Origin of the sequence: Streptomyces sp. NPDC056128, from assembly GCF_042263835.1 — a bacterium.
Lineage (GTDB): Bacteria > Actinomycetota > Actinomycetes > Streptomycetales > Streptomycetaceae > Streptomyces.
The window spans coordinates 1-57,671 of sequence record NZ_JBHJVQ010000035.1 but is presented as its reverse complement, the minus strand read 5'-3'; the positions used below and the strand labels follow the sequence as shown (position 1 = coordinate 57,671).

40 protein-coding genes and 3 pseudogenes (1 of these 43 running past the window's edge) are annotated in these 57,671 nt (G+C 71.2%); 26 read left to right on the top strand and 17 right to left on the bottom strand.

Annotated elements, in window-relative coordinates:
• From ACFC1X_RS35940 to ACFC1X_RS35885, 12 genes are all read left to right on the top strand, one after another.
• Positions 1-6,550, top strand: the 3' portion of a protein-coding gene (locus ACFC1X_RS35940; protein ID WP_376362424.1) for an aminotransferase class I/II-fold pyridoxal phosphate-dependent enzyme. It extends 275 nt beyond the left edge of the window; the window shows 6,550 of its 6,825 coding nt (coding positions 276-6,825); its start codon lies off the left edge, out of view; it ends in the stop codon at positions 6,548-6,550.
• 3 nt (positions 6,551-6,553) lie between these two features.
• Positions 6,554-7,597, top strand: coding sequence for an NAD-dependent epimerase/dehydratase family protein (locus ACFC1X_RS35935; RefSeq protein ID WP_376362421.1), 1,044 nt, complete (start codon positions 6,554-6,556; stop codon positions 7,595-7,597).
• On the top strand, positions 7,584-8,426 hold the full coding sequence (locus ACFC1X_RS35930; protein ID WP_376362418.1) for a thioesterase II family protein: 843 nt from the start codon (positions 7,584-7,586) through the stop codon (positions 8,424-8,426). The genes ACFC1X_RS35935 and ACFC1X_RS35930 overlap by 14 nt, the downstream gene beginning before the upstream one ends.
• Positions 8,414-9,502: an SAM-dependent methyltransferase gene (locus tag ACFC1X_RS35925; protein WP_376362415.1), complete on the top strand. Its 1,089-nt coding sequence runs from the start codon at positions 8,414-8,416 to the stop codon at positions 9,500-9,502. The genes ACFC1X_RS35930 and ACFC1X_RS35925 overlap by 13 nt, the downstream gene beginning before the upstream one ends.
• A 20-nt stretch (positions 9,503-9,522) precedes the next feature.
• Positions 9,523-12,294 carry a PEP/pyruvate-binding domain-containing protein gene (locus ACFC1X_RS35920; RefSeq protein ID WP_376362413.1) on the top strand — a complete coding sequence of 924 codons (2,772 nt, stop codon included), beginning with the start codon at positions 9,523-9,525 and terminating at the stop codon, positions 12,292-12,294.
• On the top strand, positions 12,291-13,514 hold the full coding sequence (locus ACFC1X_RS35915; RefSeq protein ID WP_376362410.1) for a Rieske 2Fe-2S domain-containing protein: 1,224 nt from the start codon (positions 12,291-12,293) through the stop codon (positions 13,512-13,514). Before ACFC1X_RS35920 ends, ACFC1X_RS35915 begins: the two co-directional genes overlap by 4 nt.
• Before the next feature lie 42 nt (positions 13,515-13,556).
• Positions 13,557-14,237 (top strand): DUF1295 domain-containing protein, encoded by a 681-nt coding sequence (locus ACFC1X_RS35910; protein ID WP_376362407.1) that lies wholly within the window; start codon positions 13,557-13,559, stop codon positions 14,235-14,237.
• A gap of 111 nt (positions 14,238-14,348) precedes the next feature.
• On the top strand, positions 14,349-15,236 hold the full coding sequence (locus ACFC1X_RS35905) for a lysophospholipid acyltransferase family protein (RefSeq protein WP_376362404.1): 888 nt from the start codon (positions 14,349-14,351) through the stop codon (positions 15,234-15,236).
• Between the two features lie 347 nt (positions 15,237-15,583).
• Positions 15,584-17,647 (top strand): APC family permease, encoded by a 2,064-nt coding sequence (locus ACFC1X_RS35900; RefSeq protein WP_376362401.1) that lies wholly within the window; start codon positions 15,584-15,586, stop codon positions 17,645-17,647.
• Between the two features lie 64 nt (positions 17,648-17,711).
• Positions 17,712-19,076, top strand: coding sequence for a class I SAM-dependent RNA methyltransferase (locus ACFC1X_RS35895; RefSeq protein WP_376362399.1), 1,365 nt, complete (start codon positions 17,712-17,714; stop codon positions 19,074-19,076).
• A 423-nt stretch (positions 19,077-19,499) separates the two neighbouring features.
• Positions 19,500-19,694, top strand: coding sequence for a ribbon-helix-helix protein, CopG family (locus ACFC1X_RS35890; RefSeq protein ID WP_180329038.1), 195 nt, complete (start codon positions 19,500-19,502; stop codon positions 19,692-19,694).
• Complete coding sequence (locus ACFC1X_RS35885) at positions 19,691-20,083, top strand: type II toxin-antitoxin system death-on-curing family toxin (protein ID WP_376362396.1); 393 nt, start codon at positions 19,691-19,693, stop codon at positions 20,081-20,083. The genes ACFC1X_RS35890 and ACFC1X_RS35885 overlap by 4 nt, the downstream gene beginning before the upstream one ends.
• Before the next feature lie 494 nt (positions 20,084-20,577).
• On the opposite strand, the gene ACFC1X_RS35880 is transcribed toward ACFC1X_RS35885, so the two are convergent.
• The 4 genes from ACFC1X_RS35880 to ACFC1X_RS35865 all read right to left on the bottom strand — a co-directional run bounded on the left by ACFC1X_RS35880 (position 20,578) and on the right by ACFC1X_RS35865 (position 22,867).
• Positions 20,578-20,871: a hypothetical protein gene (locus ACFC1X_RS35880; protein ID WP_376362393.1), complete on the bottom strand. Its 294-nt coding sequence runs from the start codon at positions 20,869-20,871 to the stop codon at positions 20,578-20,580.
• A 493-nt stretch (positions 20,872-21,364) separates the two neighbouring features.
• Complete coding sequence (locus ACFC1X_RS35875; protein ID WP_376362469.1) at positions 21,365-21,601, bottom strand: helix-turn-helix domain-containing protein; 237 nt, start codon at positions 21,599-21,601, stop codon at positions 21,365-21,367.
• Between the two features lie 35 nt (positions 21,602-21,636).
• Positions 21,637-22,404 carry a hypothetical protein gene (locus ACFC1X_RS35870; RefSeq protein WP_376362391.1) on the bottom strand — a complete coding sequence of 256 codons (768 nt, stop codon included), beginning with the start codon at positions 22,402-22,404 and terminating at the stop codon, positions 21,637-21,639.
• 304 nt (positions 22,405-22,708) lie between these two features.
• Positions 22,709-22,867: a hypothetical protein gene (locus ACFC1X_RS35865; RefSeq protein WP_157854403.1), complete on the bottom strand. Its 159-nt coding sequence runs from the start codon at positions 22,865-22,867 to the stop codon at positions 22,709-22,711.
• Between the two features lie 245 nt (positions 22,868-23,112).
• Here ACFC1X_RS35865 and ACFC1X_RS35860 point away from each other — a divergent pair, with 245 nt between their 5' ends.
• Positions 23,113-25,872, top strand: coding sequence for a tetratricopeptide repeat protein (locus ACFC1X_RS35860; RefSeq protein ID WP_376362388.1), 2,760 nt, complete (start codon positions 23,113-23,115; stop codon positions 25,870-25,872).
• A 30-nt stretch (positions 25,873-25,902) separates the two neighbouring features.
• On the opposite strand, the gene ACFC1X_RS35855 is transcribed toward ACFC1X_RS35860, so the two are convergent.
• Positions 25,903-26,805 (bottom strand): serine/threonine protein kinase, encoded by a 903-nt coding sequence (locus ACFC1X_RS35855; RefSeq protein WP_376362385.1) that lies wholly within the window; start codon positions 26,803-26,805, stop codon positions 25,903-25,905.
• Positions 26,806-26,844: 39 nt separating this feature from the next.
• On the opposite strand from ACFC1X_RS35855, the gene ACFC1X_RS35850 reads away from it, so the two are divergent.
• The 5 genes and pseudogenes from ACFC1X_RS35850 to ACFC1X_RS35830 all read left to right on the top strand — a co-directional run.
• Positions 26,845-28,407: a PD-(D/E)XK nuclease family protein gene (locus ACFC1X_RS35850; protein ID WP_376362383.1), complete on the top strand. Its 1,563-nt coding sequence runs from the start codon at positions 26,845-26,847 to the stop codon at positions 28,405-28,407.
• Complete coding sequence (locus tag ACFC1X_RS35845; protein WP_376362380.1) at positions 28,404-29,549, top strand: hypothetical protein; 1,146 nt, start codon at positions 28,404-28,406, stop codon at positions 29,547-29,549. The genes ACFC1X_RS35850 and ACFC1X_RS35845 overlap by 4 nt, the downstream gene beginning before the upstream one ends.
• Positions 29,542-33,051, top strand: a complete 3,510-nt coding sequence (locus ACFC1X_RS35840) for a hypothetical protein (RefSeq protein ID WP_376362377.1) — start codon at positions 29,542-29,544, stop codon at positions 33,049-33,051. The genes ACFC1X_RS35845 and ACFC1X_RS35840 overlap by 8 nt, the downstream gene beginning before the upstream one ends.
• A gap of 31 nt (positions 33,052-33,082) precedes the next feature.
• Complete coding sequence (locus tag ACFC1X_RS35835) at positions 33,083-35,851, top strand: pPIWI_RE module domain-containing protein (protein ID WP_376362374.1); 2,769 nt, start codon at positions 33,083-33,085, stop codon at positions 35,849-35,851.
• Positions 35,852-36,306: 455 nt separating this feature from the next.
• Positions 36,307-36,587 (top strand): annotated as a pseudogene (locus tag ACFC1X_RS35830) (RidA family protein); the annotation flags it as partial.
• A gap of 183 nt (positions 36,588-36,770) precedes the next feature.
• Here the strand turns inward: ACFC1X_RS35830 and ACFC1X_RS35825 are convergent.
• Both ACFC1X_RS35825 and ACFC1X_RS35820 read right to left on the bottom strand, forming a co-directional pair.
• The gene (locus tag ACFC1X_RS35825) at positions 36,771-37,994 is read right to left on the bottom strand and encodes a carboxylesterase family protein (protein ID WP_376362371.1); all 1,224 of its coding nucleotides are present in this window, start codon (positions 37,992-37,994) and stop codon (positions 36,771-36,773) included.
• The gene (locus ACFC1X_RS35820) at positions 37,991-39,313 is read right to left on the bottom strand and encodes an MFS transporter (RefSeq protein WP_376362368.1); all 1,323 of its coding nucleotides are present in this window, start codon (positions 39,311-39,313) and stop codon (positions 37,991-37,993) included. The genes ACFC1X_RS35825 and ACFC1X_RS35820 overlap by 4 nt, the downstream gene beginning before the upstream one ends.
• Positions 39,314-39,578: 265 nt before the next feature.
• On the opposite strand from ACFC1X_RS35820, the gene ACFC1X_RS35815 reads away from it, so the two are divergent.
• The 5 genes from ACFC1X_RS35815 to ACFC1X_RS35795 are packed head-to-tail and all read left to right on the top strand — an operon-like array spanning position 39,579 to position 43,816.
• Positions 39,579-41,048 carry a 2-hydroxymuconic semialdehyde dehydrogenase gene (locus ACFC1X_RS35815; RefSeq protein ID WP_376362365.1) on the top strand — a complete coding sequence of 490 codons (1,470 nt, stop codon included), beginning with the start codon at positions 39,579-39,581 and terminating at the stop codon, positions 41,046-41,048.
• A 40-nt stretch (positions 41,049-41,088) separates the two neighbouring features.
• Positions 41,089-41,853, top strand: coding sequence for a 2-keto-4-pentenoate hydratase (locus tag ACFC1X_RS35810; protein WP_376362363.1), 765 nt, complete (start codon positions 41,089-41,091; stop codon positions 41,851-41,853).
• The gene (locus ACFC1X_RS35805) at positions 41,853-42,302 is read left to right on the top strand and encodes a RidA family protein (RefSeq protein ID WP_376362360.1); all 450 of its coding nucleotides are present in this window, start codon (positions 41,853-41,855) and stop codon (positions 42,300-42,302) included. The genes ACFC1X_RS35810 and ACFC1X_RS35805 overlap by 1 nt, the downstream gene beginning before the upstream one ends.
• The gene (locus ACFC1X_RS35800) at positions 42,299-42,820 is read left to right on the top strand and encodes a 3-hydroxyanthranilate 3,4-dioxygenase (protein WP_376362357.1); all 522 of its coding nucleotides are present in this window, start codon (positions 42,299-42,301) and stop codon (positions 42,818-42,820) included. The genes ACFC1X_RS35805 and ACFC1X_RS35800 overlap by 4 nt, the downstream gene beginning before the upstream one ends.
• A gap of 3 nt (positions 42,821-42,823) precedes the next feature.
• The gene (locus tag ACFC1X_RS35795; RefSeq protein WP_376362355.1) at positions 42,824-43,816 is read left to right on the top strand and encodes an amidohydrolase family protein; all 993 of its coding nucleotides are present in this window, start codon (positions 42,824-42,826) and stop codon (positions 43,814-43,816) included.
• 66 nt (positions 43,817-43,882) lie between these two features.
• Here the strand turns inward: ACFC1X_RS35795 and ACFC1X_RS35790 are convergent, their stop codons facing one another.
• Complete coding sequence (locus ACFC1X_RS35790) at positions 43,883-44,860, bottom strand: LysR substrate-binding domain-containing protein (protein ID WP_376362352.1); 978 nt, start codon at positions 44,858-44,860, stop codon at positions 43,883-43,885.
• Positions 44,861-44,952: 92 nt separating this feature from the next.
• Here ACFC1X_RS35790 and ACFC1X_RS35785 point away from each other — a divergent pair.
• Positions 44,953-45,183, top strand: a pseudogene (locus ACFC1X_RS35785) (acetaldehyde dehydrogenase (acetylating)); the annotation flags it as partial.
• Positions 45,184-45,293: 110 nt separating this feature from the next.
• Positions 45,294-46,315: pseudogene (gene dmpG, locus ACFC1X_RS35780) on the top strand (4-hydroxy-2-oxovalerate aldolase).
• Positions 46,316-46,756: 441 nt separating this feature from the next.
• Here the strand turns inward: dmpG and ACFC1X_RS35775 are convergent.
• Positions 46,757-48,277 (bottom strand): helix-turn-helix domain-containing protein, encoded by a 1,521-nt coding sequence (locus ACFC1X_RS35775; RefSeq protein WP_376362349.1) that lies wholly within the window; start codon positions 48,275-48,277, stop codon positions 46,757-46,759.
• A 158-nt stretch (positions 48,278-48,435) separates the two neighbouring features.
• Between ACFC1X_RS35775 and ACFC1X_RS35770 the strand changes: the two genes are divergently transcribed.
• Positions 48,436-48,609, top strand: coding sequence for a hypothetical protein (locus ACFC1X_RS35770; protein WP_376362347.1), 174 nt, complete (start codon positions 48,436-48,438; stop codon positions 48,607-48,609).
• Between the two features lie 158 nt (positions 48,610-48,767).
• On the opposite strand, the gene ACFC1X_RS35765 is transcribed toward ACFC1X_RS35770, so the two are convergent.
• The 8 genes from ACFC1X_RS35765 to ACFC1X_RS35730 all read right to left on the bottom strand — a co-directional run.
• Entirely contained in the window at positions 48,768-49,958 is a 1,191-nt protein-coding gene (locus tag ACFC1X_RS35765) for a hypothetical protein (RefSeq protein ID WP_376362344.1), read from the bottom strand.
• Between the two features lie 2 nt (positions 49,959-49,960).
• A complete protein-coding gene (locus ACFC1X_RS35760) occupies positions 49,961-50,167 on the bottom strand; it encodes a hypothetical protein (RefSeq protein ID WP_376362342.1) in 207 nt (68 codons plus the stop codon).
• Entirely contained in the window at positions 50,148-51,812 is a 1,665-nt protein-coding gene (locus ACFC1X_RS35755; protein WP_376362339.1) for a long-chain fatty acid--CoA ligase, read from the bottom strand. Before ACFC1X_RS35755 ends, ACFC1X_RS35760 begins: the two co-directional genes overlap by 20 nt.
• 65 nt (positions 51,813-51,877) lie before the next feature.
• Positions 51,878-53,500: a histidine ammonia-lyase gene (gene hutH / locus ACFC1X_RS35750; RefSeq protein ID WP_376362336.1), complete on the bottom strand. Its 1,623-nt coding sequence runs from the start codon at positions 53,498-53,500 to the stop codon at positions 51,878-51,880.
• 46 nt (positions 53,501-53,546) lie between these two features.
• Positions 53,547-54,344, bottom strand: coding sequence for an alpha/beta fold hydrolase (locus ACFC1X_RS35745; protein WP_376362334.1), 798 nt, complete (start codon positions 54,342-54,344; stop codon positions 53,547-53,549).
• Position 54,345: 1 nt separating this feature from the next.
• Positions 54,346-54,555: an MbtH family protein gene (locus tag ACFC1X_RS35740; RefSeq protein WP_376362332.1), complete on the bottom strand. Its 210-nt coding sequence runs from the start codon at positions 54,553-54,555 to the stop codon at positions 54,346-54,348.
• Positions 54,556-54,748: 193 nt separating this feature from the next.
• A complete protein-coding gene (locus ACFC1X_RS35735) occupies positions 54,749-55,732 on the bottom strand; it encodes a TauD/TfdA family dioxygenase (protein WP_376362330.1) in 984 nt (327 codons plus the stop codon).
• A gap of 13 nt (positions 55,733-55,745) precedes the next feature.
• Positions 55,746-57,671, bottom strand: a 1,926-nt coding sequence (locus tag ACFC1X_RS35730) for an amino acid adenylation domain-containing protein (RefSeq protein WP_376362327.1), incomplete at its 5' end; no start/stop codon positions are given.

Sequence of the window (57,671 nt, the reverse complement as noted above, 5' to 3'; positions counted from 1 at the left end):
CGCCGCGTTCTTCGGCTGCCTGTACGCCGGTGCCGTGGCCGTCCCCGCCTACCCGCCGGACAACGCCCGCTTCGGCCAGACGGTGCCCCGGCTCGCCGCCATCGCGCGCGACTCCGCCGCCACCCACGCCCTCACCACCCGGGAGGTCCGCGCGGCCGTGTCCGCCCGGGGCGCCGAGCGCGTCGGCGCCGAACTGGACGGCGTGCGCTGGCTGGTGACCGAGGACCTCTACACCGGGGAGGACACGGCCGAGTGGCGCGACCCGGGCGTGACGGCGGGATCGCTGGCCTTCCTCCAGTACACCTCCGGCTCGACCGCCGCCCCCAAGGGCGTGATGGTGGAACACGGGAACCTGGTGCGCAACCTGCGCTCGATCCACCTCAGGCTCGGGCACGACGCGGACTCCGGCATGGTGTCCTGGCTGCCGCCCTACCACGACATGGGGCTGATCGGCGGCATCCTCACCCCGGTGTACGGCGGTTTCCCCGCGCACCTGATGGCGCCGATGACCTTCGTGCAGCGCCCGCTGCTGTGGCTGGAGACGCTGACCCGCACGGGCGCGTCCACCAGCGTCGCCCCGAACTTCGGCTTCGAGCAGTGCCTGCGCCGGATCACCCCGGAGCAGCGGGCCGGCCTGGACCTGAGCCGCTGGCGCCTGGCGCTGAACGGGGCGGAGCCGATCCGGCCCGACACGCTGGACGGGTTCGCCGAGTACTTCGCCCCGGCCGGCTTCGACCGCACCGCGCTGCTGCCCTGCTACGGCCTCGCCGAGGCGACGCTCATGGTCACCGGCGCGCACCCCGCCGACGCCCCGGTGGTGGAGTCCTTCGACGCGGCGGCACTGGAGACGGGCACCGCCCGGCCCGCGGACTCCCGCACCGTACGCGCCACCCGCGTCGTCGGCTGCGGACCGGCCGTCGACGACGTCGAGGTCGCGGTGGTCGACGCCGGTACCGGCCGCCGCGTGCCCGACGGCACCGTCGCCGAGATCCGGGTGGCCGGGCCCAACGTCGCCCGGGGCTACTGGAAGCGCCCCGAGGCGAGTGAGGAGGTCTTCGGCGCCCGGACCGACGGCGAACCGGACACCGCGTGGCTGCGGACCGGGGACATCGGCTTCCGGCACGACGGCCAGCTGTTCGTCGTGGGCCGCACCAAGGACGTCGTCATCGTCCAGGGGCGCAACATCCATCCGCAGGACGTGGAGCAGACCGCCGAACGCGTGGGAGCGGGCCTGCGCGCCGGATACGGCGCCGCGTTCGGCATCCCCACCGCCGACGGCGAACAGCTCGCGCTCGCCTACGAGATCGGCGGCCCCGGGGCCGGTGACCCGCACGCGCTGCTGGCCCGGCTGCGCACCGCCGTCGCCGACGAACACCAGGTGACACCGCACACCGTCGTGCTGCTCAAACGCTCCTCGGTGCCACGCACCACCAGCGGCAAGATCCAGCGGCGGGCCTGTCGGCAGAGCCTGCTCGACCTCGAACTGCCGGTGGTGGCGGCGAGCGTCGTCCACGAGGGCACACCCCGGGAAGTGCCACCGCTGTCCGCGTCGGGCACCGGCCCGCGGGCGGCCTCGGACGACCCCCGGGCCCGGACGGCCCTCGCCGCCGACGCCCTCGCTCGGGCCGCTTCGGACACCCCCGACGGGACAGCGCGCTACCCGAGGCTGCTGACGGCCGTGCGGCTGCTGGAGGACGACCTCGGCGTGGCCCTCGACGTCGGCGACCTCCTGTCCCGCCCCGAGCCGGACACCCCGGCCGCCCTGGCCGACCTCTGCCGCACCGCGACCGCGTACGCCGAGCAGACCGCGTACGCCGAGGAGGCCGCCGACGCCGAGCGGACGACCGACGCCGAGCGGACGGCCGAGCCCGCGCCGCGCCCGCCCCGGCGCGGCCGCGCGGAGGCCGTGGCGTGGCTGCGCCGCGCCGTCGCCGCCCGGCTCGGTCTGCGCCCGTCGGTGATCGACACGACGGCCCCGTTCACCTCACTGGGCCTGGACTCCAAGCAGGCCGTCGACCTCGCCGCCCGGTTCGGCGACTGGCTGGGCACCCCCGTGACACCCGCCACCGTCTACGACCACCCGACGGTGGAGGCCCTGGCGGCCCATGCGGCGGGCGCGCGCCAGGACGCCGTCCGCGGGCCCGTGGGCCGGACGGCCGACGAGCCCGTCGCCGTGGTCGGCATCGGCTGCCGGTTCCCGGGCGCCCCCGACGCCGACAGCTACTGGCGGCTGCTGCTGGACGGCCGGGACGCCGTGGGCGAGGCCCCCGCCGACCGGCACGGCGCGGCGGAACCCGGTGGCCGCCAGGGCGGGTTCCTGGACCACGTGTACGACTTCGACGCCCGCTTCTTCGGCATCTCCGCCCGCGAGGCGGAGCGCATGGACCCGCAGCAGCGGCTACTCCTCGAGGTCGCCTGGCAGACCTTCGAGGACGCCGGTATCGCCCCCTCGAGCCTGGCGGGCTCGGACACCGGCGTCTTCGTCGGCGTCAGCGGTCACGACTACGCCGATCTCCAGATGCCGTACCCCGACGTCGTCGACATGTACTCGGCCACCGGCAACGCCCAGTCCGTCGCCGCGGGCCGGCTGTCCTACTTCTTCGACCTGACCGGGCCCAGCGTGGCACTCGACACCGCCTGCTCGTCCTCGCTCGCCGCCGTGCACACGGCGCTGCGCAGCCTGCGGGACGGCGAGTGCCGCGTCGCCCTCGCGGGCGGCGTCAATCTGATGCTGACACCCGGGCTCTCGGCGGCCCTCGCCCAGGGCGGGATGCTCGGCCCCGGCGGCCGCTGCCGCACCTTCGACGACGCGGCCGACGGCTACGTCCGCGGCGAGGGCGCGGGCCTGGTGTGCCTGAAGCCGCTGTCCGCCGCGCTGGCCGACGGTGACCGCGTCCACGCGGTGCTCACGGGCTCCGCACTCGGCCACGGCGGGCGGGGCAACGGCCTGACCGCGCCCCGCGGCACCGCCCAGCGCTCCGTGATGGCCGGGGCGCTCGCCCGGGCCGGACTGCGACCCGGACAGGTCGACTACGTCGAGGCGCACGGCACCGGCACCGCCCTCGGCGACCCCATCGAATGGGAGGCCCTCGCCGGGCTCTACGGCCAGGGCCGCGCCGCCGACGCGCCCTGCCTGGTCGGCTCGGTGAAGACCGGCATCGGCCACCTGGAGGCGGCCGCCGGAATCGCCGGGCTGATCAAGGCGGTGCTGGTGGTGCGGGAGCGGGAGGTTCCGCCGCTGCTGCACCTGACGACGCCCAACCGGCATCTGGACTGGACGGGTTCGGGTCTCGCCGTGCCCACCGCCCGCCACGCGCTGCCCGTGGACGGCACGGTCCGGGCCGGCGTCAGCTCCTTCGGCTTCGGCGGCACCAACGTCCACGTGATCGTCGAGGCCCCGCCGGAGCAGCCGGCCACGGCGTCCGAGGCCCCGGCGCGGGCGGCGCACGCCCTGTCCCTGTCCGCGCACACCGAGACCGCCCTGGCCACCCTCGCCGGCCAGTACCGCACCCACCTCGCGGCCCACCCCGACGTCCCGCTCGCCGCCCTGTGCCGGTCGGCCAACACGGGCCGCTCCCACCTGCCGTACCGAGCGGTTCTGACCGTGGGGACGAAGGACGAACTGGACACCGCGCTGGGCGCGTTGATCCGGCGGGAACCCGCCCTCGACGTGGCGCGCGGCGGACCCGCGGGCGGCGCCGCGCCGACCGTCGCCTTCCTCTTCGGCGGCCAGGGAACCCAGTACCCGGGCATGGGCCGGGAGCTGTACGACACCCACCCCGGGTTCGCCGAAACGCTGCGCAGGGCCGACGCGGTGCTGCGGAGCCTCGGCGAGACCCCGCTCCTCGACCTGCTGTTCGACCCTCTCCACGCCGAGGAACTGGGCCGCACCCGGTACTGCCAGCCCGCCCTGGTGGCCCTCGAGATCGCCCTCGCCGGCCTGTGGACGAGCTGCGGAGTACGCCCGGCCGCCGTGCTCGGACACAGCGTCGGTGCCTTCGCCGCCGCCTGCGTCTCGGGAGTCCTGACCCTGGAGGACGCGCTGACGCTGGCGGTCGCGCGGGGCCGTGCCATGGACGAGCAGCCCGGCGACGGCGCGATGATCGCCTGCCTCGGTGACCCGGAGACGGTGGAAGGCGTCGCGGCCGGCTTCCCCTCCGTGGCCCTGGCCGCCGTCAACGCGCCCCGCCACCTGGTGCTCTCCGGCGAGGCGGAGCAGATCGCCGAGCTGCGCACCGACCTGGAGCGCAAGGGGGTCACCGTACGGCCGCTCTCGGTGTCGCACGCCTTCCACTCACCGCTGATGGCCGGTGCCGCCGAGCCGCTGCTGGAGGCCGCGCGCGCCGTCGAGTTCCACGCGCCGCGCATCCCGTGGATCTCCGACGCCACGGGCGAACCGGTGGAGCGGGTGGACGCCGAGTACTGGGTGCGGCACCTGCTCGGCACCGTGCGCTTCGCCGACGCCTTCGGCCAACTGCGCGCCGGGCAGGGCTGCGACGCGTTCGTCGAGATCGGCCCGCATCCCACCCTGCTCGGCCTCGGCCGGTCCGGCATCGCCCTCGACGGGGGAAGCGGCGGACGCGCACCCCTGTGGCTGCCCTCGCTGCGGCGCGGCGCCGCGGACTGGCGCACGCTGCTCCAGTCGCTGGGCGGCTACCACTGCGCCGGCGGAACCGTCGACTGGGCCGCGCTGGACGGCGCCGGCCCGCCCGCCCGAGTCCCGTTGCCGCACGCCCCGTTCGAGCGCCGGACCTACCGGTTCCCGACTCCTCCTCAGCATCAGGAAGGTGGCCCCATGCGGTCGCAGCAACCGGTGGCCGGCGCGGCCCGGCCCGACCCGGCGGGCGAGGTCTCGCGCGCCGTGCTCGACAGCGTCGCCCGAGTCTGCGGATTTCCCGTGGCCGACCTGCCCGCACACGCCCGGCTGGGCCTGAACCTGGGGTTCGACTCGCTGATGCGGACCGACCTCCATCGCCGGCTCACCGCCCGCTTCCCGCAACGCGTCCACACACTCCAGGAGCTGCCGGAGGACCCCACGGTGCAGGACATCGTCGACCGGCTCTCCGGCGGCCCGCACGCCGACGCGGACGTCGCCCACCCCGTCCACGACCCCGCCACCGTCCCGCCCGCCCCGGCACCGCAGCCCACCGCGCCGTACCCGCACCCGTACGCGTACCACCCGTATCCCTACCCCTACGCGCACCTGCCGCACGGCGCCCCCGCGTACGGCTACTACGTTCCCCAGCCCCCGCCGCAGGCATTCCCGTTCCCGCCGCCGCCCCCGCCCGTCCCGGTCCAGGCCGCTCCCGTCCCCGTCCCCGTCCCCGCGCCCGCCGGGGCCGGCCAGGAGCCCGCCGCCGCCCCGGTCCGCCAGGAGCACACCTTCGAGGACTGGGCCGAGTACGCCGAACTCCAGGACAGGCTCCGGCAGACCCGGAGCAGCGGTTCGAACCCGTACGGACGCACCCACGAGGGCTTCAACTCCGCGCTCGCCACGGTCGACGGCACCAAGGTCGTCAACTTCGCGGCCTTCAACTACCTCGCGCTCTCCCACCACCCCCGGGTGCGCCAGGCCGCCAAGGACGCCGTCGACCGGTACGGCACCTCGGCCTCCGCCACCCCGCTGCTGTTCGGCGAGACCCCGCTGCACCACGAACTGGAGGCGGAGATCGCCCGGTTCATCGGCGCCGAGGCGGCCATCGTCTTCGCCGGCGGCCACGCCACCAACGTCGCCACCGTCGGGCACCTCTTCGGCCCGGAGGACCTGATCGTGCACGACGCGTGGATCCACGACAGCACCGTGCGCGGCTGCATCCTCTCCGGCGCCCGGCGCCGGTCCTTCCCGCACAACGACTGGGCGGCCCTCGACCGCATCCTCGCCGGCGCCCGGGCCTCGCACCGGCGGGCGCTCGTCGTCGTCGAGGGTGCCTACAGCCAGGACGGCGACATCCCCGACCTGCCGCGCTTCATCGAGGTCAAGAAACGCCACGGCGCGATGCTCATGATCGACGAGGCGCACTCCATCGGCGTCCTCGGCCGCACCGGCCGCGGGGTGGGCGAGCACTACGGCACCGACCCGGCCGACGTCGACCTGTGGATGGGCACGCTCAGCAAGGCGCTGGGCAGCCTAGGCGGCTACATCGCCGCCCGCCGTCCCATCATCGAGTACCTCAAGTTCACCGCGCCGCTGCACATCTTCTCCACCGGCATCTCGCCCGCGAACGCCGCGGCCGCGCTGGAAGCGCTGCGCGTCGTCCAGGACGAGCCCGAGCGGGTGGCGCGGGTGCGGGAACTCGCCGAGTTCTTCCGCGCCGGCGCCCGCGCCCGCGGTCTGGACATCGGCGTCTCCCGCCTCTCCGCGGTGATCCCGGTGATCACCGGCGACTGGGAGAAGACGATGGCGCTCTCCAACTCGCTGCTCGAACGCGGCGTCAACGTCATGCCGATCGGCTACCCCGCCGTCCCCCGCGACCAGTGCAGGCTCCGCTTCTTCATCAACGCGGACCACAGCGAAGCAGACCTCGAACACTCCCTCGACCTCCTGGTGTGATCCATGTCCTCACTCAGCCACGACAGCCCTTCCGCCGCCGCCCCCGACGTCCTGGTCACCGGCGCCAGCGGCTTCATCGGCGGCCACCTGGTGCACCGCCTGGCCGAGCGCGGGCACCGCGTCCGCGTCCTGGTCCGCGCCGGGAGCGACCGCGCGGCCTTCCGCGGCGCGGCCGCCCAGGTCACGGTCGGCGACCTCGGTGACACCGACAGCCTGCGCCGCGCCACCACCGGCATCCGCCACGTCTACAACTGCGCCGGCCTCTCCGCCGACTGGGGCCCCTGGGACCGGTTCCGCGCCGCCAACGTCGACGGCGCCAAGAGCCTCGTGGAAGCGGCCCACGCGGCCGGCACCGTCCAGCGCCTGGTGCACCTCAGCACCACCGACGTCTACGGCTACCCGGTGCGGCCCTGCGACGAGTCCACCGCCCCGCGCGACATCGGACTGCCGTACAACCGCAGCAAGATGCTCGGCGAGCGGGCCGTGCGGGCCGCCGCCGAACGCACCGGACTGCCGGTCACCGTGATCCGCCCGGTCTCCGTCTACGGTCCCGGCAGCAAGGACTTCGTCATCGAGATCGCGAACCTGCTGCTGCAGAAGCAGATGGTCTACATCCGCGGCGGCCGGGTGCCCGCCGGACTGCTCTACGTGTCCAACGCCGTGGACGCCATCATCGCCGCCGCGACCGGCGAGCACACCGCGGGCAGGGCGTACAACCTGCGCGACCCGCACGACACGACCTGGCGCGAGTACGTCGAGGCACTCGCCGCGGGCCTGGGCGTCAAGGCCCCGTGGCTGAGCCTGCCCACGCCCGTCGCCACCGGCGTCGCCACCGTCTCGGAGAAGCTGTGGGGCGCCCTGCGCATCAGCTCCCGCCCCGTCCTGACCCGGCACGCGGTCCACCTCTTCGACCGCGACCAGTCGTACCCCATCGGCCGCGCGCAGGAGGACCTCGGGTTCAAGGGCGAGGTCGACTTCCGGGAGGGCATGCGGCGCACCGTCGCCTGGCTGGACTCGCCCGAGGGACGCGCCCATGTCTCCCGCTGACCTGCTGCCCGAGCGGGCCGCCTGGTTCCCCCGCCCGGTCCTCGCACCGGACGCCCCGGCACCCGACCCGGCGACCGCCCCGCTGCGTCTGGTCTGCTTCCCCCACGCCGGGGGCACCGCCTCCGCCTTCCGGGACTGGCAGGAACCCCTGGGCCGCCATGTCGCCGTCGTACCCGTGCAGTTGCCGGGCCGCGGACTGCGGGTGCGCGAGACCCCGTACGACACCATGGAACCGCTCGCCGAGGCGGTCGCGGACGCCCTGACCGCGCACCGGCTGGCCCACGACTACGCGCTGTTCGGCCACAGCATGGGCGCCCTGCTCGCCTACGAGGTGGCCTGCGCGCTGCGCCGCCGCGGGCTGCCCGGCCCCCGGCACCTGTTCGTCTCCGGCAGCCGCGCCCCGCACCTGTACGGCGACCGCGCCGACCACGCGCTGCCCGACGACGCCCTGCGCGAGGTGATCCGGGACCTGGGCGGCCTCGGCGACGAGGACGCCCTCGGCGCCGCCTACTTCGACCGCCGGCTCCCGGTGCTCCGCGCCGACCTGCGGGCGTGCGAGCGCTACGGCTGGCGCCCCCGGCCACCGCTGGACTGCCCGACGACCGCCTTCTCCGCCACCGCGGACGCCATCGCCCCACCCCAGATGGTCGAGGCCTGGCGGCCCTACACCTCCGGCTCGTTCCTGCGGCACCACCTGACGGGCAACCACTTCTTCCTGACCGGCGGCCCGTCCCGCGCCCGGCTGCTCGCCCACATCGGTTCCGAACTCGGCGCCGCACGCCCCACTCCGCACAGGAAGGCAACAAGGGAAGCAACATGGACATTCTGAGCCTGGCCAAGAGCGTCGGCAGCCGCGTCGAGGCGCCGCTGGCCGATCTCCGCACCGTGACCAAGGTTCTGGGCAGCCCGCACATGCCGCTGCTCCTGACCCTGTCCAAGGGCTTCGTCGAACCCGTGTACCGGGCCGCCTTCCTCGCCTCGGCGGCGGGCGCGGGCGTGCTCGAAGCGCTCGCCGTACGCCCCTGCGACCTGGAGTCGCTGGCCGAACGCCTGGACATCGCCGACGAGGACCTGCCGCGCCTGAAGGAGTGGCTGGACATGGGTGTCCGCCTCGGCGACCTCGGCCGGCGCGAAGGGTGCTACAAGCTGCGCAGCCTGCCCGCCAAGGCGCTCGCCCAGGCCGGCAACGACGCGATCGCGGCCGCCCTGGAGGAGGTCCTGCGCTTCCACGTGCCCGCCCTGCTGAACGGCCCCCGCATGCTGCGCGAGGGCCGCCGCTTCTCCCTCGACGACCAGGACGGCCTGGTCATCGCCCGCTCCACCCGGGTGGTCCGGCCGCTGGTCGAGGAGGCCATCGCCCGCACCCTGGACCGGGACGCGCCGGTGCGGCTGCTGGAGGTCGGGTGCGGCGGCGGCGCCTACGTCCGCTACGCCGCCGAGCTGAACCCCCGTCTGTCGGCGCTCGCCGTCGACCTCCAGCAGGACGTCGCCGACCGCGCCGCCGCGAACATGGCCGAGTGGGGGCTGACGGACCGGGTCGAGACCCGGCAGGCCGACCTGCGCACGCTCGACGCGCAGCCCCAGTTCGACCTGGTGACCCTGCACAACAACATCTACTACTTCCCCGAGGCCGAGCGGGTGGCCGCCCTGCGGCGCGCCCACGACCTGCTCGCACCGGGCGGCAGGCTGCTGCTCACCACCTCCTGCAAGGGCGGCAGCATCGGCCTGGAGGCGCTCAACCTGTGGTTCACCTACGCCGACTTCGGCGGCCCGCTGCCGCAGGCCGACGAACTGGTGGACCAGCTGGGCCGGGCCGGGTTCGCCGACGTCGAGGCCACCCGGATCGTCCCGGGCGAGCAGTTCCACGCCTTCACGGGCACCAGCAAGCGCGTCGCGCACGCCTGACCGCCGAGGAGACACCCGCCATGGACACGCACGTCAGCGACTCGACGACCGCCCCGGCCCCCGACACCGGACCCACGGACCACGCCGCCTGCGTCGTCGCCCTCGGCGACGGCCGCCCGGCCGCGGCCCACCGGGGAGAACTGGGCGGCAAGGGCACCCGGCTGGCCGGGATGACCGCCGCCGGACTGCCCGTCCCACCGGCTATCTGCCTGACCACCGCACTCTTCGAGGCCTACCTCCAGGAGACCGGGATCGCCGCCGAACTGCCCGGCGCCGAACCGCGCACGGTGCGCGAACGCATCCTCGCCACCCGGATGCCCGCCCCCATCGCGGACGCCGTCCTCGACGCCTACGGCAGCATGGGCCGCCCCCGCGTGGCCGTGCGCTCCTCCGCGCTGCGGGAGGACTCGGCGGCGCGGTCCTTCGCCGGCCAGCACGACACGGTCCTCGACGTGTCGGGCGACGAGGACGTGCTCAACGCGGTCCTCAGGTGCTGGGCCTCCCTGTGGTCCGACCGCGCCACCGTCTACCGGGACACCGACGCCCCGGACTCCATCGCCGTGGTCGTACAGGAGATGATCCACACCGACGTCAGCGGGGTGATGTTCACCGTCGACCCGGTCAACGCCCGCCCGCACCGGCTCGTGGTGGAGGCCTGCCAGGGGCTGGGCGAGGGGCTGGTCTCGGGGCAGGTCTCCAGCGACTTCTTCGTCGTCGACGACGAGAAGTTCGAGGTCGTGGAGGAACGCGTCCGCTACAAGGTCACCAAGTGCGCGCCCCTGGAGCCCGGCCGGATCGGCATGACGAAGGTCGACGCGGCGGCCCGCAACGTACCCTGCCTGACCCATGGGCAACTGCGCGAACTCGGTGCCCTCGCGGTCCGGATCCGCGAACTGTACGGCAGCGAGCAGGACATCGAATGGGGCCTGCGGGACGGGGAGTTCCACCTCTTCCAGACCCGGCCGATCACCACCCGCCCGACCGCCCCCGCGCCCCCGTCCGGCGCCCGCAGCCCGTACGTCGCGCCGCAGCCGGAGCGGATCCTGCACGGCACGCTGTGGTCGCGGATGGACATCGGCGAGATCTTCGTCGGCCTGATGACGCCGCTCGGCCTGAGCTTCGCCCGCCACTACCAGCGGCACGTCCACACGGACTGCGCCGGGGCCCTCGGCGTGCGCGACACCGGCGACGCGGACCTGCACATGGGCTTCTACCAGGGGCACGTCTATCTCAACATCTCCTACAGCTCGTACCTGCTCGCCCAGTGCCTGCCCACCCGCGACCAGCGCCACTTCACCAGCCGGTTCGCCAGCGAGGAGATCGACCTCGCCGACTACGAGAACCCGTTCGGCACCTTCCCCGGCGGGATGGAGGACCTGCTGTCCGTCGTCCACTGGCTCCAGCACACGGCCCGCGAGATGACGCAGATGAAGGCCCGCTCCCAGCAGATGGTCGACGCCCGGCTCTACGAGTTCGACCGCGCCCGCGGACTGGACCTCACCCGGATGAGCCGGCGCGAACTCCACGGCGAACTCCACCGCGACCTCGGCTGGTTCCACGACATGCACGTGGGCTACATGCCGTACTACATCAACGCGTTCGCCTTCTACGGTCTGCTCACCGAGCTGTGCGCCCGCTGGCTCGGCAGCGACGGCGACAACCTGCAGAACCGCGTGAAGACCGACATGTCCAGCCTGCGCACGGTCGAGTCCGCCAAGGAGGTCTGGGCGGTGGCGCAGGCCGCCAAGAACAGCCCGGCCGTCCTGAAGATCATCACCGGCGAGCCCCTGGAGTCGGTCGCCCGGCGGCTGCGCGAGGACCCCGACGGACAGCGCTTCTGGGACCGGCACATGGAGCCGTTCCTGCGCGCCAACGGCACGCGCGGCCACCAGGAGATGGAGATCACCCACCCCCGGTGGATCGACGACCCGTCGTACCTCTTCCAGATGATCCGGCGCTACGTCGCCGACGGGTTCTCCATCGACGACATCCTCCGGCGCGGCAGCGCATGGTCCGACGACTCGCGCGAGGCACTGAACCGCCTGCCGATGCCCAAGCGCCAGGTCCTGGACACCGTCATCTCCCTCTACGCCCTCTGCAGCGAGCTGCGGGAGACCACCCGGATGTCCATGATCACGTCCATCTGGCTGGTGCGGAACGTGGTCTACGAGGTGGCGCGGCGGCTGGTGGCGGACGGCGTGCTGCACTCCCTGGACGAGGCCGCCTTCCTGGACTTCGAGGACGTACGCCGCTACCTCGCCGGCGACGAGGAGGCCACCCGCGTCTTCGACCGGGCCCGTATCGACGCCGCCCGCCGGCTGCACGAGCACAACAAGCGGCTGCCGGAACCGCCGTTGACGTTCATCGGCGAACACGACATCACCGCCTCGGTCCGGCCGGCCGACGACGGGGCCCGTCTCGAGGGACTGGCCGCCGCCCCCGGCCGGATCGTCGGCCGCGCCCGCATCGTCGAGGACCTGGTGTGGCAGGCCGACGAGTTCGAGGCCGGGGAGATCCTCGTGACCCGGTACACCGACGCCTCCTGGACCCCGCTGTTCGCCATCGCGGGCGGGGTCGTCACGGACATCGGGTCGATGCTCTCGCACAGTTCGATCGTGGCCCGCGAGTTCCACGTGCCGTCCGTGGTCAACACCAAGCACGCCACGCAGCGCATCAACACCGGCGACCTGATCGTGGTGGACGGCGACGCGGGCACGGTCGACGTCGTCGAGAACGGACAGCAACCCGCCCCCACGGGCGACCACTCAACCAGTCGGGAGACGACCCCATGATCCCCAACCAGTGGTACCCCATCGTCGAGGCGAAGGAGGTACGCAACGACAAGCCGCTCGGCGTGCGCCGCATGGGCCAGGAGCTGGTGCTCTGGCGCGACATCGACGGCACCCTCGTCTGCCAGGGCGCCCGGTGCCCGCACAAGGGCGCCAACCTCGGTGACGGCCGGATGAAGGGCAACACCCTGGAATGCCCGTACCACGGCTTCCGCTACGGAGCCGACGGCGCGTGCCGGGTCATCCCCGCCATGGGGTCGGGCGCCCGCATCCCGGGCTCCCTGCGCGTGCCCACGTACCCGGTCCGCGAGCGGTTCGGCCTGGTGTGGATGTGGTGGGGCGACGAGCGGGCCGCGGCCGACCTGCCGCAGATCCAGGCGCCGCCCGAGGTGACGGCCAACCAGAAGCTGTACGCCACCAAGCGCTGGACCCGGCCGGTGCACTACACCCGGTACATCGAAAGCCTGCTCGAGTTCTACCACGTGACCTACGTGCACCGTGATCACTGGTTCAACTACATCGACTACCTCCTCCTCTACGGCACGCCGAGCAAGTTCGGCCTCGACGGCCGTGAGCGCTACCTCGCCGCGACCCGGATCACCAACCACCAGGTGGAGACGGAGGGGCAGACGATCCGCTACTCCTTCGACCACTGCCAGGAGGACGACCCGACCAACACCACGCACTACGTCATCACGTTCACCTTCCCGTGCATGGTGCATGTGCAGACCGAGCAGTTCGAGACCACGTCCTGGCTGGTGCCGATCGACGACCAGAACACGGAACACATCCTGCGCTGGTACGAGTACGAGCAGGTCAAGCCGGTCCTGCGGCTCGAACCGCTGCGGCGTCTGCTGCCGTGGGCGTCCCTGTACATGGAGAAGTGGGTGCAGGACCCCCAGGACGTCCGCATCATGGAACACCAGGAACCGAAGATCAGCGCCGGAGGCGTCAACAAGTTCATCCCCGTCGACGAGATGAACGCCAAGTACGTCTCGATGCGCGCCAAGCTGATCCAGGAGGCGTCCGCCGCCACCACCGACGCCACTACCGACGCCGGCACCGGCGGGGCGGACGGTGCCGACGCACCGGAGCCGGCCGCCGCCGCGCCGGACGAGACGGCGCCCACCGGGACGCCGGCCCGTGCCACCGCTCCCGGCAGGGCGGCGGGAGGCGGACGGCGCGGCGCGAAGCACAAGGAGGACGCCGCCGCGCGCCCGTAGACCCGAAGACGGGGGACGGACAACAGAGAGCGAGAGTGAGAGATGTACGGCGGATACGACCCGTCGACCGGCCCCAAGGCCCTGGTGACCGCCTTCAACACCGTCGCCGTGGCCGCCGCGGTGTGGTTCCTCTTCGGCGGGGCGGACACCGTGGCGGGCTGGTTCGGCACGGATTTCGACGAGGCCGCGACCCTGCGCCGGGTCCTCCTGGCGACGTTGTCGGCGCTCTACCTGGCTCGCTTCATCGCCACGAACTACGTGATGCTGCAGCGCAGGATGGAGTGGTCGGAGTCGGCCACGATCGGGGTCTGGGTCCTGGTGATCCACGGCACGATGGCCTACTTCGGCGGCACCAACGCGGCCGACGTGAGCGTGTTCACCTGGCTGGGCGTCGTGCTGTACCTCCTCGGGTCCTATCTCAACACGGGCTCGGAGTACCAGCGCAAGCTCTGGAAGAAGCGCCCGGAGAACAAGGGCAAGCTCTACACCGAGGGCCTGTTCAAGTACTCGATGCACATCAACTACTTCGGTGACGCGGTGCTCTTCTCCGGGTTCGCGCTGGTGACCGGCGTGCCCTGGGCGTTCGCCATCCCGCTGATCATGGTCTGCATGTTCGTCTTCATGAACATCCCCATGCTCGACAAGTACCTCGCCGAGCGCTACGGCGAGTCGTTCCAGGCCTACGCGTCACGAACCGCGAAGTTCGTTCCCTACGTGTACTGACCCGCTCCCGCACCGTACGGCGGCCCCCCTCGGCGGATTCCCGGCCGAGGGGGACGGCCGCACCGGGCGAGGCGACCCCAGACCCACCCACAGACCCGAGACGAGGCAGGCATGACCGGAGACATTCCGTTCGGGGAGGCCGAGGCGTCCCTGACCGCCGAGGTGCTGCGCGAGGTCCTGGCCGGCGGAGCGGACGCCTTCGCCCGGCTGACCTCCGACGAGGGCGCCGTCGACGACTTCGGTTTCGACCCGGAGCTGACCGACGACTACCTGCTCCCCGCCCTTCGGCTGCTGTACGAGAAATACTTCCGGGTCACCGTCGAGGGCCTGGAGCACGTGCCGGCCGACGGAGGCGCGCTCCTGGTCGCCAACCACTCCGGCACCCTGCCCCTGGACGCCCTGATGCTCCAGGTCGCGCTGCGCGACCACCACACGGCGCACCGCCGGCTGCGGCTGCTCGCCGCCGACCTGGCCTTCGACCTGCCCGTGGTCCGCGACCTCGCCCGCAAGGCCGGCCACGTCCGGGCCTGCCCCGAGAACGCCCTGCGGCTGCTCGGCGCGGGCGAGCTGGTCGGTGTGATGCCGGAGGGCTACAAGGGGCTCGGCAAGCCCTTCGAGGAGCGCTACCGGCTCCAGCGCTTCGGCCGGGGCGGCTTCGCGGCGGTGGCGCTGCGGTCCCGGCGCCCCATGGTGCCGTGCTCGGTCGTCGGGGCCGAGGAGATCTACCCCATGATCGGCTCGGCGCCCACACTGGCCCGGATGCTGAAGCTGCCGTACTTCCCGATCACGCCGACCTTCCCGCTCCTCGGCGTGCTGGGGCTGGTCCCGATGCCCACCAAATGGACCATCCGGTTCGGTGAGCCGATCCACACGGCCGCCTTTCCCGAGGACGCGGCGGAGGACCCGCTGGTGGTGGAGAAGCTCGCGGGTGAGGTGAAGGACACGATCCAGCACACGCTCAACGAGATGCTGGAGGGCCGGGGCTCCGCGTTCTCCTGAATCCGCACGCCGCGTGACACCGACTGCGCACAGCGTGAGGTCAGCCCTCCGCCGACGACCTCCGCCGCCCGATGCTGCGGATGCTGGCGAATGTGAGGATTCCGAGGCCGAAGAGCGAGAGAAGGCCGCCGATCAGCTCCGCGGACAGGTGCATGAGACCTCCAGGGTGGCAACGGCCGGGCATCGGGCGGTGTTTGCGCGGTGTTCGTCATATAGGCATGCCAACCCCCCCGACCTGCGGAATTCGCAGCCCGACCACCCGTCGAATTCACCCGTAGAGCAGACGGCGGGCGGATCGGGGGTGGCGGGTGGGCGCGCGCCCGTTCGAACGCTTACGATCCTCTGTTGTGTCCAAACTGACCGACGTGCCCAAGCGGATCCTGATCGGGCGCGCACTGCGCAGCGACCGGCTGGGGGAAACGCTCCTGCCGAAGCGCATCGCCCTCCCCGTCTTCGCATCCGACCCGCTCTCCTCGGTGGCGTACGCGCCCGGCGAGGTGCTGCTCGTCCTGTCCATCGCGGGCGTGTCGGCGTACCACTTCAGCCCCTGGATCGCGGTCGCGGTCGTCGTCCTGATGTTCACGGTCGTCGCCTCCTACCGGCAGAACGTGCACGCCTACCCGAGCGGCGGCGGCGACTACGAGGTGGCCAACACCAACCTGGGACCCAAGGCGGGCCTGACCGTCGCCAGCGCCCTGCTGGTCGACTACGTCCTGACCGTCGCCGTCTCGATCTCCTCCGGCATCGAGAACCTCGGCTCCGCGGTCCCCTTCGTGGTCGAGCACAAGGTCCTCTGCGCGATCGCCGTGATCCTGCTGCTGACCCTGATGAACCTGCGCGGCGTCAAGGAGTCGGGCAAGCTGTTCGCGATCCCGACGTACGTCTTCGTCGGCGGCGTCTTCATCATGATCGCGTGGGGCGCGTTCCGTGCCCTGGTGCTCGGCGACACCATGCGCGCGCCGACGGCGGACTACGAGATCAAGCCGGAACACGGCGGCCTCGCCGGATTCGCCCTGGTCTTCCTCCTCCTGCGCGCCTTCTCCTCCGGCTGTGCCGCGCTCACCGGAGTCGAGGCGATCTCCAACGGCGTGCCGGCCTTCCGCAAGCCCAAGTCGAAGAACGCGGGGAACACCCTCGCGATGATGGGCCTGCTCGCCGTCACCATGTTCTGCGGCATCATCGCGCTCGCGTCCGCGACGGACGTACGCATGTCGGAGAACCCGGCCACCGACCTCTTCCACAACGGCGTCGCGGTCGGCGCGGACTACGTCCAGCACCCGGTGATCTCGCAGGTCGCCGAGGCCGTCTTCGGCGAGGGCAGCTTCCTGTTCATCGTGCTGGCCGCGGCCACCGCGCTGGTCCTCTTCCTCGCCGCGAACACCGCCTACAACGGCTTCCCGCTGCTCGGCTCGATCCTCGCCCAGGACCGCTACCTGCCGCGCCAGCTGCACACGCGCGGTGACCGCCTGGCGTTCTCCAACGGCATCGTCCTGCTGGCCGGCGCCGCCATACTCCTCGTCTTCGTCTACGGCGCCGACTCCACGCGCCTGATCCAGCTCTACATCGTCGGCGTCTTCGTGTCCTTCACGCTCAGCCAGATCGGCATGGTCCGGCACTGGAACCGCCACCTGGCCACGGAGAAGGACCAGGCCGCGCGCCGCCGCATGATCCGCTCCCGCGCGATCAACGCCTTCGGCGCCTTCTTCACCGGACTCGTCCTGGTCGTCGTACTGGCCACGAAGTTCACCCACGGCGCCTGGGTCGCCCTGCTCGGGATGTGCATCTTCTTCGCCACGATGACGGCGATCCGCAAGCACTACGACCGCGTCTCCGAGGAGATCGCCGCCCCCGAGGACCCCGAGGAGGCGCAGACCGACGACATGGTGCGCCCGTCCCGGGTCCACTCGGTGGTACTCATCTCCAAGATCCACCGCCCCACCCTGCGCGCGCTCGCCTACGCCAAGCTGATGCGCTCCGACTCCCTCGAGGCCCTGAGCGTCAACGTCGACCCGGCCGAGACCAAGGCCCTGCGCGACGAGTGGGAACGGCGCGGCATCGCCGTACCGCTGAAGGTCCTGGACTCGCCCTACCGCGAGATCACGCGGCCGGTCATCGAGTACGTCAAGAGCCTGCGCAAGGAGTCCCCGCGCGACGCGGTCTCGGTCATCATCCCCGAGTACGTGGTCGGCCACTGGTACGAGCACCTGCTGCACAACCAGAGCGCGCTGCGCCTCAAGGGCCGTCTCCTGTTCACCCCCGGCGTCATGGTCACGTCCGTCCCGTACCAGCTCCAGTCCTCGGAGGCCGCCAAGCGACGGGCCCGCAAGCGGCAGGACTGGAACGCGCCCGGCGCGGTCCGGCGCGGCCCGCTCCACCAGGACCGGCCGAAGGACCCCTCCTCCTCCAAGTAGACTGGACGGCTGCTGTCCTCTGTCGTCCGTTTGTCGTTACCCCGTTCTCTGGAGCCACCCCGCCATGCAGGCAGAACCGAAGAAATCGCAGGCGGAGCCCCGAGAGGCCGCACAGCCGGTCTCGCTGGTCGGCGAGGAGTACGAGGTCGAGATCGGCCCCGTCGCCCACGGCGGCCACTGCATCGCCCGTACGTCCGAGGGACAGGTGCTGTTCGTCCGGCACACGCTGCCCGGCGAGCGCGTCGTGGCCCGGGTGACGGAGGGCGAGGAGGGCGCCCGCTTCCTGCGCGCGGACGCCGTCGAGATCCTGGACGCCTCCAAGGACCGCGTCGAGGCCCCCTGCCCCTTCGCCGGCCCCGGCCGCTGCGGGGGCTGCGACTGGCAGCACGCCAAGCCGGGCGCCCAGCGCCGCCTGAAGGGCGAGGTCGTCGCCGAGCAGCTGCAGCGGCTGGCGGGCCTCACCCCGGAGGAGGCCGGCTGGGACGGCACGGTGATGCCCGCCGAGGGCGACAAGCTGCCCGCCGGCCAGGTCCCGGCGTGGCGCACGCGCGTCCAGTACGCGGTGGACGCCGAGGGCCGTGCGGGTCTGCGCAGGCACCGCTCGCACGAGGTCGAGCCCGTCGACCACTGCATGATCGCCGCGGAGGGTGTCAGCGAGCTGGGCATCGAGCGGCGGGACTGGCCCGGCATGGCGTCGATCGAGGCGATCGCGGCGACCGGCTCCCAGGACCGCCAGGTCATCCTGACCCCGCGGCCGGGCGCGCGGCTCCCCATCGTGGAACTGGACCGCCCGGTCTCGGTCATGCGGGTCGGCGAGAAGGACGGCGGCGTCCACCGCGTCCACGGCCGCCCCTTCGTCCGCGAACGCGCCGACGACCGCACCTACCGTGTGGGCAGCGGCGGCTTCTGGCAGGTCCACCCGAAGGCGGCCGACACCCTGGTGACGGCGGTCATGCAGGGTCTCCTCCCGCGCAAGGGCGACATGGCCCTCGACCTGTACTGCGGCGTGGGCCTCTTCGCCGGCGCCCTCGCCGACCGGGTCGGCGACCAGGGCGCGGTCCTCGGCATCGAGTCCGGCAAACGCGCGGTCGAGGACGCCCGCCACAACCTGGCGGCCTTCGACCGGGTACGGATCGAGCAGGGCAAGGTCGAGGCGGTCCTCCCGCGCACGGGGATCTCCGAGGTCGACCTCATCGCCCTGGACCCCCCACGCGCGGGCGCGGGCCGCAAGACCGTTGAGCACCTCGCGTCACTGGGGGCACGGAGGATCGCTTACGTCGCGTGCGATCCCGCTGCGCTGGCTCGGGATCTGGGGTACTTCCGGGATGGGGGGTATCGGGTGCGGATGTTGCGGGTGTTTGATTTGTTTCCTATGACGCATCATGTGGAGTGCGTGGCGATTCTGGAGCCTGCCGAGAAGGGCCTCTGAACTGCCGTTTTGCATTTCAGGTGGTCAGCTCGACCTGTTTTCGCTCGCGGAATGCGTCGACTGAGGTTCGCTTGTGCAGAACGCTCTGAGCTGCAGGTTCAAGGGCCGGCGTGGGTCTCGCGGCGACGTGGCGATGCACAATGCAGAATTTTTGACGCTCGGATGACGCTCGAATATCGGAAGCCTCAACCTCGGACCTCTCCGGCCCTGGGCCGCAGACCGGGGCCGTCGGCGCGGGGCAGGACTCCGGTTCGGGGGGCCGACTGCACCTCGCCAGCGGCGGCGCGTGCTGCTACCTCGTCGCACGCACCTCGGAACCGAGACCGCGGCCCGACCGGGCCACGAAGGACGGCGTCGTGGTCCGAGGTCTTGAGTGGCTGGTATCACCTCGCCACCCAGATACCAGTCCGGTATCATTCCTGTATGGCGATGACACTCCGGCTCCCGGAAGACCTTGACGCGAAGCTCACCGAGCGGGCTCGTCGGGAGGGTCGCAGCAAGCAGGAACTTGCCATTGAGGCCATCCGTGACGCCCAGAACCGGGCCGAGCTGAAGGTCGACGACGTCCTGGCCGAGCTGATGGACAGCGATGCGGAGATCCTGGACTACCTGAAGTGACAGGCGTGCGCTACATCCAGATCGACGAGATCCTGGCCATCGCCCGCACGGTCAACGGTACCGAGCACAGCGTACGTGACATGGGACTTTTGGTGTCAGCGATCGAACGGCCCCGGACGAACGTGTTCGGGGCCGAGCTGTATCCCACGCTGCACGAGAAGGCGGCGGCACTGCTGCACTCCGTCGCTCGCAATCACGCGCTGATCGACGGCAACAAGCGCACCGCCTGGCTTGCCATGCGTGTCTTCCTGCGGTTCAACGGCGTCAGCGCCAGTACCGCCCCGCCACCCGTCTCCGTGGCTGGCCCGTTCGTCGAGGAAGTCGCGCAGGACAACATCGATGTACCGGTCATTGCCAAGCGCCTGTCGGCCTGGTTCCCCGTTTCCTGACGTTCGACGTCGTGGGTACGGGACGGAATGAGGTTCTGGGAGCGGTGCTGGCTTCTGGCAGTCCGCCGGGGGACTGACCCGTTCGTTCAGCGGGTGGATTCGTATGCTTTCGCGAGATGGGGCAGCGGGTCCGCTCGGCGCGAGAATGGCGTCCCACGCGCCTTCCCGTTTGGGCGGTCACAGAACGCGCTGTCCGTGCCCCTCGCGCGCCCCCGTGCGCACTGAGCCGGTCCTCTCGCCTCCAACAAGCTGTGTCTGCGGTGATCCACCGTCCGCGTCCACAGCTTGGAGGGGGACAAGGTGCCGGAGGAATGGATACGGGCTCTCGTGGCGGACTTTGGATCCGAGTGCAGGGAGCGTCTGCGGGTCAGCGTCACGGAGGCGTCCATCAGCCTGCCGGTGGCGAAGCTGGTGGAAACATTCGGGGCGCGCTGGAAGCTGAGTCCTCGCCTTCATCCTGGGTATCCCTTGCCCGAGGCCCGGGCGCGTCCGGACTACGCGGTGGAGACATCGGGGCGCATCACCGGCTTCCTGGAACTGAAGGCGCCAGGGCACGACGTCACGCCCGACGGCTTCACGAAGCGGGACCGGGAGCAGTGGGAGCTGATGCGCGGACCGCGGTGGCCCGGTACGAGTCCGGTTCCTGCGGGCACAACTCGGGCGCGCAGGTGCGCCCGGACGAGGGCTCGTGCGGCGGTGACGCGGTCGGGGTTCTCGTCGGTGGCCTCGGCAGCGTCGAAGGCCGGGATGCCGCCCAGCCCGTGCTCCGCGTCGTCGAAGTTGTCCAACCTGGTCTTCGGTGCGGGAGACGCCGTGCAGGCGTCGCTTCCCCAGTCCTGCCGGTCGGAGAAGATTGGGTGGGTGCCAGTCCTTCGTGCCCACGACGACGAGGACCTTCGGGGTCATCCCCTCGAAGGCGGTCGTGGCGAGCGGTGCGTAGGGCTGGGCCGCCGGGCCGTTCAGATCCGCGCCCCGGCCGGGCGCGGCGATCATGACGCGGGCGCCGAAGCGTGCGTCGACGGCTCAGCGGCAGGTTCGGGGTTGACGGGCGTGCTCGCCGTAGCTCGGGTCGGTGATCTCCGGCGGGTTCACGAATTGGCCGACGCGCGCGGGCTGTCGGCCGCCGAACCGCTCGGCGAAGAAGGAGGGCATCCCTTCGCCCTCCGATTGCCGAGCAGCCGTGGAGAACCGTGCGGCGCACGTCGGCGGCGAACGGCCCGTCGTAGGAGGCAGGGCCGTGCGGCTCCGTGGCCGATGCCACGGAGCCGCAGGTGGTTACCGTCAGAAGTCGACGCTCGGATCGTCTGTGTCCTCTTCCGGGTCCACGCTGTACAGCGGGCGGTCCTCGATCCCCAGGGCGCGCATCAGCTCGTTGGTCGGAATCCTGTACCTACGTCCGATGCGGAGGACGGGGCAGGGGAACTCGTGCTCGCGGATCAGCCGGTACGCGGTCGTCGAGCCGATTCCGAGTGCTCGGGCCGCCGTGCGCAGGTCCACTGCGACGGGCAGGTCGAACATCTCCGTGAAACTGAGGCGGCCCTCTGCCGGGTCCTTCACCCTCGCCTCCCCGCAGGGCGGACCGGCCGGGTGTCCGCGCGGCGCCCGGGCCGTCGCCTCTTCCCGGGGCTGTGACCCGCCGAACGGTCCTGCGACCCGTCGTCGGTGTCGATGAAGATTCCCTGTCGGCGCAGATGCTCCGGGCGCACCCGGAAACGCAGCGGTGCGCACAGCCCGTCCGGGCCGTCCGGACGGTCGACCCGTACGTCCAGGCTCTCCGCCGCCGGAGCGTCCGCCTCCTCGCCGGACGCAGTGAGAGCGTGCTCCTCGGTGATGCGTTCGATCTGGGTGGAGGGAAGCTCCCGCAGCCCTTCCCGGGCGAGATGCCACGCCCTGGCGCGCGCCGCGTGCAGCAGGGAGGAGTCGGTGAGACAGCTCGCGCCGTCCCGATCCGCCAGCTTCTCCAGGAGAGCCAGGACCATCTCGGCCTCCACGTCCGACCGGTCGGCCCGCAGGCGCGTGCAGACCCGGTGGACCGTCCCGGTCAACCGGGGCAGGGCCAGCCAGATCGCCAGGAGTTTCCCCGTGCTGTCTGGAGTCAGGTCGCTCTGCGCCGTGCGGATGACCTCCTTCCAGACCGCGGCGGCGAACTGCGGGTCGGAGCCGGGGCCGTACAAGGCCCCGTGCGTCTCGGCGGCGGTCAGCCGGACCGGACCAGCCTCGTCGGCGTCCGTGGGGACGAGCACGAAGACCCTTTCACTGGTCCGCGGATCGTCGAAGTGCCGCCTCACCGAGGCGAACGCGCTGCTGTGCGGTGGATACATCAGGAAATGTCCTCTCTTCGGACTGAGGGAACCCGAGTCCGGAGGTGCGGGAGGTACCGAGATGCTGGACGAGGTGGGTCCTGTGGTGAGGACGTACCGCCTCATATCCGCGTCAAGCGGGGACGCGTCCCACCAGCCTCACTTTGATGCGTGAGTATGCGGTAGTGGTCTTCTCGACCAGGTAACGCCGTCTTTGACCACGAGCGTGTGACAAGAGCGGCAGCAAGGCCGCGAGCCCGCCGGTGACGGAGTTCGCGAGGCGGGTGGGTGCCCGTACGGTACGGGCACCCACGGACTGTTGCGCTCAGGCGGTCTCGGAGGACGAGGTGTCCGGCGCCTCGGTGGGCGGGGTCGCCGGGGTGGTGTCCTCGGTCCGGACGGCCGCCCGCCGGCGGCGGCTCGGCGGCCAGTCGGGGGACTGGCGCAGACGGGCTGCCCGGCGGTTGCGCTGACGGCTGTTCATCGGGTTCGCGGTTCCTCTCTGATGGGTCGATGGATGACTGAGCCGCCGTTTCGTGCTTCTGCGAGCGGCTGGTGCCATCGTGCCCGGGGGTGAAGCGGGGCCGCAGAGCGAAAACTGAGGGATAACTGAGTCCCCGGGGGGCGTGAAGAAGCAAGCACGTGTGAAGCGGCACAGCGCGGCGCACAGATGAAGGAGCGCCGGCGAGGGGCCGGATCACTGACTGCGGCGCGGTGAGGGGGAGGGCGATGGAGGGGTACGTGCTGGGCCCGGTGCGAGCCGAAGGGGACGGCGGCAGGAGGGTGGTCGAAGGGTCGAAGGTGGCGGCCCTGTTCGCGCTCCTGGTGACCTCGCCAGACTGCCGATGTAAGAGGAAGGACATAGCCGAAGTCCTCTGGGAGGGCGTCGAGGACGTCGGCGATCTGGTTGATCGCGTCGTCGCCGACCTGCGGAAGCGGCTGGGCCAGGAGTCCGTGCCCCATAGCGGCAAGTCGGGTTACTGCACGCTCCGCGTGCCAGTGGGAGACGTCGACCTGCTCCGTTTTCGCGAAAAGGTGAAGCAGGCTGAGGGACTGACCTGCAAAGCGCAGTTCGAGCTGCTCGGCGCGGCCTTGGAGGAGTGGGACGGCGAGGACGAACCGCTGCACGGACTGTCCGAGACCGGCTTCCACTTGCGTCGGGAGGAGCTACGGGCCGAGTTGATGGCCGCCGTGTACGCGCGGCTGGACGCAGCCTACAAGTCCAGGGAGGTCAAATGGCTGCGCGAGGAGACGGAGAAATGGTTCGAGCGTGCGCCGGAACTGCCCCAGATCTTCCGGTTCTACCTGCTCGCCCACGCAGACCTGCCGGAGTCCCGACGTGAGCGGCTCATCAAGAAGTGGGAGAAGCGCAACGGAAGAGCGGACGTCGATGTACAGGGCGCCATCGACCAGGTCCGGGGAGAGGGCCGCCGGCCGGGCGGGGCGCTCCTGCCCCCCGTTCCCGACCAGTTGCCCGGCGGCAGGCGCGAGCCGATCGGGCAGGACGAGCTGATTGGCGACCTCTTCGAGGCCGTGTGCGAGGAACAGGACGCCGGCAATCTGGCGCTGGTCCTGATCAGCGGCATGGCGGGCGTCGGGAAGACCACGGTGGCCGAGAACCTCGCCGGTCGGCTGCGGGAGCGGTTTCCCGACGGGGTGCTGCGCGGCGAACTGAACGGATTCGTCGACGGAGACGTGCGGCCCGCCGAACCGGACGAGATCCTGGACGGCTTTCTGGCCGCGCTGCCGCCCTACACCACGGTGACCGGAACGGAGAGCAAGAGCAACGCGCTGCGGTCGGCGCTGGCCCACCGGTCGGTGCTCATCGTCCTCGACGACGCGCTCAGCGCCCAGCAGGTGCTGCCGCTGCTTCCCGGAGACGGTACCTGCGCCGTGATCGTCACCAGTCGTAACGACCTCTTGCGGCTGCAGTCCGAGAGAAGGGTGCTGTTCCGCAAGATGGAGCCGCTGCACGAGGCGGACGCCTTGGAGGTACTCCAGGAGAATGTGTCGGCCGAGGACCGGGCCAAGCACGCCGTGCCCTTCAGCAAGCTGGTCCACCTCTGCGGTCGGCTGCCGTTGGCCCTCGTGGTGGTGGCCCGGCTCTTGGAGGTCGGTGCGCGTCCGCTGCACACCCTCCCTGCCCTGGTGCGGGAGATGGAGAAGGAGCTGGAGCGGGCGAAGCTGGACACCCTGGACCTGCCCGAGCACGAACTGTCGGTCCGCGCCGCGCTCAACTGCTCCGTGCGCGTGCTGAATGAGGAAGCCCGGCTGCTGCTGTGGCAGCTCGCCGTCCACCCCGGGCCCAGCGCATCCTGGGAGGCGGTGATGGATCTGGGACGGGCAGTGGACGAAGGGACGCGTACTGACCGGGCCCTGGTGGACCTCGTGGTGGCGAACCTCGTGGAACATCACGGCGACCGCTTCGGGCTGCACGACCTCGTGCGGGCCTTCGCCCTTCGGCACGTGCGGCCGGTGCCGGACGGAGAGAACGCGGAGATCGAGCGGGCGACCGTACGGCAGGTGCTGGAACACCAGCTGCACAACGTCCGAGCCTGCGACCGGGTGCTCGACCGCGAACGCACCCTGCCCACCGGCGAGCCCGGAGCGGTCAGGGTCACCGACCCCGCGGACCTCGCGGAGGCGATGGCGTTCCTGGACGAGGAGTACCCCGCCGTCCAGCGAGGCATTCACTTGGCGATCAATCGGCGTATCGACCGGTACGTGTGGCTGCTTCCGATGGCCCTGGTCATCTACCAGTGGCGCCGTCGCCTGCTCGATGATGCGCGGCAGAACCTCCAGTACGCCGCCGAGGCGGCGGAAACCGTCGCCGGCCCGGCCGATTGCGCCATGGTCTACCGGTCGCTGGCAGGGACCCGCTGGCGGCTCGGTGAGTACGACTTGGCTGTGGGCAACCTGCGCAGGGCCGTCCGGCTCAGCGAGGAGGACCGCAGCGCGGAAGGCCGGCTGAGTCTGGCCCGTACGCTGCACCGGCTCGGACTCACCCTGCGCAAGCAGGGCGACCGGACGGGAGCGGAGGAAGCGCTCGGCCGCGCACTGGAGTTGTGCCGGGAGGTGTCCGACCGGGTCGGCGAGGCGGCTGTTCTGAACGTCCTCGGCGCGATCGACCTCGACCGGGGCGAGCACGAGCAGGCGCTCCGTCGGTGCGCCGACGCCCTGGGCGTGGTGGAGCGCACGACGGAGCGCAGCGGCCTGGCCGATGTGCTGTTCACCCTGGCCAAGGTGCACCTGGCCCGTTCCGAACGGGACGAGGCCATCACCCTGTACCGGCAGGCCTCCGACATCTACCGCGAACAGGAGAACTGGCCCAACGAGGACAAGGTACGGATGCTATTCGCTGATGTCCTGGTGTCCGCCGGCGACACCGACGCGGCGGTGCGGGAGCTGGAGAGAGCCATCGTGCTGCGTGAGCTGATGGACGGTGAGGGGGTGCGGGAGGTCCGAGAGCGGCTGGAAGGGCTGAGGTGACCCGCCCGGTCGGCGGCCGTCGGCTCACCGTCAAAGCCGGGGCGGATGCGTGCGGTAGTACTCGGTCGGGTCCGGGCGCAGGGGCTTCGATGGCCGTTGCGAGCCGAGCTGGGGTAGGTAGCAGCGGAGCCGATCGAACACTTCACGGACATCCGGGGGGCGCTCCGCCGCCTTCCACCGGACCATCCACAGCGCCAGGGAGGCGAACTCCGGGGGTAGTTTGGCGAGCCGGTCGGCCGGCAGTACCGGGGTGCCCTCTTCCGCCCGCTCGTCCTGTCCGCCGTAGGGCAGGCGCATCACGGTCATCTCCAGCAGGATGCAGCCGAGTGCGAAGATGTCCGCTTGCCGCGTCAGACCTGACGGGCACGCGTCGGACTGCTCGGGGGAGGCCCAGCCACGCGTGCCGCGTGCGCATTCCGTCTTTCGATTTGCCACGACCGCGTGGCCCATGTCAATGAGCCGGAGGCTGCCGTCCGGCTGCACGATGACGTTCTCGGGCTTGAGATCGCAGTGCACCAGATTCCGGTCGTGGACTTCTGCCAGAATTTCGCACAGTTGGCCGATGACGGCTGCAACGGTCACAGGATCCTTGACGGGCAGGGCCGCCGACAGGACCTTCCGCAGGTGGTCCCCTTCGACGAATTCCATGACCAGGCACCGGCGTCGCCGGTGTGTCCCCGTGGCGATGACTTCGGGAATTGCCTGGATTCCCGTCAGCATCATCATGCGTGACCCCTCTTCGAGCAGTTCATCGCCGGCCCAGTGGAAATCGCTCTCGGGGCCGAGGTCCCGGGCCTTCTGCAGCTTCAACGCCACTTTCTGCCCGCTGCTGCGGTCACGCCCGAGGAAAAGGTCGCCCTGGCCGCCGTCGCCGACCATGTCCAGCACTTCGTAGCGCCTCTCCACATCGCCGATCTCCTCGATCTCCCTCACGGCCATCCACCTTTCCTCCGTACGGAAATGGAGCACGAAATGTCACAGCCATGGCTGCCCCCCGACGGGGTGACCCGCACCTCCGAAGTCATCACGGTATCCGCCGGAATGTTCAAGGGGGGAGAGTTCCGATGCCCCGCCGCTGACGCTCTCAAGACCCGCGGCTACCACACCACCGACCCCGTACCGCGCCGCCGTGAGAGGCTGGAGCACTTCGCTCTGGGCCCCTTCATGGCTGCCTGCGACATCCGTTCGGGGCCTGCCGGCAGCCCGCCTCGGACACGCACCGGGCCCCTGCACGACGGTCTGCGGACCTGGTCGGAGCACGGCGTGCAGATGTACGAGTCGGCCTTCCCCCTCGACCCGGAACGCCCCCTGCACGAGGTGCCCGAGCCGTGGACGTACCGCTACCGGCCGTCCGGTCCCGACCCGCGCGACGCCCAGGAGTACCGCCTCACCGTGTGGGGCCGCTGCCTGGCTTCCCCGGACGGTGCCTACCGCGAGCTTCGTCTGCCCGTGCACCGCCTGCGGGACTTGCCGCCCGACGGCTTCACCGCGGCCGTCGCCCTGGTGCTGGCCGAGGGCGCCCCCGGACCACCGCCGGAGCACGTACGGATCGTGGAGTTCGCGCTCTTCGACGGCCGTACGCGGGAGCTCTTCGCGGGAAGCCGGGAAGAGGCGCGCGCCCGGTACCGCGAACACGGCCCCGCCGCCTTGGCCGGCGTACTGGACGGACGGGAATACCGCCCGGGGTCCGCCTGCGGCGGATGCCCCTACCTGTCAGTGTGCCCGGCCCTGCGTACAGCGCCCGGACTGCTGGGCATTGAGGCGCACGACCGGCCCCGCCGCACCTGGTCGGTCACCAACGGGCGGGCCTACCGAGCCTGCCCGGCGCGTGACCACATGCGCCGGCTGCACCTGCCCACGGCGGATTCCGTCGAACGCGAGGTGACGGCCGAGCGCGGCCGGGCGCTGCACGCCTACCTCGCCGAACGGCACGCCCACGGATCGCCTCGGCCCTGCACGGTCGAGGTCCCCGAGGAGTGGGTACCGGAGGGATTCGACCTGCCCGCACACGAACGCGCACTCGGCGCCCTGCTGTTGCGGCGGCACGCCGCGGTCTGTCCGCTGCGGTACGTCGGGGACGGTACGGATGTGCGGACCGAGCCCCGGGTGGTGCGGCACGACACAGCCGCCGACGTGGTGGTCCTGGCCGCGCCCGACCTGCTCTACCGGGATGCCGGGTCATGGGTGTGGCGCGAGACCAAGACCTCCGTCACCGACCGGCGGTCCGACCGCCCCCTGCTGGAGCGTTATCCGCAGTTGGCCCTGGCCGTCGTGCTGATCGCCCGCGGTGACCTGGGCGGTGATCCGTTCCGCGCGCGGGTCGAGCTGGAGGTGCTGCGCCCCGGCGGCGCCGACCTGGAGATCATCGATCCCTTCGCCCCGGCCAATCGGGTGACCGCCGAGAAGGTACTGCGGGCGATGGTGGCTGGCTGGCACGGGGACGACCAGTACGCGGCCCGGCCCGGACGCTCCTGCGAGCGGTGCGAAGTGGCCCGCTGGTGCACGGCGTCGTCCGTCAGCGAGGCCGCGGCATGAGGGCGGGGTCGGCCGGCCGGGCCGATCGGCCGGACGCCGGCGAGGCGCCCGAGGGCGTGGGCAGCGACCTCTTCGGCGAACTCGCCCGCATGGTGGCGGCTCTCTCCGAGGTCCAAGGGCTCCGCTCCTTCACCCTGCCCTATCCCGGCCTCGCCCAGCGGGCGCTGGATCACACGGTGATGCGCTGCCTCGATGCAGGGGAAGCGCCGCCGAGGAGTCTTCCGGAGCTGTGGGAGTGGTGCCGGACCAGGCCGTCCGACGACCCACTCTTCGCGGTCCCCTCCTCCCTGGTCTCGCCGGGCACCACGCTGGTGCACCGGGTCGGCCGGATGCCGACCCGGTCGTGTCTCGAGGTGGCCTCGCACGGACCGGGTGGAGGCGTGGCGGCACACGCCCGCGCGCTCCTCGGGGACCTGCACGCGCGGAGTGGAACGGAAGAGCGCTACCGGCAGTGCCGGGCGTTCCTGGCGCGTCACCCGGTCGTCCGCCAGCAGGACCGCTTCGCGCCGGGTTGGAACAGGGCGGTCTGGAGCCGGGTCAAGAGCCTCTACGGTCCGTTGCCCGAGTTCCTGCTCATCGACGGAGACTTCCTGTATTGCCCCTCGTGCAGGCTCCCCGCGTTGCTCCGAGACAGTGCCGTACCTGTACCCGGACCGTCCGGCACCGGCGCGGAAGTCTGGTGCGAGGGGGAGGACTGCCCGCGCGACGCCCCTCCGCGGCTCATCCGTGAGCCGGACCAGGCGTGGATCCTGCAGCGCTCGCTGCGGTGGTACCTCGTACTGTCGCACCGCACCGACGAAGCCGCGCGGGAGGCACTGGAGCGCGCCGGAGTCGCGTACGAGACCCTGCCCGGTCTTCTGCCCGCCTACCGGCTCAGGGACACCGGTCCCCGCATCGTGGACATCCAGGTGTACGACCGCCTGCAGCCGGCGCTCCTCGCAGCCCATCTCACCGACCACACACCCCTCGCGGACCGCACCCTCGTCGTGGTCCCCGACGCGCTCGCCGGACGGGACGGCTACCGGCAGGCCTTCACCGACGCCCTTCCCGCGTTCCTGTGGGACCGGCTGCTGCTCACCGCCCCCATGGACCTCGTGCCCGACCTGGGACAGGCCCGGCGAGAGGAGAAGGACGATGCGTAGCATCACCCCGCCCTTGACCGACGTGTTCAACGCGCTCAAAGCATTTCTGGGGTCCTCCGTGCCCCAGCCCGCGCTGGAAGCCCTCTGCCAGGTCGAACTCGGCCTGTACCTCCAGCAGAAGATGATGCCGGGCAGCCCCGCGGGCAGCGCATGGGTGCTCTTCAGCGGGTACGGGTTCGCCGAGGCGCACCGGGCACCGCTGCCATCCGATGCGGCGAAGACCCTGCGTATCGCCCGGTACTCGCTGTGGACGCTGCGCCGGAGTCGGACCTGGCTCGAGGCGCTGGACACCTACCAGAGGTTCGACCCCAGGGTGCGCGCGTACGACGTACCGGACGCCGATACACCCGCTGCCCGCCGCGACCTCTCCGTCGCCGGCGACCGCTTCTCCGTCTACGAACAACTGCTGCGTGCCGCACCGCCGCTGGCGGGCAAGCGGCTGCCGGTCGCGGGTCAGGGTCCGCACGCCTTCCCCGTCAGTCGCACCATGGCCGTCGTCGACCTGCCGCCGGTCCCCCGCATCCCCCTCGTCGCCCACGACATGGACCTGGAACCGGCCGGCGGCGGCGAGCCCCTGACCTTCACCAGGGAGAGCCTGGAGCGCACGGCGGCGGAGATGGACGCCCAGCACGCTCGCTCCGGCAAGGGCCGGGCACCACGGTGGCTGGAGCGGCTACGGTCGTTCGACCTGTCCACCAAGGAGAACGGAATCTTCCACAAGGCGAAGAAGGACGAGGACTTCGCCTTCACGGTCGACGGCATCCAGCACCTGCTCGGCATCGTCGGCGCCGGCAAGAGCACACTGCGCGACATCATCGCCGTCCATCTCGCCAAGCTGGGCAAGCGCACCACCATCGTCGTCACCGATGTCGCGGAGGTGCTGAAGCTCGTCCGGCTCTACGACCTCTACACCGACGGCGCCGCCGCACCCGTGCTCGGCTCCTCCGGCCGCGAGCGGCACGCACAGCGGCTGCACCGCCGGCTGGCGGGCCGGGGCGAGCACCGACTGCTCGCCCACGACGACCCCGCCTTCGCCTACCTCGGCACGTCCTGCCTGCTCAACGTCAGACGGCAAGGCGCCACGTCGACGACCGAACCACTCGCCTACGGCGAGGCACCCTGCTCCCGGCTCCGGCCCCCGTCGGCCCTGCGGCGTGACCCGAGCGACGGACGGCACTCCGCGTGGCAGAAGAGGGTGACGAGCTGCCCGTACTGGTCCGCCTGCCCCCGTCACCACGGAGCCCGCACGCTGGTCGACGCCTCGATCTGGGTGGCCACCCCGGCCGGGCTGATCGACTCCTCGCCGCCCCGCCCTCAGAACGGCGAGCGCATCCGCTTCCTGGAACTCGCCTGCCGCCGCAGTGACCTCGTGATCATCGACGAGGCCGACCGTGTCCAGATGCAGCTCGACCGGACTTTCGCACCCGCCGTGGTCCTCGCCAGCGACGAGGACAAGGGCCTCGTCGACCAGTTGAGCCGGCACAAGATCCGGGAACTCGCGGCCGGCGGACGCACCCAGCTCTCCGAACGGGACGTCGAGACCTTCGCCGCCGCCCTCAACACCGCAGGCGCGGCCACCGACCGGTTGTACGCGATGCTCGTCGCCGGGTACGAGCTGCGCAAGTGGGTGCGGACGGGCTACTTCAGCGCCTGGACGCTCCAGCTGGGGCTCCTCGACGAACGCTACGAACTCCCCGACGACAGCGGTCGGGACCACCCTCACCACGCCCCCCGAGAGGCTCTCGGGAAACTGCTCGACGCGTTCCGGGACAACCCCTTCGGTGACCGTCACCGTAGGACGGAGGAGGACTTCAGCCGGCTGACCGCCCTCCTCAACGAACTGCTCCACACCGGCAACCCGGAGAACACCCGGCGCCGCCTCACCGAGGTCATGGACGAGGTCTTCGCCATCGACCCGAAATACATGGCTGCCCGGCAGCGGAAGTACCAAGAGGCGTACGACGAGTGGCGGCGCGAGGAGGAGGAACAGGAGAGGAAGCGCGGACGCCGCAGGAAGCCCAAGCCTCCGCCCCAGACTCCCGAGGAATGGCGGAAGCAACTCGCGGAGCGCTTCGAGTTCACACTGTTGCTCAGCGCCCTGGAACCACGGCTCGCCATGATCAACGCCATGTGGCCCCGCGTCGAGGCCGCCCTCAGCCTGGGCTTCAACACGATGTACCGCCGGCCGCTCGACTACGGCCCGATGGTGCCCGAGGCCCCGATGGGCAATGTGCTCGGCTTCCAGTTCCGGGTCCCGGGTGAGGACAAGGGCGGAGTCCGCAGTGGCGAACTGACCTTCTTCCGGTGCAGCGGCGTCGGGCGTGAGCTGCTGCGCGCCATCCCCGATCTCACCTCCGTCGACGGCAGGCCCGGTGCCCACTTGCTGCTCATGTCGGGCAGCAGTTGGGCGGGCGCGTCCAGCCGCTACCACGTCTGCGTCCCGGTCGGTGTGGTCATCGAACCACCGGCCGAGGTGACCGAAGGCATCGCCAACGAGAGCTCCATGCGTTTCGAGTTCATCGACGACGGCGACGAGAAACTGCGCATGTCGGGAACCCATCCGGACGACCGCCCGGAGAAGTTGCGCCGCATCGCGTGCCATCTCGGTGAGGGCGGAGACGAGTACGAAGTCACTGAAGGTGGTCCGCTCCAGCAAGAGTTGCTCTCTCTTCCTCCAGGGCGCGACCAGATCCTTCTGCTGGTCGGCAGCTATGCCGAGGCACGTGTGGTGGCCGACACACTGCACAACCTCAACGTCCGCTGGCGCAACAAGGTGCTGTGCCTGGTGTCGGACGACGAGGAGATCACCGCGGAGGACGAGGCGCCGTCCGCCTACCACGCCCGATCGCTGCGCCGGGGCGACGTCGAGCACCTGAAGGACCTCGAGGCGGACATCCTGGTGGCGCCCCTGCTCGCGCTGGAACGCGGCCACAACATCCTCAACGAGGAGGACGAGGCGGCCATCGGCACGGTCTACTTCCTGGCACGGCCTCATCCGCACCCGGAGGACCTCCACCTGGCCGTCAATGCCGTCAACGACTGGGTCGTCCGCGCCGTCACCGGCGGTGACTTCGCCACCCTGGTACAGGGAAAACCCACCGTCGAGGAAGGAGCGGAGGAGTTCCGCCGCCTCGCCCGTTCGTACTGGTACCAGGTACTCGCCCGTTCGATGGCGTGGAGCCGTCTCGACGACGATGTACGGGAACAGGTCACCTGGGACATGCTGGTCCTGTTGTGGCAGGTGATCGGGCGACTGGTACGCGGTGGCGTACCGGCCCGGGTGGTCTTCGTCGACGCCGCTTTCGCCCCCAACCGCGGCGCCGTACCGGCGCGGCCCGACACCCCCGAATCCAGTCTGCTGCACAGCGTCCTCGCCGTCCTGGACCCGTATTTCGACGGCGACACGACGACCGCGGAGGAGCAGTTCATCGTCCGCGCCCTGTACGCGCCACTGCGCAGCATGCTCACCCGCCTGCTCGCCGCCGTACCCGCCCACCCGTAAGCGCCGAACCCCTGTCCTAGGAGGTAATTCCGTGTACCACCACATCCGCGTCGCGGCCTACGAACCCGACCCGCTCCACGGACCCTGGCGGGAGGAGATGAAAGTGCTGCGGCTCGGCGAGGACCTCCACGCCGAGCTCACCGGGATGCATGCCGAGGCGGACAAGAACTCCGTCCACCCCCACCGGCTCCCCGTGCGCAGGCTCAACTCCCTGCTCCAGGCGATGGCGCCAGGCGTCATCGCGACCGGCCGCAACGCCGGGACGGATGGCCGTCTGCCGTGGCTCTACGCGCGGGAAGCCGTCCCGCCGGACGTGCTGGCCCCGGTGGTGGGAGCTTGGGCGGCGGGCATGCACTGGGAGGACGACGACTCGGAGGGCGCCGATCTCGAGGAGAGGCTCCGCTCCGGTGACCCGGCCGAGACGGTACGTCTGCCGCACTGGGAGACGGAACCGGTCGACCTCGCCGAGAGCGTGCTCTCGGCGGGCGGAACCGCCGAACCCGCCGCGCGGCTCTACAGCCTGCTGCCCGAGTGGATCGCCTTCCGGCTGGCCGCCCGGACGTTCCGCACGGGCGGTACCACACTCCACTTTCGCGTCGAGAGCTCGGGTGACGGCGCGCGACTTGTCTCCTGGCCGCCTCAGCGATACGAGCGCCGAGGGCAGACCTGGTACTACTCGGCCTGCCTCACCATCACCGTCCACACCGTGCCGTTCGCCCCGCGGTTCCGCGTCCATGTGTCCACCCAGGTACGCCGGTGGGCCACCCGACTGGACGTACGCCCCCACCAGCTCGGCGGTACGACCGTCCTGCTCGACGCTCCACTGCCGTGGCCGGAGGGGCCGGACCGGGGCCACCGGCTGATGGTGAACACGCTGGGCTACGACCGGCGGTCGAAGGAACTGGCCTGGCGCCGGCACAGCCCCGCACCGCTCGTGCCCGAGTTGGACATCGTGCGCAACTATCCCCGGCCCGAAGCGCTCTTCTCCGACCCCGAACGCTGGATCAACGGTTCCGGGGACGTGGCCGCCGGCATCGTCTACCACCCGTCGATCGGCCCGCACGAGGTCGGACCCGGGCTGATGCCACGGGAGCGGGCGGATCTGGACGCCTGGGTCGAGGAAGGGCTGCGCCCCCTGCTGACCCGGGTCCCCGACCTCACGCGCGTCTCCCGGAGCAACACACCCTCCCTGCTGCCCCGTTCCGGCGCCGGACGCGTCCCGGGCGTCCGCGACGCCCAGCTGGCTCTGCAACGGCGGGCGGCGCTGACACGCGCGCTGAACGGCCGCCCCCTGGAGATCGACGTCTTCTGGCAGTCCTCGGAAACCCGTGCGGCGCTGCTCGCCGAGCTGCCCAAGCTCATTGGTCTTCCCGCCGGGCAGCAAGTGCCGTCGGCCGACGGGGAGACCTGGCAGTGGCAGTGCGAAGGGGTCGACATCCGCGTCCGGGCCCGGCCCGCGGGACCCTTGGCCGACGCCCTGCCGACCACCCGAGCCCGCGGGCGCCTCAGGGCCGTCCGGCTGGCCGAGGCCATCGAGGGGCGCTGCGGGCTCGTGGCGGACCGGGCGGACCCGCTCCTCGGCGGGGCCGGAGTCGTGATCACGGAGATCGCCGGCAAGGAGCGCTTCGCCGCCGTCCCGGACTCCGACCCCAAGCACGCGCTGCGCATCGCCTGGGCACGGCAGGGACGGCTGACCCAGTTCGTGAACTCGCCCGACGACACCGACAGCGCTCTGGAACACCGGGCCAGGTGGACCTGGCTGGACGCCTTCCGGCAGCTCGGTGCGATCAGCCCGCCCGCCCATCGGGTGGGAGCCGGCATTCCGGGCGACCTTCAGTACGCGGCGCTCTGGCTCGTACGCCACACCAGGAAGGGGCCCACGCGATGCCCCGTCCACCGGCTGGTGGCGGTGCGGGTGCGCCCCGGGGACGGACCGGGCGTCATCGAGGGGTGGGACGCAGAACGAGCCGAATGGGTGCCGTATCCGAAGCTGTTGCTGCTGCTCTCCCAGGCACGGGAACCGGCGGCGAGCGGCGGGAAGGAGACCGGCACGGGGAAGCTCGTCGATGACTCGGCAGCCCCGGAAGGATCCCGGCCCGCTGCCCGCCCGGGCGTGGAGCAGGACAGGCAGCGGGAGACCGAGCGGCAGATCCGGGCACTGCTCTTCCAGCTCCGCGACCGCCCGACGCTGCTGCTGGCGGACGCCGGCAATCTGCGCCAGTGCTGGCCTGGCCTGCGCAACGGTGCACTGGACCGCGACACGCTCGGCTTCGGGGCCGAACCCGCCCAGCGACACACGCTCTACGGCCACGACCTGCGGGTGCTGCTCGTACGGGACGCCAACGCCCGGGGTGAAGTGGCGGAGTGGTACGCCCACGACACCGAGGACGGGGTCGGCTTCGCCGAGGGTGTGTGGGGGACGGCGGATACGGAGGGCCGTGTCTTCGCGAGTACGGCCTCGAAGCCGCACACGGTGGCGAAACTGCCGAAGGGGCTCATGAAGCTGGTGCCCACGGCACAAGGCCGGACAGCGCCCGGGAAGACCGCGTGGAACCCCGGGCAGCTGGAGATCACCGTGCTCGGCTGTCTGTCGGAGAAGGCGCTGACGGACTCGGGGCGTGCGGGTGACCCGCCCGACCGGCCGGCGGAGTGGGCGACGCTCACGCACCAGCTGCGTTACCACGACGACTACCCGCCGCTCGCCCGGCCTCTCCCGCTGCACTGGGCGCGTCTCGCCGGTGAGTACGTGCTTCCGGTGGCCGGAACGAAGTCAGCGGGGAGTACGTCATCCGCTTCCTGAGCAAGGATCAATGCTTCCCTCGTGTGAGCGAAGCCTGAACCTGACCACGGGGACGGCGTCTGGTGCACTCCTTGCTGGGATCACTAGGCGTCCGCCGTGCCGCTCGTTTGACGCTCTTCGCACCTGGTGGCCCCAAGACGGAGACGAGGGACGGACCTGACCTGCGGTTTTGTCCGTGCGCATTATGTGCGGTGTGGGCGTTACGGGCGATATCTTGACGCTGAGAGACGCCCGTGACGCTCAATGTGGAGGCGTCGGATCGTGCAGATCAGATGCCCCGGAATAGACCAGCCAACGCCGTGACCTGCAGGGTCTGGCTGTCGTAGGTCGTTGACCTGCATGAATGCCCTTTCGGTTATTTCACGCTCGTACTGGCTAATGCGGCCGGAAGCCCCAGGAAGTCCCAGAGAACTCGCACGAGCAGGAGCCACTCTTTCGGCTCTGCACAGGGCAGCGCCGTCCGGGTCGACGAGCCGCGCAGCTGGCTGTTCGTGTCCGGGCACGAGGCGCGGGACGACGCGGCGCCGTCACGCACCGGGGCGACATGGCGGGTCAGATGAAGCTCACGCTGCGGCGGCTCGGGGAGACCGTGGAGGAGGGCGGCAGGTCGATGGCGGACGTCGTGCAGATCCGGATCGTCACCACCGACCTCGACTCGTGCAAGGCTCACTACGACGTGCTCATGGACGCACTCGCGGCGGTGCGCATCGAGATCGAGGCCGTAGCGGTGTGCTGAGCCCGGTGGCGTCCGTCCGCGAAGGGCCGCGGAAGCACGAGCCGAGTCCCCGCGGCCGAGGTGCCCCGTGCCGCAGGACGGTGCTCCGCGAGGCGGTCCATGCCGCAGGAGACGTCGCCGACCGGGGTCGTCCGGGGACCGCGGACGTGCCCGCCGTCCCGGTGACAGGGCGACGCCGGACCCTCAGCCGGCGAGAGCGGTCAGCGGTGCCGGCATCGGGCCCGGGTTCCCGCCTCGGGCGAAGGCGGCCCAGGTGCCACGCACCTGGCGGCCGATCGCGTCCACCTCCGCCCAGCCGGCGTCGCCCAGCATCGGTGCGCTCAGCCAGGCCCCGGCCGAGCCGAGGAGCAGGGGGATCTCGACGCAGTGGGTGGCCCCGAAGGGCGAGCCGGGCGGGCGCCAGTCCAGACGGTAGCCGTACGCGCGGGCACCGGCCCGCTCCAGTTCACCGCGCAACGCCGTGAGCGGCGTCCCGAACACGCGCCGGGTGCGCTCGGCGACGCTCCCGGAGTCGTGCGGGCCCTCGGGGAAGGCGGACATGTCGTCGGCGTTCCATCCGTACAGGACGTCCGGGGCGCCGTTGCGCGAGCCGAGCGGCCCGGCCTCGGCGGGCAGCGGTCCGACGCCGCTCACCGGTCCGAAGGCGGGAGCCAGGGAGTTCCCGGTACGGCGCTGCTGCTCTGCGGCGGTCAGGGCCTGCGCCGCCAGCAGCCGCTCGGGGGAGGCGGTCCGCGGGTCGGTGCCGAGGTGGGCGGCGAAGACGCGGCCGAGGTCCCGTGCCTCGTCCGCCGGCCGGGTGGCGATGGCCAGAGGGGCGCTCTGCAGGATCGCCCGGCGGAACAGGCCGCGCGCCTCGGGCACGTCCATCAGCAGCCGGATGGACAGCGCGCCGGCCGACTGGCCGAAGAGAGTGATGTTCCCGGGGTCACCGCCGAAGCGGGTGATGTGCTCACGCACCCAGCGCAGCGCCTCCACCTGGTCCCACAGCCCGAGGTTGCCCTCGCTGACGCCGTCGAGGAGGAGGTAGCCGAGGGCGCCGAGCCGGTAGCCGGCGCTGACGACGACCACGTCCTGCTCCGCTGCGAGGGCACCGCCGTCGTACCAGTCGCGGATGCCGGCGCCGCTGCTGAAGCCGCCCCCGTGGAACCAGACCAGCACAGGCCGGCCCGGAGAGTCCGGTGCCGGGCGGCCCCGCGGAGCGGTGACCGCCAGCTGGAGGCAGTCCTCGCTCTGCGGCCGCCGGTCGAGGGGCGGGCCCATCACCGCGTCGAGACGGGACGGAGGCTGCGGGCAGACGGCGCCGGCCGGCCCGGCGGGGGACTCCGAAGCCGGAGGGCGGGGCCGGGAGAAGCGCTCGGCGGTGGCGTACCGCAGGGGGCCGCTGCGGAGGACGGGGCGGTCGGTCATGCCTTACCTGCCAGTTCGGAGGTCGACGGTGCCCGCTCGGCCGGCGCTTCGGGAGCGGCGCGGAAGAGCGCCACAGCGCCGGCCAGGCTCAGGGCGCAGACACCCACCAGGTACCACGTCACGCCCGTCGAGGAGCCGACCGAATCGAGGAGTGCGCTGGAGATCATGGGCGCCAGGCCACCACCGAGCACCGCACCGGCCTGGAGGATGAGCGACGTACCGGAGTACCGCACCCGCACCGGGAAGGTGTCGGCGATGATGGCACCCTGCACGCAGTGGGTGGGTGCGATGATCAGGCCCATCCCGGCGAGCGCCAGCACTGCCATGGCGGTGTCACCGGTGTCCAGCAGCGGGAAGAACACCGCGCACCAGACGAGGACGGCCACGGAGCCGCCGATGAAGAGCGTGCGCCGGCCGCTGCGGTCGGCGATCCGGGTCCATACGGGGATGGACACGCCCCAGAGCACGGCCGCCCCGCTCACCCCGAGGATCAGGAACCGCTGGTCGTAGCCGAGGTGGTCGGTGCCGTACGACAGGGTGAAGACCATGAAGACGTAGGCGACCGCCGAGTTCGCGAGCACGGCCAGCAGGGTGATGAGCAGGCGGACCCGATCGGTCCGCAGCGCGGCGGCCAGCGGGAAGCGGACGACCTCGTGCTCCTCCTTCGCCTGTTCGAAGGACGGCGACTCGGTGACCCTCAGCCGGACCACGAGACCGACCCCGACCAGGACGATGCTCAGCAGGAACGGGACGCGCCACGCCCAGTCGGTGAACGTGCCGTCTCCGGCCAGGGACTGGGTGGCCAGGAAGACCATGTTCGCCAGCACCAGGCCGGCCGGAGTGCCCATCTGGGGAAAGCCCGCGTAGAGGTTGCGACGTCCTTCGGGGGCGTGCTCCATCGACATCAGGGTCGCGCCGGCGCCCTCGCCGCCGAGCCCGATCCCCTGGACCACACGCAGCAGGACCAGCAGCACCGGGGCCCACAGGCCGATGGCGTCGTAGCTGGGCACGAGCCCGATGAGGGTGGAGCCCACTCCCATCAGGAGCAGGGACACCACCAGGGTCGAGCGGCGGCCGAGGCGGTCGCCGAAGTGGCCGAAGACCAGCCCGCCGAGTGGGCGGGCCACGAAACCCACGGCGAGGGTGCCGAAGGCGGCGAGCGTCCCCGCGGCGGGGCTCAGGGACGGGAAGAACTGCTTGTCGAAGATGAGGGCGGCTGCCGTGCCGTAGAGGAAGAAGTCGTACCACTCCAGGGTGGTGCCCAGAAGGGTGGCCAGCGCTGTCCTGCTCGCGCCCCGACGCCTCGCGTCGTCGCTCATGGGATACCTCGTTCGCTGGGGGAGAGACGGGTGGACGCCCGTTGTCGAGGGATCCTGTGTCCTCCCCGCAGAGGTCACAAATGCCGTTTCGGCCTGCCGGTATTGCGATCCGGGTATAGCTGCCGGGGAAGCCGTCCGGCGGGGACAGCCCGGACGGCGCCCGGGTGGGCGCGTGCGCGGACGACGTCGGCTATACCCATCCTGTGATGGGACACGGCGAATTCTTCATTTGTCAGGTATGGCCCGGGAGTTTCAGTGTGAGGCCATGACGGCACAGACTCCGCGGTGGATCCGCAACTTCGTCGACGGACGTTTCGTCGACCCCACCGACCGATGCTTCGACGCGATCGACCCGGCCACCGGCCAGGTGCACGGCCGGGTCCACGAGGCCGACGCCCCCCTGGTGGACCGGGCGGTCTCGGCGGCCCGCAAGGCGCTCGGCCCCTGGTCCGCCACCCCGGTACGGGAGCGCACCGACGTACTCCGCCGGGCGGCGGACCTGATCGAGGCCCGGTTCGAGGAGTTCGTCGCCGCCGAGTCCGCCGACACCGGCAAGCCCCTCGCTCTCGCCCGCGACCTCGACGTGGCCCGGGCCGTGGCCAACTTCCGCACCTTCGCCGACGTGGTCGCCGCGGCCGGCCAGGAGTCCTTCCTGACCGACCTGCCCGGTGGCCGCCAGGCCCTCAACTACGCGGTGCGCAAGCCGCTCGGCGTGGTCGCGGTCATCGTCCCCTGGAACCTGCCGCTGCTGCTGCTCACCTGGAAGGTGGCCCCGGCGCTGGCCTGCGGCAACACCGTCGTCGTCAAGCCGAGCGAGGAGACCCCGGGCACCGCCACCCTGCTGGCCGAGGTGCTGGCCGAGGCGGGACTGCCGGCCGGCGCCTACAACGTCGTGCACGGCTTCGGCGGGGGGTCGGCCGGCGAGTACGTCACGTCGCACCCGGGGATCGACGGCGTCACCTTCACCGGTTCGTCGGCGACCGGCGCCCACGTCATGAAGACGGTCGCGCCGCGGGTGCGCCCCGTCTCCTTCGAACTGGGCGGCAAGAACGCCGCGCTCGTCTTCGCCGACGCCGACCTCGACGAGACCCTGGAGGGGCTGACCCGGTCGGTCTTCGCCAACACCGGCCAGGTCTGCCTGTGCACCGAGCGGGTCTACGTCCAGCGGTCGGTCTTCGCCGACATCGCCGACGGGCTGGTGGAGCGGGCCCGCTCCATGCGCCTGGGCGACCCGCGGGACCCCGCGACCACCACCGGCCCGCTCATCTCCCAGGCCCACCGGGACAAGGTGCGCGGCTACCTGCGGCTCGCCGAGGAGGCGGGCGCCACGGTCCTCACCGGTGGGGGCACTCCCGGCCTCGGCGCGGGACTCGACGGCGGCTCCTGGATCGAGCCGACCCTGTGGACCGGCCTGACCAACGCGGACCGGCCGGTGCGCGAGGAGGTCTTCGGCCCGGTCGCCGCGCTGATCCCCTTCGACACGGAGGAGGAGGCCGTCGCCCTGGCCAACGACACGGAGTACGGCCTCGCCGCCTCGGTGTGGACCCGGGACCTCAGGCGCGGCCACCGGGTGGCGCAGGCGATGAACGTGGGGATGGCCTGGGTCAACACCTGGTTCCTGCGGGACCTGCGCTCGCCCTTCGGCGGCGTCGGCCTCTCCGGCCTCGGCCGCGAGGGAGGCGCCTCGTCCCTGCACTTCTACACCGAACCGACAAACGTGTGCGTGCAGTTGTGACGGACACCGTTACCCCACCCCGAGTCGAAGGAGACCACCGATGATCACCCAGGAGACGGCCGACGCCCTGGCCTCCGTCCTCGACGACGCCCAGACGTCCGTATCCGACACGCCGAGCCTCGCCGACACCCACACCCTGACCGTCGACGACGCCTACGCGGTCCAGGTCGCGCTCCTCGCCCGGCGCACCGCCCGCGGCGAACGCCTCACCGGCGTCAAGCTGGGCTTCACCAGCGAGGCGAAGATGGCCCAGATGGGCGTCTCGGAGATCATCGTCGGCAGGCTGACCGACGCCATGCGGGTGGCCGACGGCGGTGAGGTGAAGCTGGCCCGGTTCATCCACCCGAAGGTGGAGCCGGAGGTCGCCTTCCGGCTCGGCCGGGACGTCGACCCGCACGACCCCGACACCGACATCGCCGACTGCGTGGACGCCGTGGCCCCCGCCCTGGAGATCATCGACTCCCGCTACCGGGATTTCCGCTTCACCTACGAGGACGTGGTCGCGGACAACACCTCCGCCGCCGGCTACGCCGTCGGCCCGTGGCTGCCTGTGCGGGACGTCTCCGACCTCGCCGTACGCTTGACCAGCGGCGAGAGCGGAGCCGAGGGCACCACCGCGGCCATCCTCGGGGCACCGGTCAACGCGCTGCGCGCGCTGCTCGACATGGCCCGCCGCCGCGAGGTCCCGCTGCTCGCGGGCGACACGGTGCTCGCGGGCGCGGCCACCGCCGCCATCGCACTGACCCCCGGCGTCACGACCTGCGAGGTCGCCGGACTCGGCCGCGTCAGCGTGAGGAGCGTGTGATGGACGAGGCACGTGTCATCCCCGGGAAGGCCAAGCCCCGTGGGCGCTTCCCGCACTTCCGCCGCGCCGGCGACCTCGTCTTCGTCTCCGGCACCAGCTCCCGCCGCCCCGACAACTCCTTCGTGGGTGTCGCGACCGACGAGATGGGCACGACCGACCTCGACATCCGGGCGCAGACCCGGGCGGTCGTCGAGAACATCGGCGACATCCTCGCCGACGCCGGCGGTTCGCTCGCCGACGTCGTCCAGGTGACCGCGTACCTGGTCAACATGAACGACTTCGGCGGCTACAACGAGGTCTACGGCCAGTACTTCGACGAGGCGGGACCGGCCAGGACCACCGTCGCCGTCCACCAACTGCCCCACCCGCACCTGCTCATCGAGATCCAGGCCGTGGCCCACCTGCCGGTGGCCCGTACGGCCGCCGACATCACAGAGGGGACATCGTGACCGACATTCCCGAGGTCATCGACTTCCAGGGCTGGATCGACGACCACGCGCACCTGCTGAAGCCCCCGGTGAACAACCGGACCATGTCGCTCGGCAACGACTTCATCGTGCAGATCGTCGGCGGCCCCAACCAGCGCACCGACTTCCACCTCGACCCGTACGAGGAGTGGTTCTACCAGGTCAAGGGGGACATGCACGTCAACCTCATGACCGAGGACGGCCCCCGGACCGTACACATCCGGCAGGGCGAGTCATGGCTGTTGCCCGGCAACGTGCCGCACTCTCCGCAGCGTCCCGACCCGGACTCCATCGGCCTGGTGATCGAGCGGGTCCGCGAGGAGGGCACGCTGGAGAAGTTCCTCTGGTACTGCCCGTCCTGCTCCGCGCAGGTGTACGAGGTGGAGCTCCAGGTCACCGACATCGTGGCCGACCTGCCGCCGGTCTTCGAGCGGTTCTACGGTGACGAGAAGGCCCGCACCTGCTCCGCCTGCGGGGCCCTCCACCCCGGGAAGGGCTGACCGGTGGCAGAGCTGATTGACGTCCACACCCACTACGTGCCGCGGGGCTGGCCCGACCTGACGGACCTCGGCGGGCCCGACGCCCCCTGGCTGCGGATCGAGTCCGAGAAGGAGGCCGTCATCATGACGGGGTCCGCCGAGTTCCGGCGGATCCGGGACGACTGCTGGGACGCGGAGGTCCGGCTGCGGGACATGGACGCGGACGGTGTGCGCACCCAGGTGGTCTCCCCGACCCCGGCCTTCTTCCACTACGGCCGCAGCGGCGCCGAGGCGGCGAAGATCGCCCGGATCTTCAACGACCTCGCCCTGGAGATCACCGCCCCCGCACCGGACCGGCTGATCCCGTTCTGCCAGGTACCGCTCCAGGACCCGGACGCGGCCTGCCGCGAACTGGAACGGGCGGTCGCCGCCGGCCACCGGGGCGTCGAGATCGGCAACCACGTCGGCGACCGCGACCTGGACAGCGAAGGCGTCGTGACCTTCCTCCAGCACTGCGCCGCCCTCGATGTACCGGTCTTCGTCCACCCGTGGGACATGGACACCTCGCCCCGTCTGGACCGGTGGATGGCACGGTGGCTGACGGCGATGCCGGCCGAGACGCACCTGTCGATCCTGGCGCTGGTCCTCGGCGGCGTCTTCGACCGGATCGACGAGCGGCTGAGGATCTGCTTCGCCCACGGCGGCGGCTCGTTCGCCTTCTGGCTGGGCCGCATGGAGAACGCCTGGCACGGGCGCAACGACGTCGTCGGCACCTCCGAGCACCCGCCCTCGCACTACGTGGGCCGCTTCTCCGTGGACTCGGTGGTCTTCGACGACCGTGCGCTGCGGCTGCTCGTGGACACTCTGGGGGAGGACAGCGTCATGGTCGGCAGCGACTACCCCTACCCGCTGGGGGAGCGACCGGTGGGCGGGGTCGTGGCCAAGAGCGGCTTCCTCACCGAGCAGGCCCGGCACAAGATCACCCGAGGCAACGCGGAACGCTATCTGGGCCTCTGATCCCTCTGGTCCCCGCCGCCTCCCCGGTCCCCGACCCGATCCACACGGGTGCGGGGACCGGGGCGCTCAGCCGGTGTCCCCGGCGCTGGGAAGGGCACCGCCGTCGCCGTCGTCGCCCGGGCTCTCCCGCATCGCGCCGGCGGTCTCCTCCAGGCTCTGGATCAGCGCCCGGGCCGACGGGCTGAGGGTGCGCTCCGCGGGCACGGTCAGGCCGACCCGGTGGCCGACCTGCTCCAGCGGCACGGGCAGCCGCACGAGACGGCCGTCGTCCCGCACGATCGAGCCGGGCAGTACGGCCACCACGTCGGTCTCCAGCAGGAGTTGGCGCACGGTCAGGAAGGACGTCGCCTCGACCCGGTTGGGCGGCAGTTCGAGGCCGCGGCGCGTGAAGAGCTCCTCCACCTCGCGGCGGAGCGCGGTCTGCGGTCCGGGCAGGATCCACGGGAAGCCGAGCGTGTCGTGGAGCCCGGCGTCCGGCTGTCCGGTCAGCGGGTGCCCGGACCGCACCACCAGCCCGACGAACTCGTCGTACAGCGGGCGCCGGACCAGGCCCTCGCCCGACGGAGCGGTCAGCCGGCCCACGACCAGGTCGATCCGGCCGGCTTCCAGGCCCAGCAGCAACTCCTCGGGAGACGCCTCGTGCACCACCACCGTCAGGAAGGGACGGTCCCGCTTCAGCGCGGCCACCGCACGCGGCAGCAGGATGTTCGAACCGGCCAGGTGGGTGCCGACGACGACGGTGCCCCGGTCGGCCGCCGCCAGCTCGACGACGTGCCGGCCCGCCTGCGTGAGCTGTGCGAGGACGGCCCGGGCGTGCCCGGTGAACGCCTCACCGAAGACCGTGGCGCTGACTCCCCGGGGACCGCGCTCGAAGAGCCGCACGCCGAGGATCTCCTCCACCTCGTGCAGGCTCCGGGTCGCGGCGGGCTGGGTCACGTGAAGCTCGGCAGCCGCGCCCACCACCGAACCCTGCCGGGAGAGCGCGTCGACGAGAAGCAGGTGACGCAGCTTGAGGCGGCCGTCGAACAGGCGGGGTGTCTCCACAGCCCGACACTAACCGAACCGGAGTCCGACCTCCGTCCGCCCTCCGCGCAGCGTCCGCGACAGCCCGAGGGCCGCCGTGCGCACCGCCGGGGCTCAAGCAGAAGGTGCAGTTCGAGCGGGTGAGCACGGACGACCCGCTGCGCGGGCTGCTGCCCGCCGGCACCTCGGGGGACGCCCTGCGGGTCTCCGTCTTCCTGGAGGTCGAGGGAGCCGCCCACTACCTGCCCGCCTACGCGGGCAACCTCGACTTCATGACCTCGGCCGCGCTGCGCACCGCCGAGCGCATGGCCGCACACCGCTCCACCGAGGGGGCCGCACGATGACCGCACCGCACACCGACGACACGCGCATGCCCCGGCGCACCGCGGCCGACGCGAGGACCGGGGGCATACGGGAGCGCCGGGCGACCGAGACCGGCGAGGTGTCCGGGGACATCGCGCCCGCCCTGTACATCCAGGACGTCACCCTGTGTGACGAAAGGCACGCCGTCCGGCACTGCTACACCGTGGACCAGGCCCGCACCATCGCCGGGGCCCTGGACGCGGCCGGCGTCGCGGCCATCGAGACCGCGCACGGCGACGGCCTGGCCGGCTCCAGCATCAACTACGGCATCGGGGCCCACACCGACTGGGAGTGGATCGAGGCGGTCACCGACGCCGCTCGCCGCGCCGTGCCGACCACCCTCCTGCTCTCCGGCATCGGCACGCTGCACGACCTGCGGCAGGCGCACGCCCTGGGGATCCGCGCGGTGCGGGTGGCCACGCACTGCACCGAGGCCGACATCTCTGCCCAGCACATCGCGGCCGCGCGGGAGATGGGCATGACGTCGCCGGGTTCCTGATGATGTCCCACATGGCCGAGCCCGCCGAACTGGCCCGCCAGGCGAAGCTGATGGAGTCCTACGGCGTTCAATGCGTGTATGTCACCGACTCCGGAGGCCGGCTGACCATGGACGGCGTACACGATCGCCTCCGTGCCTACCGCGACGTCCTGGACCCGGCCACCGGCCTCGGCGTCCACGCCCACCACAACCTCGGTCTGGGAGTCGCCAACTCCGTCGTCGCCGTCGAGAACGGCGTCACCCGTGTCGACGCCTCCCTCGCCGGTCAGGGCGCAGGGGCCGGCAACTGCCCGCTGGAGGCGTTCGTCGCGGTCGCCGACCTCATGGGGTGGACGCACGGCTGTGACCTGTTCGGGCTCATGGACGCCGCCGACGACCTGGTCCGCCCGCTCCAGGACCGCGAGGTGCGCGTCGACCGGGAGACCCTCACCCTCGGCTACGCCGGTGTCTACTCCAGCTTCCTGCGCCACGCGGAGGGGGCCGCCGCCCGCCACGGTCTGGACACTCGCGCCATCCTGGTGGAGGTGGGCAGGCGCGGCATGGTGGGCGGCCAGGAGGACATGATCACCGACATCGCCCTCGACCTGGCCACCCGCGCCGCCAGGGCAACGTGACCGACCGGGTGCGGCCGGCGGAAACCGAGGGCAGGTCCGCGGCTCTGGGTGATCACACCGGTGACGAGGCCGTGAGTGAGGGGCACGACGCGTTCGCCCCCCATCTGGCGCGTGCCCCCGGCAGTCTCGACGCTGGTATGACGCTCCGATGCCTCGCACCCACGCGTCCGGAGCACCGAGAGTGCCCCTGACCTGCACCCTCTTCGCTATTTTTCGGCGTGACGTGTTTCCTATGACGCATCACGTGGAGTGCGTGGCGATTCTGGAGCCGGTCGCGAAGGGCTCCTGACCTGTGAATTCGCCCGTGAGCTGACTATGACTGCCCTAGGGCGCCGGGAGTACCGCTGTCATAGGCGTCGGGTTCTCACGATGCTCTCCGCCTCACAGGCCCTGGACGTGGTACCGACGACGACGTGACCGCAGGGTGGGTGCTCCCTGACTCTAGGCGTTTCGCACACTTTCGCCGCAGTAGTAGCGGACGGCATTGGGGTACTGCGTGTGCTCCTTGTACAGGAGCACACGCCCCTTGAGCGCGCTGATCTGCCACGCATCGCCGAGGTTCCGAGCGAGAAGCCGGAACGCCGCGTCTGCGGACAACGGACCTTCCGGGACTACCAGCGGAGACGCTTCCAGGCACTCGGGGCCCAGCTCGTGCCTGAACCTGTAGGGGAGCCCCGCCTTGATGAAATCAGCGAAGTCCTTCGGAGACCACGTTCGACGCATCTCGTCGTTGCGGATGGCCCAGTCCAAGTCGATCGGATGGACCATGTCGAAATGCCGGGGGTTGAGTTCCGAGCGGTCCCGCTGGCGGCCTGCGTCATTGTTGCCGAAGCCGTTGAGGTTCCATGGGAGCTGGGCGCCGTACTCCTCCTTGAGATACCTGATGACGAGCCGTTCCGGGGCGACCGCGGACATGTCGTCCTCGATGTACATGCAGGTGAAGTACATCTCCTCCGGGAGGATCCCCCTTCGGCCCAGAATCTTTCGGCGGAGGGCGTCGAGCCGGTTCGGCAGGGCCTGGTCAGACTTGCCCACGTACACAAGTTCTGGTGACAGGTACGGCACCTTGCGGATCAGCTGGAAGATTCCGGGCCGCAGGACCATCTTCTGCAGTTCCTCCTCGGCCAGTGGTACAGGTGCCTGCTCGTCAAGAGCCCGCCATAGCCGGGCGCCCAGCGCCGCGTCGAAGCCGAGGTGGAAGCTGACGCTGTCACCGACAGTGGCCTGTGTGGTCGGATTCGCTGTGTGGAGGGTTCTGGGCGACACGGTGCTCGCGGCCTCCGCCTGAGCTTCGTCCTCCTCGGCTCGTGTCTCGGCAGTCTCCAGTTGTCGCTCCAGCGAGGCACACCGCAGCTCGGCTTCGTGGGCGCGGCGCTGGGATTCTTCCAATTCCGCCTTGTGTCGAGTGAGTGACTCCCTCAGGGCATCCCGCTCGGTGCGCATGGACTCGAAGTCCTCGGACCATTGCTCGAGTTCGATGCGGTGAGCCAGGCGCTCGGCAGCCCCCGCGTTCTCCAACTGCCGGAGCCGAAACTGTTGCTCGTCGAGCTGCTCTTGCGCGCGACGGATCACCTCCCGCAGGAGACGGGCCTCCTGCTGGAAGTGGCGGCTCTCCCGGTCGGCCTGTGCCAGCTCGTCCCGCAGGTCCTGCAGTGCTCCACTTGCCGGACTCGTGGCGCGCAGGGCGGTCCGGTGCAGCGTGCGCACCAAGTCCTTGGCGGCCGGCGTCAACTCGGTACCAGTTTCCCGGTCGCCGTTCTCGATGAGCTGTTCGACGAATTCGGCGGGAGGTACCAAGGCTCCGCTGAAGAATCGGGAGAGGGTGGAGCGGTCCCACGGGACGCGCACCGCGTAGCGACTCAGGGACACTCCGAGGCGCTGAGCCAAGTCGCGCAGCGCGATGGCCAGATCAAAGCGCTCAGGGCCGACCTTGGCTCTGTCGACGTCCTTCTGGAAGACCATCGTGCGCGGTCCCCCCGGAACCAGCTCCCCCTGAGACATCCGTTCTCCTCCGCCAACCCCATTGTGCCGTTGCGTGAAGTCGCAACAGTGTGCGTGTGCCGAAACACCCGTCGGTCTTCCATGATCGGTCACCTGCACCGGACCGGCTGAGGAGCCCCATGACCACCACTGTCGCGCTGATCGTCCTCCTACTCCTGCTGCTTACCCTGCTGCTGGGCGGGGCATTGTTCCACGTCGTCCACACGCGCCCACATCTCGCGGCCCCCCTCACCGTTGCCATGGTCGGCATGACCCTGTTGGCCACCTGCGTCGCCGGCATCATCGCTCGCTGACGTGTTCGCGGTGGCATCAGACTCCGGCGTAGGCGGTTCCAGCCCCAGACTCGTCATCCAGCTCTGGGCATGTGTTTTCGATGAAGCATCAAGTGGAGTGCGTGGTGGCCTTGGATCTGGTCGGGAAGCGCTCCTGAGCTGCAGTTCTGTTCGTCACATTATGTGTAATGTGCGCGTTTGAGGGCGATATCTTGAGGCTGAGATGTCGCCCGTGACAGTGCTGGGAACGCGGGAAGCGGTTCCGGCTGCCACACCCCGGCTCGATCCGCCAACAGCCTCCGCAGCAGCTCCGCGAACGCGGGCAGCTCACCGGTCGATTCGAGCTCGCGCAGCAGGCTCTCCCAACGGTAGGTGAGCAACTGGCGCGACATCGGGGCCGGCCGCCGGGTGCTGTGGAGCGGATAGTCCCCTTCCGCCGCATACCGCAACGCCCCGAGGGTCATCACGGACCAGGCGGCGACCGCCCGCAGCATGCCGGGCCCCCAGACTGCGTCGTCGGCGAGCGCCGGGTACACAGGCAGTAGCCGGCGGCGGAACGCGGCCTCCGCACGGCGGCCGATGTTCCCGGGGAGCCGGAAGGCGCACCAGCATGTGGCGAACGGCATCCGACAGTACGCGGCGGTCAGGAAGACCGGCTGGTACCCGGACCCCTCGAAGTCGAGGAGCTGCATGCCGTCCGCGGTGAGCATGCTGTTGTCCGGGCAGGTGTCGCCGGGTGTGAGCCCCGTGTACGGGCTGTCGGCGAGGGCCCGGATCTCGGCGATGTCCGCGTCGAGGCCGGGCGGCGCTGCCATCCCGGCCCGGTCCAGCAACTCCGGGAGCCTGCCCACGATGCCGAGGATGGAGGTCCCCTCGATCCAGGTGGGGTGCCCGCGCCGGTACCGCTCCACTCGGGCGTCGAACTCCGCTTCGTACGCAACCGAGCCGGCGGCCAGGGCGCCCAGGGCCCGGCTCCAGCTGAGCAGCGCGTCCTGCGCGGCCGCGCGGTCCGCCCCGAGCAGGAGGTCCGCCAGCGTCGGCCCGCTGCCCAGGTCCCGCATCACGATCAGTGGAAGCCCGGGGGCGGCGGCCAGCAGACCCGGCCCGGCCAGCCCCAGCGACAGCCCGGCTGCCTCCGCGGTGAATGCGCCGAGGGCCGCCGGGTCGTCGGCGTACGCCTTGACCACCACACTGCCGTGGTTCTCGGACCGGCACCGGAGCACCGTACTGCGCGTACTCCCGCCGAGGTCGGCCGCCTCGTACAAGCGGGAGCCGAGCGCCGCCTCGGCGGCGCCGAGCACCGCACGTACCCCGTTGCCCGCGGCGGGCGGGCCGCTCGGTGCTGCGCCGTCCGGCTCCTGTGAGGGCACGTTCACTCGTTCTGACCGTTCTTCAGCAGATCCCGAAACTCGCCGTGCACGGCCATGTGCAGCCTGCGGGCGATCAACCGCCCCAGGCTGTGCCGTCCGGACTCGATGACTGGTTCCTCGGGGCGGGTGACGGCGTCCACCTGCCGGGCGTAGTCGCGCACCGTCTGCTCCGCGTCGGTCGTGACGGTGTCAGCCTGCGGCGAGGGCACGGTAGTTCCCTTCCTCTTCGAGGGGGATGTCCGGGCCCGGGCCGCGCAGCGTCTGGGTGCGTGTTCCCGCGGGCCAGGCGCCGTCGCGCGACCATCGGCGCAGCTCGGGCTTGTCGGTCTTCCCGCTGCCGTTGCGGGGCAGGGCGGGTACGGTCACTAGGACCCGGGGGAGCTTGTAGCGGGCGATCTGGGCCGCGAGTGCCTCTCGGACCGTGTCCAGCGCGGGCGCGTCGTCCTCGGGCACGACGACCGCGGCCACCGTCTCACCCCAGGTGGGGTCGGGTACGCCGATCACCGCTGCGTCTCGGATCCCTGGGAGCTCGGTCAGATGTCGTTCGACCTCGGCGGGGTAGATGTTCTCCCCACCGCTGATGATCATTTCCTTGAGCCGGTCGACGACCCACAGGTAGCCGTCCTCGTCGAGGTGGCCGATGTCCCCCGTACGGAACCAGCGGTCCTCGGTGAACGACGCGGCGGTGGTTTCCGCGTTGTTCCAGTATCCCGGGGTGACGTTCGGCCCGCGGACCAGGATCTCCCCGGGCACCAGGGGCGCGGCCGGCCGCGCCGGGGCAGCCGGGTCGGCCACCCGCACCTGCGTGTACGGCATGGCGACGCCCGCCGAACCGGTCCGGGCCTCCGTCTGCTCCGGCGGCAGGTAAGTGGCGAAGGGAGCCGTCTCCGTGAGCCCCCACGCCTGCTGGAGCAGCACCCCGTGCTCCGCATACCGGCGGATCAGGCGTGGCGGCACCGGCGCTCCCGCGACCACCGCGCAGCGTAGCCGCGGCAGTTCGGCCGAGGGGAACTCCGGCAGGTCCGCCAGTGCCGAGAACATGGCCGGTACGCCGAAGAATCCGGTCACCCCTTGGGTCACGAGGGCGTCGAGGCAGGCGTGGGGGTCGAAGGTCCGGTGCACGACCACGGTGCCGCCGCGCAGCAGCGTCGGCAGAGTGAGCGCGTTCAGGCCGCCGATGTGGAACATGGGGGCCGCGACCAGCACCACGTCGTCCGGCCGAGTGTCCAGCAGCGTCCACACGTTGACGCAGTTCCACCACAGGTTTCCGTGCGTGAGCATGACCCCTTTGGGACGACCGGTGCTGCCCGAGGTGTAGAGGAGCGCCGCGAGTGTGTCCTCACCGGCTGGGACAGGCTCCGAGTCGACCGGCGGCAGCGCCCCGGGTACCTGCCCGTCCTCGCCGACGCCGAGCACAGCCTCCACCTCGAGACCGGGCAAGACGGCGGCGGCGAGCGCCTCCTGGCCCGCCTCGGCCACCAGGACCCGCGGATCGCAGTCGGCCAGTACGTCCGCCGACTCTTCGGCGGTCAGCCGGTGGTTCACCGGGACGAACACCGCCCCCACAGCCGAGCAGGCGAGCAGCGTCGCAATGAGCGCCGGACTGTTGAGGCCGAGGTAGGCGACCCGGTCACCGGCATCGACACCCGTGTCCAGCAGGGCGCGGGCCAGCCGCCCGGAACGGTCGTCCAACTCGCGGTACGACACCTCAGTGAGGGGGGTTCCCGGTGTGCCAGAGGCAGCCGCCCGGTAGACGAGCGCGACGGCGTCCCCCCGGCGCACGGCATGGCGGCGGACGGCGGCGGCGGGACTGAGCTCGGCTCCGGTGCCGGCTCCGGACGTGACGGTGTGCACGGGGGCTCCATCGGTGACAGGGGGTTGCCCGGCGGGACAGCCCGGCGGGGGTTGGCCCGGTGAGGTTACGGAAGGTCGGCGACGGCGGCCTGGAGGCGATCGGACTCGATCAGCTCTGCGACCCGCTCGATGTCCGCGGCCAGCGGACGGTCCGAGTCGAGGAACGGGGACACCTCGCGGACCGCTTCGTACGCGGCCCGGGTCGCCGGACTGAGCAGATGCACGCCGCGCAGGTCGGCCGCCTGGCACAGGGCCAGCAGGTGGATCGCGGCAACCTGCCCGATCAGACCGGCGACCGTGTAGGCGTCCCGGGCAGCGATCGTGCCCATGCTCACCTTGTCCTGGTTGTGGGCCTCGGTGGAGCGCGAGAACGAGGTCGCCGGCATGGTGTTCTTCAGGGCTTCGGCGACCAGGGAGGACGCCGTGATCTGCATGCCCTTGAAGCCGTGGAACAGGCCGGCCTGCCCGTCACCGGGCTCGATCCAAGGGATGAGGTTCGGTGTGAGCCCGTTGTTGAACTTCTCGTCCACGACGAGCTCCAGCTGACGGTCCAGCAGATCACCCACGCTGGCCAGCGCCGTCTTCAGCGAGTCCATCGCGAGGCCGACGTGGCCGCCGTAGAAGTTGCCACCGTTGCGGGCCACCCCGGCCGACGCGTCGAAAAGCGGATTGTCGTTCGAGGAGTTGATCTCCGTCGCCATCCAGTCGCCCGCCCACACCAGCGCATCGCCGAGCACACCCGTCACGTGCGGCGCGCAGCGTATCGAGTACCGGTCCTGGATCGGCTTGTCCAGCTCCCGGAAGTCGACGTCGCCCGGGATGGCCGTCCCTCGTTCGGTCTGCTGTTCGAACGACTGTGAGCCCTTCAGCAGCCGCCGGACCCGCGCCGCACTCCCGCGGGTGCCGGCATGCGGCTTCTGCTCGAACAGGAAGTCCGCGAAGTGTGCGGGATTGCCGCGCAGCACCTGGCTGGTCAGCGCCGTGCACAGGTCGGCCGTGAAGGCGAGCCGTGCCGCACGGTCCATGGCCATCGCCGCGAAACCGGACATGAAGGAGGTGCCGTTCACCAGAGCCAGCCCCTCCTTGGCCTCGAGCACCACCGGCCGCAGCCCGGCCGCCGCCAGGGCGGCACTGGCGTCGGTCCGCTCCCCGCCGTGCAGCACCTCGCCCTCTCCGGTCAGCATGCGGCCGATGTAGCTGAGCGGTACCAGATCGCCGCTGGCACCCACCGAACCTCGCTCCGGGATGAGCGGCAGGATGTCCGCCACCAGGCAGTCCCGGAGCAGCCGCACCACCTCCGGCCGTACTCCCGAGTGCCCCCGCGCCAGGCAGTTGGTGCGGATCAGCAGTGTGGCCCGCACCACCTCCGGCGGGGCAGCCGGGCCGACCCCGCTGCCCAGGAACCGCAGCAGGTTGCGCTGCAGCTCCCGGGTCTTGGACTCCGAGATCTGGCGGGTATTGCTGTCGCCGAACCCCGAGGTCACCCCATAGATGGGGATGCCGGTGGCGATGAGCTCCCGCTTCAGCTCCCGCGAGGCGGTCATGCGCCGCTCCGCGTCTCCGGGCACCGTGACCCTCAGGCCAGGCACGCCCCGGCCCACCGCTGCGACGGTGTCCAGGGACAACGCGTGTCCGTCGACCGTGATGTCCGTCACCGGGAGCGTTGCCAGGGAGGTGGTGTCGTCCACGTGTGTGTCCAATCGTGCGAGCGTTGCGGTGGGAAGGGGAGGGCGGTCAGGAGAGGTGCTTGAGGAGGGAGGCGTTCACCGCCGACGGGTTCTCCAGGTAGCCGTAGTGGCCGCAGCCCGCCACCTCCTCGAAGGTGCAGCCGGGGACTGCCTCCGCCACCTCCCGGCCCAGGTGCGGCGGGGCGATGACGTCGTCCGAGAACGCGATGACGTGGCAGGGCGTGGTGACCGCGGCGCACCCTGCGAGATGGTCGCGGTCCAGCTCCAGGTCCAGTTGGGCGCGGATGCCCGGCCCGGAGGGCTGCGCGTACTCGAAGATGTCCAGCCAGTCCCGGACCGCCGCCTCGTCGGCGAGGGTCGTCCGGGACAGGTTCTCCAGCGCCGAGGTCACGGCCCGCTGCTTCGGCGGCAGGTCCACCTGCCGGTCGTACATGAGGCGCTCCGCCTCCCGCATGGCGCGCCTCAACGTGTCCGTGCGGCCCGTCGTGCCCATGAGCACGGCCCGGGACACCAGCTCCGGACGGTCCATCAGCAGTTGCTGGACGACGTGAGCCCCCAGGGAGAAGCCGACCACCCGGCAGGGCCCCGGGCTGAGCTGCTCCAGCAGGCCCGCGACGTCCCCGGCGAGATCGCGCACGGTGTAGGGCTCCGTGGCGCCGGTGCTCGGCGGGATGCCCCGGTTGTTGAACGTGATCGCCTGGTAGCCCGCCTCGACGAGCGCGGGCACCTGGTGCAGGTGCCACGGCCGCCGGTCCGCGCCGGTCCCCATGACCAGCAGGACCGGCTCCCCGGCGCCCTTGACCTCGTACTCCAGGACGACCCCGTTGCTTTGCAGCAGCGGCATGTCAGCCCCGCATCGCTTCCACGAGGCTCTTGGGTCGCATGTCGGTCCAGTTCTCGTTCACGTAGTCGAGGCAGTCCTGGCGGTTGTCGGCGCTGAAGACCACCGACCAGCCGGCCGGCACCTCGCGGAACGCGGGCCACAGCGAGTGCTGGTTCTCATCGTTGACCAGGACGCAGAAGGGGGCGCTCTCGTCCTCGAAGGGGTTCGTCATGTCGTGCTCCATCAATCGGAATCGGAATCGGAATCAGGAGGAAGGGGGAAAGCAGGGAGAGGCCGCGTGCCGGTCCCTCTCCCAGGATTCTGCGAGGCCGCCACCGGCCGCCCAAGCGATCTCGCTGGCAAGGGGTGGCACCGACAGCAAACTGCCAGTCGGAGCCACCAATTGCCTTCGCATGGTGTGCGGTTCAGCTCAGAACGTGCCCGTCGCCCACCCGGTGAGCTCGGCCCCGGCGTAGGTCGGCGGCGACGAAGGTCCGCTGGAGCCAGCGGTCCGAACCGTCGTACCGCGGCGCGAACTGCGACCGCCCGTGGACCGCCACCCGGTTGTCCACGATGACCAGGTCTCCCGTCGTCAGCACCTGGATCTGCCCGACGGTCTCGCAGGCGTCGGCGAGCTCGGCCAGCGCCCGCTCGGCCCGGCCGGTCAGCGGCCGGGTCGCGGCCAGGTCCACCCGGAGGTCGGGATCCTCCGCGGGACCGGTCAGCACGGCGTGCGCCTGGGCCCGCCGGCCGTCGCCGCCGAACGAGGGCGGCGCCGCCGTTGTGAACTCCGCCGTGTGCAGAGCCTCCCGGCTCTCCGCGGAGAGCCGTGGAAGTACTTCGCGTACGCACGCCGTGCTGGTTCCCGCCACCCGGTCGTGGTCGGGCCGCAGGCAGATCAGCAGCACGTAGTCCGGCCGGTGCGGATGGAAGGCATTCTCGTTGTGGTACGACAACCGCACCGAGCCCGCGTTGCCCTGGAACTCCTCCCGGCCGCGCACCGGGACGACGTCCTGCACCATCGCACCGGACTTCTCCGCAGCGAACGCGATCGGATCGCCCAGACCCGACGCGACGGCCATGAGGAGCGCGGCCGGCACGGTCGCCGCCTGCTGCACCGACGCGGCGTGCCCCGGCGTAGCCGGGAGTTCCTCCACCGCCACCGGCAGCCCGCGCAGCAGTAGCGTGCCGCGGTCCCCCGAGTGGCGCCGGAACGTGCGTACGGCGTGCCGCAGCGAAAGCGGCAGCTTCTCCCAGGCCGCCCGCGCGGCCGAGATCCACTTGTCGTTGTCCACCATCCCGCCGGCCGTGTCGACGAGGCGCAGCGCCACGTCGTGTGCCACCGCGGCCTCCGCGGGGTCAAGCTCGTGCACACCGGTGCGGGCGGGGACGGCTGTCGAGGTCGTCATCTGTTGTCGTTCCCTAACGTGAGGTGGTGGGCCTGCGACGCGGCGCGAGGGCGGGCCGCCTGGGGGCCTCGGTGGCAGCGGCGTGTGGTGCGAGGCCGGAGACGGTCGGCGCGTCGAACAGGGCACGGATGGAAAGCTCGACACCGAGTCGGCTGCGGGCCCGGCTGACCAGACGCGTCGCCAGCAGGGAATGCCCGCCCAGCTCGAAGAAGTCGTCGTCGATACCGACCTTCTCCAGCCCCAGCACCTCGGCGAACAGGGCGCACAGAACCTTCTCGTCCGGGGTGCGCGGCCCCCGGCCGCTGCCTGCGGCGGGCGCGTAGTCCGGCACCGGAAGAGCCTTCCGGTCGAGCTTCCCGTTCGCCGTCAGCGGCAGCCGTTCCATGACCACGAACGCCGAAGGCACCATGTGGTCGGGCAGGGTCTGCCGCAACAGGCTCCGCTGCTCTTCCGGGTGGGGAAGCGAAGCCTCCTCCGCGGGCACGACGTAGGCGGTCAGCCGCCGGTCCCCGGGGCGGTCCTCCCGCACGATCACCGAGCACTGTGCGACCGCCGGGTGCGCACCGAGCGCGGCCTCGATCTCACCGAGCTCGATCCGGAACCCGCGCACCTTGACCTGGTCGTCCACCCGGCCCAGGAACTCCAGCGTCCCGTCCGTGTTCCGGCGCACCAGGTCACCGGTGCGGTACATGCGGGCCCCGGGCGCACCGAAGGGATCGGCCGTGAACCGCTCCGCCGTCCGGCCGGGCTGGTGCACGTACCCTCGGGCCAGGCCCTCGCCCGCGACGTACAGCTCACCGGGCACTCCGCCCGGGACCGGGCACAGCAGGTCGTCGAGCACGTAGACGCGGGTGTTGCGCAGCGGCGATCCGAGCATCGGGCGGGCACCGTCGGACGTGTGGTGGCCCAGCGAGTCGACCGTGCACTCGCTCGGCGCGTAGTAGTTGCAACCACACACCCGCGGGTTGTCTCGGAGTTCCCGCCACAGCCCCTCACCGATCGCCTCGCCGCCCACCATCACCATCGACAGCTCGGTGCGCCCCTCCTCCAGGAGCCCGTACTCCACCAACTCGGCGAAGTACGACGGGGTCACGTCGATGAAGTGCACCGACTTGTCGGCGATGTAGTCGACCAGTCTCTTCGCGTTACGTGCGACGTCGGTGCTCAGCACGTGCAGCTGGTGCCCGCTGAACAGCCACATCATCGGATCCCACGACGCGTCGAAGGAGATCGACGCGATCATCGCGGAGTTCACCTGGCCCGGCTGCCGGTGGTGCTCCCGGGTGTGCAGGTAGTCCTGGTGGCTGTGGAACACGTTCGCGAGGGAGCCGTGCGTCACCACGACGCCCTTGGGCCGGCCCGTCGACCCTGACGTGTAGATGGTGTACACGGGGTGGTCATGGTGGACCGTGACCTCCGGGTTGCCGGACGGCAGGCCCGTGGTGTCGGGCAGCTCGGTCAGCGTCAGCAGCGGCTCGGTTTCGGCGAGCATGTACGCGATACGGTCGGCCGGGTAGTCGGGGTCGATCGGCAGGTAGCCCGCGCCGGACTTCAGCGTGGCCATGAGACCGACGATCATGTCCACCGAACGCGGTACGTTCAGCGCCACCGTCCGCTCGGGAGCCGCGCCCCGGCCGATCAGATAGTGCGCCAAGCGGTTGGCCCGCTCGTTCAGCTCCGCGAAGGTCAGCGTGACGTCCTCGAAGGTCACGGCCGGCGCCTCCGGCGTCCGCCGGACCTGCTCCTCGAAGACCTGCGCCAGGAGCGGCACCTGGGTGCCGAGCGGTGTGCTGATACCCGTGCCCAGACCGGTCAGCCGGAGCAGCTCCGTCTCCGGGACCATCTCGATCGTGTGGAGGGGGGTGTCGGGGTGGGTGGCTGCGGTGGTGAGGAGGCGGGTGAGGTAGGTGGTGATCCGTTCGGCCGTGGCGGGGTCGAA

Coding starts and splice junctions, on each gene's coding strand:
- ACFC1X_RS35935 (WP_376362421.1), top strand. CDS start 6,554: ATGTCCTCACTCAGCCACGACAGCCCTTCCGCCGCCGCCCCCGACGTC.
- ACFC1X_RS35930 (WP_376362418.1), top strand. CDS start 7,584: ATGTCTCCCGCTGACCTGCTGCCCGAGCGGGCCGCCTGGTTCCCCCGC.
- ACFC1X_RS35925 (WP_376362415.1), top strand. CDS start 8,414: ATGGACATTCTGAGCCTGGCCAAGAGCGTCGGCAGCCGCGTCGAGGCG.
- ACFC1X_RS35920 (WP_376362413.1), top strand. CDS start 9,523: ATGGACACGCACGTCAGCGACTCGACGACCGCCCCGGCCCCCGACACC.
- ACFC1X_RS35915 (WP_376362410.1), top strand. CDS start 12,291: ATGATCCCCAACCAGTGGTACCCCATCGTCGAGGCGAAGGAGGTACGC.
- ACFC1X_RS35910 (WP_376362407.1), top strand. CDS start 13,557: ATGTACGGCGGATACGACCCGTCGACCGGCCCCAAGGCCCTGGTGACC.
- ACFC1X_RS35905 (WP_376362404.1), top strand. CDS start 14,349: ATGACCGGAGACATTCCGTTCGGGGAGGCCGAGGCGTCCCTGACCGCC.
- ACFC1X_RS35895 (WP_376362399.1), top strand. CDS start 17,712: ATGCAGGCAGAACCGAAGAAATCGCAGGCGGAGCCCCGAGAGGCCGCA.
- ACFC1X_RS35890 (WP_180329038.1), top strand. CDS start 19,500: ATGGCGATGACACTCCGGCTCCCGGAAGACCTTGACGCGAAGCTCACC.
- ACFC1X_RS35875 (WP_376362469.1), bottom strand. CDS start 21,601: ATGTTCGACCTGCCCGTCGCAGTGGACCTGCGCACGGCGGCCCGAGCA.
- ACFC1X_RS35870 (WP_376362391.1), bottom strand. CDS start 22,404: ATGTATCCACCGCACAGCAGCGCGTTCGCCTCGGTGAGGCGGCACTTC.
- ACFC1X_RS35865 (WP_157854403.1), bottom strand. CDS start 22,867: ATGAACAGCCGTCAGCGCAACCGCCGGGCAGCCCGTCTGCGCCAGTCC.
- ACFC1X_RS35860 (WP_376362388.1), top strand. CDS start 23,113: ATGGAGGGGTACGTGCTGGGCCCGGTGCGAGCCGAAGGGGACGGCGGC.
- ACFC1X_RS35850 (WP_376362383.1), top strand. CDS start 26,845: ATGTCACAGCCATGGCTGCCCCCCGACGGGGTGACCCGCACCTCCGAA.
- ACFC1X_RS35845 (WP_376362380.1), top strand. CDS start 28,404: ATGAGGGCGGGGTCGGCCGGCCGGGCCGATCGGCCGGACGCCGGCGAG.
- ACFC1X_RS35840 (WP_376362377.1), top strand. CDS start 29,542: ATGCGTAGCATCACCCCGCCCTTGACCGACGTGTTCAACGCGCTCAAA.
- ACFC1X_RS35825 (WP_376362371.1), bottom strand. CDS start 37,994: ATGACCGACCGCCCCGTCCTCCGCAGCGGCCCCCTGCGGTACGCCACC.
- ACFC1X_RS35820 (WP_376362368.1), bottom strand. CDS start 39,313: ATGAGCGACGACGCGAGGCGTCGGGGCGCGAGCAGGACAGCGCTGGCC.
- ACFC1X_RS35815 (WP_376362365.1), top strand. CDS start 39,579: ATGACGGCACAGACTCCGCGGTGGATCCGCAACTTCGTCGACGGACGT.
- ACFC1X_RS35810 (WP_376362363.1), top strand. CDS start 41,089: ATGATCACCCAGGAGACGGCCGACGCCCTGGCCTCCGTCCTCGACGAC.
- ACFC1X_RS35805 (WP_376362360.1), top strand. CDS start 41,853: ATGGACGAGGCACGTGTCATCCCCGGGAAGGCCAAGCCCCGTGGGCGC.
- ACFC1X_RS35775 (WP_376362349.1), bottom strand. CDS start 48,277: ATGGTCTTCCAGAAGGACGTCGACAGAGCCAAGGTCGGCCCTGAGCGC.
- ACFC1X_RS35770 (WP_376362347.1), top strand. CDS start 48,436: ATGACCACCACTGTCGCGCTGATCGTCCTCCTACTCCTGCTGCTTACC.
- ACFC1X_RS35745 (WP_376362334.1), bottom strand. CDS start 54,344: ATGCCGCTGCTGCAAAGCAACGGGGTCGTCCTGGAGTACGAGGTCAAG.
- ACFC1X_RS35740 (WP_376362332.1), bottom strand. CDS start 54,555: ATGACGAACCCCTTCGAGGACGAGAGCGCCCCCTTCTGCGTCCTGGTC.
- ACFC1X_RS35735 (WP_376362330.1), bottom strand. CDS start 55,732: ATGACGACCTCGACAGCCGTCCCCGCCCGCACCGGTGTGCACGAGCTT.